Raw genomic sequence first — 56,788 nt, forward strand, 5'->3', positions numbered from 1 at the left:
AGGCGGCCCAGATCAACAAAATCTCTGGAACGCAATGAGAAGGTCTGGGCACGGATGGCTCGAGCTGCCCAGGGCCACGAGAAGAGTGCAATGTAGACACTCTCGAACACCAGTCCTCGCACCTCAAGATAGGCCGCTACGATCAGAAGAACAACCAACGATGGAACGACCAGAACAATGTTGGTCAGCATGTTGAGTACTTCATCCGCAATACCGCCGCGATACCCGGCCGTGAAACCGATGAGGATGCCAATCAGGGTCCCCAGCCCGCCGCCTACCATGCCTACGAGGAACGTTGACCTGAGGCCATATACGAACTGGGTAAAGACATCCTCTCCAAAGCTCGTCGTCCCAAACCAGAACTCAGACGATGGCGGCTGAGCACCCGGAGCCACATAATCTCGTGGCTGGTATTTCGTGAGGAGCGGGCCCACCAGTGCGAGGATGATGAAGAGAAACACGATCGCCACGCCGATCTGGAGCTTGGCGTTCCGACGCATGAAGTAAAGCGCTTCGTTCTGCTTCCTGGGTTGTGCCATAGCGCCCTACTCCTCCCCTTGCATCCCAACGCGCGTTCGAGGATCCACAAGGACATACGCGAGGTCGATAAGGAAGTTGGCAAGCAACACGCCGATGATAATAAAGAGACAAGACCCTTGGAGCAGGAAGTAGTCATGGTTCTGAATCGCCTGCAGAATCAGAAAGCCAATTCCAGGGTATGAAAACACTATTTCTGTGGCGAGGGCCCCCCCGACAATGGCGCCCAGTTGCAGTGCCAGCCCGGTGATCTGGGGAAGGAGTGCGTTGTGAAACGCGTAACTCCTGACCAGCTTCCTTGGCGCGCCCAGCGCTTCGAGATAGTGTGAGTAGTCCGCTTCAAGTTCGTAAATGATCATGTTCCGCATCCCGATCGCCCAGCCGCCAAACTGTACAATGAACAGAGAGGCGAAGGGGAGAATCCAATGCTGCAGGAGACTCCAGACGAACGACCAGGAGAAACTGGGCATCATGGCATTGCTGTACGCCCCCGAAAAGGGAAGAAGGTGCAGTCTGACTCCACAAAGCCAAGCCAGTAACATCCCGAGCCACATATAGGGGGTCGCTTGAAGGATATACGCCAGCGGCGATATGGTGTTGTCAAGCCACTTTGATCGCGCCGCATACGCACCGAATTTGTTGCCGGCCAGCCAGCTCAGCAGGATTGCCGGCAGCAGGAGAAGAATGTCATATGGTACAGCCTGCTTGATAATTTTCATCACGGGCTGTGGAAACAGCCACAGGCTGACCCCAAGGTCTCCATGGAACAGTGCGATCCAGAAATTGAGGTACTGCCGCCAGATAGGCACATTGAGCCCAAATGCTTTCATGTAATAGGAGTAGATGAGCTTGGCGGATTCGGCCTTCAGGCCGGCCCTCGCAATCAGGATCTCAACGGGGTTGCCTGGCATGAAACGTGGAATGGCCCAATCGACGGTCACCGCCAGGATAAAGGTAATGACATAAATGAGCAGTTTTCTTCCGAAATAACGTCGCATTGCCGCTCCTTCGCTTGAAAGAAGGTCTGAGAATGTTTCACGCCCCCTCCTCCCACATGAGGAGGAGGGGGCGTTGAATACATTGGCTGTTACGGTTGTTTTACGGCCTTCAATTGAGTAAGCATGAGGATAGCGGTCATGTTCCAGTAGCCATTCCAGGTAACGGGCAGATCATGATTCTTTCCAGCGACCGAAGATGGCCAGTTCGTCCAGTACGTAGTGCTCATCTGGGCCCACATACCGTTATACCAAAGCGGGATCATGGGCAGATCCGTGAGCTGAATCGTCTGAAGCTTCGAGATGACAGCCTTCATAGCTGCCAGATCGGTGGTCTTCGTCTTATCCAGCTGCGTCACCAGAGCAAAGGCAGTCTTGTTGTTGTACCTGCCATAGTTGCCACCCTGCGTGGTCGGGATGTCTTTGAGCTGGTCATAGAAGATGAAGTGATAGTACGTCCACGGTGAGTTGCTTACATTAGCCTGGTTGTCAATGGCCAGGTCAAACGTACCCTTCAAGCGGGCATCCAGGTAACCGTTGAAGTCCGGGTAACTGGCCACGATATTGATCCCCACGGCTTTGGCACTCTTGGAGATCATCTGGGCAGCGGCCATCCAGTCAGACCATCCATTGGGCACGATAAGCTTCAGCGCAATCTTGGTGCCATCCTTGTTCTCGACAAATCCATCATGGTTGACATCTTTGTAGCCGGCAGCCGCAAGGACTTGTTTGGCTTTGGCAGGATTGTACGTGATGCCCAGTTTCTTGACAACAGCCTGGTCAACGTACTTGTTCCACATGGGGAGAAGGCCTGTCGGGTCGGCGGCGCTGACCATGTTGTTGTAATCCCTTGAAACAATGTCGGCTACGTTGATCCCGTAGGCAAGTGCCTTCCGGAATGCGAGGTCGCTCATGGGCTTCTTCTGGAGATTGATATCCAGCCATGCAGTGTTGGCAGCAATATCGTACGGGGCACTCGGATAGTACGTGTGGAGTGCGTAACCGCCTGTCAGCAATGTGGAGATGCCCGGCAAATAGTTGTTGTTCAGATCTTCTTGCCCCTGGAGCACCAAACCCAGCGAGTTCTCGTTGCTGGTGTTGACAAGGTCAATGACGTACTTGGGAGCAACCGACAACTTGAGTGCCTTGGTCGCCCACCAGTTGACGTTCTTCTCCCAGACCATCTTGGTCTGATCGTATGTATTGTATAGATAGGCGCCTGATCCGACAGGTTTGTCATTGGCTCCCGTCGCGACATCGGTCAGACTCTTGGTTGACCAGATATGCTGAGGAACGATTGGAAGGTTGTACAGATAGTTGTCCCATTCCTGATAGAGCGGGGTCTTGAACTTGAAGTCCAAGGTGGTGCTGTTGACCTTGGTGATCGACGTAAGCCAGCTCCACAAACTGCTGAAGTTGAGTGTCGTCTTCTTGCCAAGCTCGATGGTGAACTTGACGTCGTCAACGGTCAAGGCCTTACCGTCAGACCACGCCAAACCTGAGCGGAGGACCAGCCTGTACGTAGTGCTGTTGGTCCACTTTCCACTGCTGGCGAGCCAGGGTGTGAACTTCGCTGTCAGGGGATCATACAGGAATAGCGTTTCGTAGCATAGACCAATTGTTCCCGTCGCATAGTTCCCCGTCATGAAGGGGTTCCAGTTCGACGGAGGACCCCACTGCTTTCCACCAGTGTAAAGGGTCTGTGACCGGGGGAATTCAGTAGTTGCTGCAGCTGCAACAGAGGTAACTCCTAGAACTCCAGTCAGTAATGCTAAGACCAGCAGAATAGACACTACCCTTCTCATTCTTCTTGCCTCCTGTATATCGTGCCTCAACCTCCACGTCTACCGCGACAAAACCATGGACAACATTCAGATACTAAGATGTTTCCCCCACCTCCTTTTGCCTCTGATCGACTCTGACTATTTCTAATAGCACATTCAAAATTAATGTCAAGTTCCCAGAACTTCGCTGAAAACGCCCTCGTCGCGACAGCACACATGCGGACGGACACGAACCCGGGCAGCAGCAATCTGGTGAAGTTCAGGAGAGGTCAAGGCCCAAGTATCAAGGCCTCGACCAACAAGCCGTCTGGGACCCCATCATGGAGTTCTACGCGACGACCTTCGACAATGTCCACGACGTTATGAGGTGCAGCGATTGTACTGAAGACATGTCAACACGTCTGGTCGATATCGAGACCTACCTCGTGACAGACTACGTGATCGGCGATGCGGCGTCATCGGGGGCCGACCACGTCTCCGACAGCCTCGGTTTCGAGAGCTGGATTCTGGCAAATTACTGAGTCTGGAGGCGAAGGACGCAGTGCTCCGTCATGGCGAACACACCATCCCCTGCCACAATAATACATCGTACATCCAGGTCGGGAAGACCGCTGTTCAGACGCTGCCACGTGGCTCCCTCGTCCCGTGACGTCGCCGCTCCGCGTGCCTGCATTCCTGCGTATACCACGCCGTCCCGAGCGACCGCGATCGTGTTGACCGCTCCCGATACGGAGAGGATGGTCGACAGCCCTCTAGTGGACCGGGACCACGTCGTCCCGCCGTCCTGCGAGACATACACACCCATGGTGTCCGTGCCAGCGTAGAACCGGCCTGTTTGTCCGTCGACAGCAAGGCTGTCGACCCAGGGTGTATCCATTGACGATTGCAGACGTTTCCAGCGGATGCCATCGTCCCTGGTTATGTACAACCCCTGACCCAGTAGCGAGAGAATCACCGTGCCCGGCGTTGCTGTATCCGGAAGGAGCGCGGCAATCTCGGTCCGCGGTGTCGACGATTCTACCGGCGCCGTGGCGACGAGGTCGATGTTCCTCGACTCCCAGGTCAGACCTGCATCGTTCGAAACCGCGAATCCCCCGTCCGTACCAGCGTAGACCGTCGTCGGCCCTGTAGAACAGGACGCCAGGATACTCACCCTGACGCCGGGGATGCCACGGGTGACAGCAACCCAGTGATCCCCGCCGTCGACACTGCGAAGCACCGACCCGACGGACGTGCCGGCAAGAACAGTCCGTCCATCTTGCAGCACAAGAACGCTGATTACCCCGTTCGACTCGGAGCAGCGCGACCACGAGATGCCGGCGTCCGGACTGCGGAAAACGCCCTGGTCCGTCGCCGCGTAGAGGACGTCCGCATCGACCGGCGACGCGGCCAATCCTGCCAGGGTCAGGTTCGTGATCCCGGTGCTGGATTCGCTCCATGCCATGCCGTCACCAGACGAGAAGACCCCATGGGACGTCGCAGCCAGCATGCCCGTGCCAGAGCGCACCAATCCGAAGACATGCCCGCCGTCGGGTAACTGAAAGGCCAGCTGCCAGTCGAGGCCGTCTGCCGAGAAGTACAGTGCTCCGGATTGTGTACCGAGAACAAGTCCAGGCGCCCCGCCCGGAAGGAACTCGACCGCCACACAGTCTGAGGGGAGCGACCCCCTGCGGGAAGTGACCCACGTCCGGCCTCCATCCTTCGACAATCCTATGCCGCCACCGGTCACAGTGACAGTCAGACGGAGCTCGTCCGCGGGATCGATATCGATGCCCGTCACCATGGGCTGTGATCCGAATGGCAGGACAATGGCATTCCACATGCCCCCTCCGTCCCTCGAGACGAAGAGACCGGTCTCCTGAGTTCCTGCATAGACCGTCCTGCCGTCCCTGCTGGCATCAACGGCTGCGATGCGGTCGCCCAAGTCCTTGCGACCGGTTCGGCTCCACGAACGCCCTCCGTCCCTCGAGATGAAAAGACCGGCATCGCCCGTCCCTGCAAACAAGGTGTCCGGAGAGCCGGCAGGGGAAGCGAGACACGACAGCGACCGGCTGCCCAAGCCTCGACTTGCGTTCTTCCACGTCTGGCCACCGTCCTCGGAAAGGAAGAAGCCGGCACCATACACGGCCTTGCCGACGATCCTTCCGTTCGCCCTCGGGTCAACCTCGATGCCCGCAACATAGTGGCCGGACGAAGCGCCGCCGAGTGGCGTCCAATCGCTTCCCCCATCAGAGGAGACATAGATTTCATCTTCACGCGTGCCGGCGTAGACGACCGCCCCGTTAGAAGAGAAGCTGGCAATAGCTGTGACGGGTCCCCCAAAAAGTCCCTTGTCCGATCGCACCCAGATCGTTCCCTCGGCGATGCTTGCAGCATTGGTGAAAACATGCCGCATGACGACGGCCTCACCTGAGTGGGCATACCAGACAACCGCCACGACAAACACAAGCAAGACTGCTGCCACAACGCGACCAACGTGTTTCATCACTTTTCCCCTTCTATCAGAGCTCCGTCTCTCCATAGAAGAAACGGTTGCGGTCAACATGTGCAGCGCTAGACCTGACCAACCTGCACCACGAGATCCTCCTCTGCCAGGAACAAGTGGATGCAATCACCAAGAGAGGACAACCTCTGGTGATCAAAAAATGTGGTAGCCATGCGTACATTTCCACTGGGTTGATGACCTGTTGCTTCAGGTACATTTCGTACGATGGAGGAGGTATTATTTAGGGTAGTGGGTGAGAGGAATGGGTAGACGTTTGTGGTGGAACAGAGGCGGAAGAAGGTTCTTCCAGCTTGGGTTGTGGACGAAATGAAACGCTGATGGAAGGACAACCCATTGCAAACTCTCCTCATATAGGAGAGGTTTCGTATGACACATTGTGCAGGAATTGATGGTTCGAAGCAATCGTTGGAGGTATGGGATGGAACACACGAGGATGAAGTTCCGAACGAGAGGGGGGTTGACAACCCTGAAGAAGCTCCTCAAGAAGAGGTATGGTACCGACTGGAACAAGGGAAGGATCATCCATGAATCCACAGGCCCCTATTCCAACTATCTGCGTGAATTTGCTGCTTGAGAGACCAAACCTCACTTGATTAGCCTTTGAGCGAACCTGCCAGTAATCCACGCAAGAAGTACCTGCAAATAAGAACTGGCCTATTCTCTTGCTCTATTACGGGCTGCAATATCAAATATAACAGCACCCGCAAGCACAAGAGCTTTAACGATGTATTGGTAAGATATATCGATGCCCATAAGGTTCATGCCGCTCGTCAGTGACATCATAACAAACGCACCGACGATCGACCCCGTAACCTTGCCGACGCCACCGGACGGTGATGCACCACCGACAAAAGCCGCCGCGATTGCATCCAATTCAAAGAGAGTTCCCGCCGTCGTTGTGGCGGACTTGAAACGGGACGCGAACAATATGCCCGACAGAGCTGCAAGGAGACCCATCGAAGCAAAAACGACATAGGTTACTTTCTTTACACTGATGCCGCTCAACTCAGCCGCTTCTGGATTTCCACCGACGGCGTAAATATGTCTGCCAAGCACCGTGCGTGACATAACAAAATTGTAGAATATGACCACGATCAATACGACCACCCCAGTCCATGAGAGGCCTCTGTACCCCGCGAGCACCCAGGTGATAGCTCCCACTAGAGCCGATACGAATACTAGTTCAATAATGAACAAATGCATCGCCAATACTTTAGAGTCGTAAGCCCGCATCTTTCTGCGGTTGTTGATCGCGCTAATGATGAAGAGTGCAATGGCCACAACTCCGAGGATAAGAGTCAATTTATGTACTCCAGGCAAGATCCCAATGCCGGGAATGTCGGGAATGTAGCCGTTGCCTATGGCGTTAAAAGCGTCACTCGGAATGATTATCGTGCCCCTGCTCATAGTTGCGAGTTGCAATGCTCCTCTGTAGCCTAACCATCCAGCAAGCGTTGCTACAAAGGCTGGGATTTTCATCTGCGCCACGAGGAAACCGGTGAGAAGCCCCGCCAGGACTCCTAGCCCCAGGACAACCGGTATGCTCGCATATACAGGCAGGTGCCAGGATACCATAGAGATTGCCGCTACCGCGCCCAGGAAGCCGGCGAGAAAACCAACCGACAGATCTATATCCCGAATGACAATGACCAGTGTCATACCGACCGCCAATACTGCTATGTAGCCTGTCTGATCTATCAAGTTGCCTATGTTTCTCGACGAAATGAAGACACCTTTCGTCGTGATTGTAAAGATCGCCATGATAGTTAACAAGGCGATATACATGCCCCAATCACGGATATTCTGTCGCAGTGTTTTACTTACATCCTTCATGAACGACGTCTTGAACCTCTTCGTGCTCATTGTTGCTTGCCCACTCCCTCGGCAAAATCATCGCGTGCGCCAACTATATAGGCCACCACCCGCTCGCGGAAATCGTCAATGTTACCAGCGACGGGAGTGTCGCAGACCTTGCGTCCATGTCGCAACACCATCATTCGGTCGCTGACCTTATAGATATCTTCCAAGCGGTGGCTGATGATGATGATTGAAGAGCCCTGTGCCTTGAGTTCCCGCACTAAATCGAGTACCTTGTCAATGGCTGCCACACTCAGGGCCGCCGTGGGCTCGTCCATGATGGTGACCTTGTTGTTGAAAGCTGTCGCGCGAGCAATGGCCACGGCCTGGCGCTGGCCACCGGACAGACTCTCCACTTTCAAGCGCACGGAGGAGATGTCAATCTTCAAACGATTTAGCAGACGTTGCGTTTCTTGCCCCATGTAATGCTCATCCATAATACTGATTGGGCCAAGTTTTACGCTCGCCGCTTCGCGTCCCATGAAAACGTTGGCGGCCACGTCGAGGTTATCCGCAAGTGCCAAGTCCTGATACACCATCTCAATGCCCTGCTGGCGTGCATTCCAGGGATTGGCAATATGTGCCTTCTTACCCTCGATGAAGATCTCTCCTTCATCCGGGATGTATGCCCCACTGAGAATCTTCATCAGGGTAGATTTGCCGGCAGCGTTGTCGCCCACCAGGCCCAGTACTTCGTTGTGGTGTAGTACCAAATCCACCCCTTGCAACGCCTGGACACCACCGAAGTTCTTCTTGATGTTCTGCATTTCTATTATGGGTGTGGTTTCTGACATTGGTTTCCTCTCTTTCCCTGGAAAGATGTGCAAGAGTGTGACTGCACTGAAGAAGCTAGAATCTCTCATGGGGGAGCAAAGCAAGACATCTCCACGATAATTAAGAGACCATTTGCTTTGCTCCCGGTACTCCTTTCCCCTTATTGCAGTAGATTCCTGTATTAATCAACTAACTGTTGTGCTGTTTCTTATGGCAATCCGGTGAAATCGCTGGCTGGATAGTAACCAGAAGTAATCAAAGCAGCCACGACATTGCTCTTGTCCACACTAATAACAGCAGACGGCTTGGCAGGGACGTCAATCTTGCCGTTGTTGTAGGTGGTGGTTTTTTCAGGAGTTTTGCCAGTGAGATAATCGACAGCCGCGGCGCTTGCATCTTTGACGAGTGTCCTGACATCCTTGAAGACGGTCATCGACTGCTTGCCATCAATAATGTACTGCACGGAGGGTATCTCAGCGTCCTGGCCGGTAATCACGTAGCTCTTGACGTCCTTGTCAGCAGCAAATGCATCTGCAATCGAACGGGCGGTGCCGTCATTTGGCGCGAGAATGAATACATTACCCTTTTTGCCAGCGGTAGCCATTGTCAGGTTGGCTTCAGCCAGATTCTTAGCGACGGTGAAATCCCAGTTGGTGGTGATTTGACCAATGATCTTAGCCATCTCGGCACGGGTCAGCGTGGCCTTGCCCTGGAGAGCGACAGCTTCGCTTGAGTTCTCAATCACGAATGTGCCATCGGCAATCTTGGGCTGCAGTACGTCCCAGGCTCCCTCGAAGAAGAGGAAAGCGTTGTTGTCAGAGGCAGCGCCAGCATACAGATAAAGCGGATTTTTGGTGCCAGTTGTCTTGCCAACCAGGTACTGTGCCTGAGCCTTGCCAACGGAAATGCTGTCAAAGGTCACATAATAATCAACAGCACTCGTGTTGAGGATCAGGCGGTCATAGGAAATGACCTTTATGCCTGCAGCTCTGGCCTCGTCTGCAGCGGCAGCGGCAGCGGTGGCGTCCTGTGGGCAGAGGATAAGAACCTTGATGCCCTTGGTAATCAGAGCTTCAACATTCTGTTTTTCTATGGCGGAAGAGCCCTGGCTGAAGAGAATCTCAGCGTCGTAGCCAGCAGTCTTGAGGGCAGTATTGAAGCGAGTCTGGTCCTGTAGCCATCTCGGCTCGTCTTTGGTTGGAAGAACGATACCAACATCCAGTGTTGCAGCCATAGTGACTGTAACCATCCTTGTAGTAGCGTTCCAGGCGACCTTTGCTCCAATTGACTCACTGATGAATCTTATAGGAACCACTGTTCTGCCAGTAGGAAGAATCTTGGCCGCAACATCAAGAGTAGTCTTTACGCCATTGACCATAGCAGTTGCTGAACCAATGGTGAGAACAATACTCTTATCCCCGAGAATGTAGCTCACCGTTCTGTTAGCGGGATCCCAGCCTATCTGAGCTCCAAGTGCCTCCCCGATAAATCTGAACGGCACAAGTGTTCTGCCATTTTCTATAAGAGGTGGCTGATCAAGAACAACCTGTTTGAGGTCTATGGTCGCTTTTGTAGATCCAATCGTCATCTGAACGACAACAGCCTGGCTTGCTCTTACAGCAGGAGCAAATCCAAGAACTCCGGCAAGCAATGCCATAACGAGTAGTATACTCAGTGCCTTTCTCATCCTGTTACCTCCCGTAGATCGTGCCTTAACCTCCTCTTGTCTGTATCAACAAAACCATAGGCAATATTCAGACCTTCTCCCACCCCCTTTTTGCCTCTGATCGACTCTGACTATTTCTAATAGCACGTTGCGAATTAATGTCAAGTTGCTTGGGGCCTTCCCGGAAACATCCTCACAGAGATAAAGACTACAGAGGGAAACGAGCCCGGCAAGCAGCAACTTGGATTTCAAGAGAGACGTCGAACCCTTGCACCAAGGCGTCGAACAGAAGGCCGTTTGAGACCCCACCATTGAATTCTACGCGACGACGTTCGATAAGATAAGCCCACGACGCCATGGGACGCAACAATCGTATTGAAGACGTGTCAGCACACCTGTCCTATGTCGGGATCCACCTCATTACCGACGTCATCTGGAGCAGACCACATCTCCGACATCCTCGGTTTCGAGCGCTGGATCTTGGCGAACTACTGAATCTGGAGGCGAACAACGCGGTGCGCCGTCATTGCGAACGAGAACAAATGGCTACGCCACCCAAGACATCATATCCGTTCGGATTGCAAACAATTCGGGCGGGATTACACTGAAAGCATACCACAATGCTGAGGTGAACGATGGATTCTGGACAGCAGTTTCTGCACGACACGCGTTACGTAAGCGACGGCCTGTCTCAGCCGTCTGATCAGGAAAAGGGTCTGCCACAACCGCCCCTGGAGTTGCCATTCGACGACAGCATGCCCATCATCGACCTCCCGGACCCGAAGACGCTTGATATCGCAAGCATTGACCTTCGGACCGCAATCGACCGGCGTCACAGCATCCGCCTGTACCGCGACGAAGCATTGACGCTGGAGGAGCTCTCGTTCCTCCTCTGGTGCACGCAGGGGGTCAAGGCTGTTACAAAGCGTCCGTGTACTCTGCGCACTGTACCATCGGGGGGCGCCCGCCATGCCTTTGAGACCTATCTCATGGTCCGGGCGGTCACTGGCCTGGAGCCCGGCATCTACCGGTTCCTTGCAATCGAGCACAAGCTGCAGCTCGTCAAGCCCGGGACGCAAACCCTGCAGGACGTCACGGATCTGTGCGGCGACCAGAAAATGGTCGAGTTGAGCGCAGTCACATTTATCTGGGCAGCCGTACCCTACCGCATGGTCTGGCGCTATAACCAGCGCGCATACCGCGGCCTGTTCCTCGACGCAGGCCATGTTTGCCAGAACCTGTACCTGGCCGCGGAGGCCATTGATTGCGGCGTCTGCGCCATCAACGCGTTCTTCGACGACGAGTTCAACGCCTATCTTGGCTTTGACCCCGAGCAGCAGTTTGTCATCTACTGCGCTTCGCTGGGAAAGAAGCCGACCGGCATCCACAAGTAGTTCCAGCAGCGGAGGACAGACCGGAGCACCTTCCGCGCCGACCTCGCGATCGTTCCTGACCCAGCCATTATATCGTTAACAGGGTTTCACTTGACACATGGATACGCAGAACTAGTCTGGCATTAAAGAGGTGGACAATGCCCAATGCACTGGTAGTGTTCTATTCACTGGACGGTGATGTCCGGTTTTTGGCCCAGACGCTTGCCAAGGAGCTCGTGATGGACTCCATGGAGCTGGAGCTGGTCAAACCACACCCGACACACGGGTTCATGAAGTACGTCAAGGGCGGCTTTCTGGCTGCCACCGGCGCAACACCCCCACTCCGTCCGCTGGCACACAACGCCGCGGACTACGACATTGTGTTTATAGGGACACCTGTATGGAACAGTCGCCCGACCCCGGCCGTGCGTACGTTCCTAAAGGGTGTCGACCTCAAGGGAAAGAGAGTGGCTTTCTTCACCAGCTACGGAGATAATGACGTGAAGACGTACCGGGTCCTTACTTCGCTGGTGCCAGGAGCCACAGTTGTCGGCCACATCGGCTTCAAGATGCCGCTCAAGATGGACAAGGAACAGTGTGCCACCGACCTGCTCCGCTGGGCCAAGGACCTGCTGAATAGTTGACATCGCGTTCCGACGGTTGACGTGAACCGCAGTGGCGCTATCCTGCCCCTATGCCCCGACGAAAAGCAATAGTCATAGCCCCTCCCAGAGACACGTCATCCGACGAGGCGGCACTTCGCGCCTTGTACCGCAAGGATCCGTCGCGTATTCTGCCAAATGCACTGTGGAAGACCGTCGCGCGCCTGCAGTCTCTGGAGTGTCGGTTCATTGATGACGCCGGCTCAGTGACAGGCGTCGAACTGCGAGAACCCGGGAAGATGCTCATCTATGGCACACGGACGCAGGACCCCCTGAAAGCTGCGTCGGTCAAACTCGACGGCGTCCCCACGGTGTACATCCACAACGACTTCGTGGCTCCACTTGCCCCATGGTTCGACCGCAAGGAAGCCTTTTTTCGTCTGGTCCACACCGGCAGCGAACTGCCACTGCGCGCCACGGTCCCGGGCTACACTATCCATGAGGTCAACACGACAACTGAACTCCCACTCGTGGCGACCATCCTGCACGCCTGCTATGACACCCCTACGCCGGGCACTGATGAGATCGCGACATGGACGAAGCGTCCGGTCTTCGCCTCGCACGCCTGGCTGTGGATCGTGGACCGCAAGGAGAAACGCCCTGTCGCTCTGGGCATCGCTGAGACTGACAAGGACACTGGAGAAGGGTCCCTCGAATGGATTCAGGTCCTGCCTGCGTTCCGCAGTCTCGGACTGGGCACCATGCTCGTCCAGGAACTTGTCTATCGCCTGGAACAGAAAGTGGCGTTCACTACCGTTGTCGGCCAGGTGAAGAACCCCTGCGAACCGGAGCATCTGTTCCGTCGTTGCGGCTTCGCCGGCCGCGACGTCTGGTGGGTCCTGCACCGCTAGCCCCACTTCTCCGTCCTAGATCGTCAGCATCACCCCATGGTCCTTCAGCCAGCGTCTGCGCACGTCATAGTCCGGCAGGACAGAGGCGACGACCGCCCAGAACCGCGCAGAATGGTTCATCTCTCGCCGGTGTGCCAGCTCATGTACGACGACATAGTCGACCACATCCATGGGAGCCATGATGAGGCGCCAAGCAAAGCTGACGGTGCCAGTTGTGCTGCACGAACCCCAGCGCCGCTCGGCGCCCGTGATACGCAGTCGGGGGAGGCTCACGCCGACCAGGGGCGCATAGTGCTGGACGCGTTCCGCTAGAAGTTCGCGCGCCCGGGCCCGGTACCACTCCTCGAAGACCACTTCTCCACGGTCGAACGCCGCCATATCCAAGCTGAACCCGGTCTTCTCGTCGAAGGTCAGCGGTGTTTTCTGAAAAGCGACAACCATGAATGGCCAATCTCGCCCCAGGTACGGGAAACGTTCTCCCGTCAGGAAGTCATGTCGTGGCAGCAGGGACACATGGCTGCGCGCCTTTGCAAGCTTGTCCTCGATCCACCCTGCCTTCTCCCGCAGCAGAGATTCCACGTACCACACCGGCGTCCGTGTGGGCGCTCGCACCACCAGCGTCGCGTCCAGCCGCACCTCCAGCCCCACAGTCCGACGGCGCGACCGCACCAGCACATATGCGCCCGCCACGGGACTTGTTCGCTGCTCCCCTTCCGGCTTCTTCACGTTCATGACAAATTGTGAACACCCATAGTACCAGGTACAATGGTCTTCACATTCCAGCTGTCACTGCCGAGTATTCCCCAGTTCCGAGTTCCCACTTTTTCCATGCGAGTATTGTGCCCCCATGTCGCAGAAGCGCAACCGGCATGTCTCCACTTAACGATGGGTTAACGCTATGCTTGTATCATCGAGGTGCGCAGGGGGACCTGTGACATTAGAAGAAAGGAGGAGAGCGACGATGAGAGTACTGGTGGTAGAGGATGAGCCAACAATGCTGTCCGCGCTTTCCGACGCGCTGACCCACGAGCGACTGGCAGTCGACACCGCACTGGACGGCCGCGATGCGCTCGGCAGAGTCCACATCGAGCAGGCATACGACCTGGTCCTGCTGGACCTGATGATGCCACATATGGACGGACTCACGTTCCTCAGGACGATCCGGTCCGAAGGATACACCATCCCCGTGCTGGTTCTGACTGCCCGGGACCTGACGAACGATAAGGTCACCGGCCTGGACGCGGGCGCCGACGACTACCTGACCAAACCTTTCGACCTCAACGAATTGCTGGCGCGCGTGCGCGCGCTTCTGCGCAGGGATGAAAACCACAAGACATCCGTCCTGCGGGCGGGTGATGTCGAACTGGATATCGTGACACATATCTGCAAGCTGCACGACGTTGTGGTGCAACTGGCCACCAAGGAAGAGCAGCTGCTCGAGTATCTGTTGCGCAACCAGGGACGCATCGTGCCGCGCGAAGAACTGGAAGACCACCTGTGGGATGCCAAAGCATCACTGTGGTCCGACACCTTGCGCACGCATGTTCGATATTTGCGCGCCAAGCTGGATACCGACCCGACGCATCCACTCATCACGACCGTACGTGGACTGGGCTACGGCATCGTTGCCCCCTCCGACAAGGAGGACGGACATGACTCATAAGCATGCAGGAACGCACTCTCGTCTGATTGTGGCTGCAGTTCTGCTGTTCATTGCCGCGATCGTCTGTGGCAGTCTCATGCGCAGCGCCACACACGGTGCAGCCGACCCGGATACCCAGGAGATCACGGTGGCAGAGGTCACTGCGACGATTACCGAACGTATCACAAAGTTGAGAAGCAACGTGACTGAAACATCCGTCCGGAATGCCATCACAGACCAACTGTCTGTACTGGGAAAACGAGGCTTCATCCGCGTCCATGTCATCGGAGGAAGTGTCGACATCCTGGCAGGGACCGACTATGGTCTCGAGAATCTGGACGGATGGTCGACAGACATCTTCCGGTCATATCGCCTGTCATTGTCGCCGGTGGGAATGCCGGACCTGATCCAACCCCTTTACGTCACGTCCACGGCTACGGGTGCAGGAGGTGTGGGGACCATGCTCACCATCGGGAGCGCCGGGCCGACGACTGCACAATCCAGAGCCTCAGTATCGTTCATGGTCGCCATGTGGGTGGGTGTCTGTCTGGCAGTCGTGTGCCTCATCGTAGCACTCCTCCCGCCCGGCAGCCGCGTCCGACGCATTGGCCCGTTCTGGACGCCCGTACGGCGTGGCATAACCTTTGCACTCATTGGCCTCCTGGTTGCTGTACCAGTCGCATGGCTCTTGATGCGTCAGACTCGTTCCACTGCTCGAGCAGAGTTCGCGAGAGGGGCTGATCTGGTTGCGACGACCTCAGCTTCCACAGTTTCCAGTGCAGGGACAGGCGTTCACATATCCGCAGCCTGGCTGCATGCTGTTCACTCCATGGAGTACCCGGCATCTTCCTTCCGCGTGCTCGTGAACGGAAAGCTGCTTAGCAGTGTAGGCACAGGCTATGGCCCTGGCTCGTATGTCAAACCGGGCGACGCGGGGGAGTGGCGGACTCTGTCTCCTGTCACGGGTGGCGCAGCACGGTCCGTCTATGTCACCGCCGCGACAAGCGGGAAGGTACGCGTCGAGATGGCCATCCCTGAACCAGACTATTGGCAGGTCATCCGCCTGCGCCGCATCATCCTGTGGGTGATTCCTTCAGTGCTGGCAGTCCTGTTCGCCTTGGGGTACCTGCTGGGACATCGCACAGAACACGCTGTCCTCTCATCGGAGGAGACGCTCCAGCATGCCATCGTTCGCCAGACCGTGTTCACGATCCTCATCGTCTGTCTAGCGCTGCTCCCTGCTGTCAGCTGGTTTGTGCAGACATATGAGGCTGCCTCCCTGGGGCGCTTGGATCAGATGCTCCAGCGCGACGCCGCACAGTTTCAGGGGACCCTTGGCAGCCTGGAACCTACAACCGTGGCGACCAAGGCGGTTGACTTTGCCGACCAGCTGGACATCACCCAGACAGGGCTGGTATTCTCGTTAAAGGCTTCGGGGACAGCCACCGGAGGCACCCGGATTGGTATCAACATCAACCCACAGTACCCGCTGCTCCAGCCGATGACAGGTGCCTCCGTTCCTCAGTACTGCATCGTGCCCAACCGGACCGACTACGCCGTGCCACAGGGCGAGAACATACGTGTCCGGGTCATAACGATCAGCAATCGGCTCAAGGACGGAACTGTGTATACAGTACTCCTGGGAACAACAATACGACCTGTCGAGCAGGACATGCAGGAGCTGTGGAAGGCTGCCACATTGGCTGGCCCCGTCGCCTTCCTGTTCATTGTCCTGGCAGGTCTCATCGCGGCCAGCCTCGCCCTGCACCCGGTCGCCGAGTCCATGCGCCGGCTGGAGGAATTCACGGGGGACGCCGGGCACGAACTCCGCACACCACTCAGCTCCATCCGCCTCAACGCGCAGGTCGCCCTCAACCAGGACCAGGAGCCTGAGGAATTCCGCAGGCATCTTGCGGCCATCGCGTCACAGGCCGAGCGCTCCACGCACCTCTCCGAGTCGCTGCTCCTGCTGGCACGTCTCGACCGCGAGCAGTCTGCTCCACTTAGGTCTGTCCAACTGCAGGAGATCTGGACAGACCTGCACAACGCCCATGCCGAGACCCTAAGTACGAAGGCAGTGACACTGCAGACGCCTGAAGCAGACATGGTCCTGGAGACTAATCGCGAGTTGCTGACCGTCGCCTTGGACAACTTGGTGGAGAACGCTATCCGCTATGCGTCCGCAGGGACAACCGTCGCCATCACTGCTCAGCAAACCGAAGACAGGGTGACCATCGCCGTCACCGACCAGGGATCCGGCATGCCGCCCGAGGCGCTGCCCCACATCTGGGACCGTTTCACCCGCATCGACCCCAGCCGCAGCCGCGAGTCCGGGGGCAACGGCCTGGGCCTAGCAATCGTCCACAAGGCAGTGGAGGCAATGCATGGCCACGTCGCCGTTACCAGTGAGGTCGGCAAAGGCAGCACGTTCTCCATCATCCTGCCGGTTTCCTAGCGCTCATTAATCGTGAAGACCATTGTGCCAGGCACAATGGTCTTCACATTCCAATCTAATCGTATGCCAGGCGGATTTCCTCGGTAGCAAGTGTAGGCTGGATGAGCTCCTGCCATATGGGCGACTTCCACGAACCCAAAGCGTCATGGATCTTGAAGTACTTCTGAGGGATGGGGTGGGTTCCGACGACCACAAGGATGCCATATTGCTCCTCGATGAACCGTCGGAAATAGTCGATCCGCGTGCAGGGCGGGTAACCGACAAGCATCCCCGTGGCCAGATGGATGACCGTCACCCCGTTCTTCTTCATCTCGGCGGGAGCGTATTCGATATTGCCCCCAGGACATCCACCGCATGTGGTACAGCCGACGAGCTCTACTTCCTTTCCCGCGTAGATGCTGAAAGCCCCCTCGCGGTTCTTCATGGCCCTGAAGCACTTCCCTCCTGCACATGTATGGTATCTGTTGCACATGATCATCCCAACACGCACGATTTCGCCGCTCATCGAACCTCCTCATCACAGAACAGATTCACACCAATCAGTCTAGCCGCATTCGGCCTGCCAAGCCAGAGCAAGACGCCGACCGACGATGCAATGGCGTGCCTGCAAACACAAGAAAACCCCCAGGCGATAAACCTGGGGATCTGACGCATATGCTGCGAAAGGACTTGTGCTGTTTCTCTATCAGCTGACGTCAGCCCTTGCCGTCGCCGGAACACCGCGTTTATGACGTCTTGGGAGCAGGTGCAGGATTCGGAGCGGCAAAGACCGTGGATGGGGTGGTAATATACTCCGCCAGAGCCTCAGTGACCGGGGTGAAGGCTTCCATCTTCACGTCCTCCACATGCCCCGTGTCGGCAAGAGTGGTCACCGTAGGATCGATGGGCAGTCGTGCAAGGACGGGAGCTCCGATATGGTCTGCCAGTTCCTCGGCATGACTAGGCCCAAACAGTTCAAATGTCTCACCACAGTGAGGGCACGTGACCATCGCCATGTTCTCGACGATGCCCAGAATCGGCTTGCTCATCTGCTTCGCCAAGCCTGCAGCCTTCTCGACGATCATGCTCGCCAGTTCCTGCGGCGTCGTGACCATGAGGATGCCGTCGACAGGCAGGGACTGGAACGCAGTCAAGGGGACGTCGGCTGTTCCAGGTGGCAGGTCCACAATGAGAACGTCCAGATCTCCCCACGCCACATCACTCCAGAACTGCTTGATGGCGGATGTGAGCAACGGGCCGCGCCAGATGACCGGCTGGCCGGCATCGTCCAGGAACAGGTTCATGGAGATGATTTTGATACCAGTTGCCGTCTCGGGCGGGATGATCCCGACCATCGAAGACTCGGGTCGCGCGGTCATGCCGAACAGACGCGGGATCGATGGGCCCGTGATGTCCGCATCCATGATACCTACTTTCAGTTCGCGGCGTGCCAGTTCGACTGCCGCCATGGCAGACACGAGGGACTTGCCTACGCCGCCCTTGCCGCTGGCGACCGCGAGCACGTGCCGCACGTGGTTGACCTGTGAGGTCATGTTCTGTTCATTTTCAGCAGTTGTCATGTTTTTCTCCTTCGTGATGGCAGGATACCTTTCCAGCCAGGTTGACAAATACGCCTGCGCGGTAGGACTCAACAATCTCGTCCAGATTGTTCATGTCCGTCTGCATAACGGAGTAGCCTGCAGCAGTGAGTGCGTTCATGGCACCCATCCCCATTCCGCCAGCAATGATGGTGTCGCAGCCGTGAGCTGCGTCGGCCATGCGACCGTGCACCTCTTCGTGGCTCACATCGGATTCTCCATGGTTTTCCTCACCATGAACATGCGCGAACTTGTCACGCAATTCTGATGAAGTCACCTTGCCGTCCGTGATCTCGACGACCTTGTAGTAGTGAGCGCGGCCGAAGTGCTGACACAGTGCCGTGCCATCGTCGGTCGGTAGTGCAATACGAGTTGTCATGCTGATACCTCCTGTGCGATTCTCCTGGTGTCTCTTGACTCGTACGCCGTTCATATCCGCGTCCCACGCCCTTGCGACCGTCAACGGATAACCGCCGACGAGCGATGCAGTGACCTTGTGGCGGGCGCCCGCAAGGATACGATGGAACGTACTCTGGGAGATGTCCATGCGGTGTGCCGCTTCCGTCTGGTCCAAGTCCAGCAGATCGCTGAGACACAACACCTCCATTTCGTCGGCTCCAAGGACGTGCAACGTCCCTGCAGCCTCCGGACAGAAGGGCTGAGCTCGGTCATATGTACCGCACCTGCGAGCAACCTGTCGTCCTGGCATGTCGTCTCCTTGTACGATATGAATATATATTCATTTCGTTTGAATGTCAACCTCCGTGAGCAGACTGAAGCCCTTGCATCTCATAGCCAGGAATGGCTGTCACATTCCGTGCCGACCAATGCTTTTCCATGAAGCACCACATCCAGACGGTCCGAGCTGAGAAAGCTCTATGGAGCAAAACTGTTACGTCCAGCTCAGTAGTCGTGGTACCGAAGGCACCGATTCACGCACATGCTGAACAAAATGGTATACCATGTTGGCATACCTGCAGGAGACCGCCGACAAAATGAACAGTCCACAGGTACGGGAGAAACCCATGGAACCAGGGTTGTCAAGCACAGAAGCACAGAAAAGACTTGAACAGATCGGGCCTAACGAGATTCCTGAGTACCATGACCCATCGTGGCTGGTCCTGTTCCGTAAGGTATGGGGTCCTGTTCCCTGGATGCTCGAAGTCAGTCTGATCCTTGAGCTGGTTACGCATCACTACACTCAGGCGACCATCATCGGCACGCTCATCGTTTTCAACGCCGTCATCAGCTTTGTCCAGGAGCACCGGGCACAGGACGCGCTGAGACTTCTGCAGCAGCGCCTGGTGGTTCACGTCAGGATCCTGCGCGATGGCACGTGGCAGACTATGGATTCACGGCTGGTGGTGCCCGACGATATCGTCCACCTCCGTATGGGAGATCTGGTCCCTGCAGATATTACGCTGTTAGACGGCAATCTGTCTATCGACCAGTCTGCACTGACCGGTGAATCGCTGCCGGTAGATGCGGCCGTCAGCAGTAGCATCTATGCCGGCAGCGTGGTGAAGCGCGGCGAGGCAAGCGGCAAAGTCACGGGCACCGGCACCCATACCTATTTCGGGCGGACTGCCCAACTAGTCGGTTCGGCAAAAACCGCCAGCCATCTGCAGGAAACCATCCTTGGTATTGTGAAGTACCTGCTTGCCCTGGATGTGCTGCTGGTCGTCGGCGTTCTGGTCTACTCGTGGGGGCACGCCATCCCGTTGCTGGACACAGTCTCCTTTTCGCTAATGTTATTGGTCTCCTCTGTGCCCGTCGCGCTGCCCGCCGTCTTCACCCTTGCCTCCGCGGTCGGCGCTCAGGAGTTAGCCAGCCGTGGGGTCCTGGTAACTCGCCTTTCAGCCATCGAAGAAGCGGCCGCCATGACTGTCCTGTTCAGTGACAAGACAGGAACGATCACCGAAAACCGACTGAGGCTGATCGATATGGTTCCAGTGTCAGGCATGACGCAAGATGATGTTCTGCGTCTTGCGCTGCTGTGTTCGGACGAGCGTTCGCAGGACCCTATCGACCTTGCCATCATCACACGCGCACGCGAGTCAGGCATCTCACCCGGTACGGCCACCATTTCCAGCTTCATCCCGTTTGATTCGGCGACCAAGCGCACAGAAGCGATTGTCGCTCAGGACGGTGTCAGCACTCGAATTGTCAAAGGCTCTCCTCAGATCGTTGAAGCTCTCGTCGCAGACGGTCAACCCTTCGCACAGGACGTCGAGCGCCTTGCTGCGGGGGGAAACCGTGTGCTCGCTGTGGCGGCAGGGCCCGAGGGTCATCTGGCTATGGCTGGATTGTTGGCACTGGAGGACCCGCCACGCAGTGACTCGGCAGGGCTGATCCATAATCTGAAGGACCTCGGCATCAGAGTTGTGATGGTCACTGGCGACACGCCCGAGACTGCTCGCACCATCGCCGCGCAGATCGGGCTGGGCACGCGCGCATGTGATGCGGGCACACTGCGGGACAACATGCCTGGCACAGATGCTCTGGACTGCGACGTTGTGGCTGGAGTCCTTCCGGAAGACAAGTATGCGCTGGTTCAGCGCTCTCAGCATGCTGGTAGCATCGTCGGCATGACCGGCGACGGTATCAACGACGCGCCCGCTCTCAAGCAGGCGGAGGTAGGCATCGCCGTCTCCAACGCGACGGATGTCGCAAGGGCAGCTGCAAGCGCTATTCTGACCAGCCCCGGTCTCAGCGGAATCGTTACGGCTGTGACGACGGGACGCCAGATCTATCAGCGCATGCTGAGCTATACTCTCAACAAGATCATCAAGACCCTGCAGATAGCCCTGTTTCTCGCCGTAGCATTCTTCCTGACCGGCCACTTTGTAACGTCGCCGCGCCTCATCCTCCTGCTCCTGTTCGCCAATGACTTTGTGACCATGTCCCTTGCCTCTGACACGGCAACAGCGTCGCAACTGCCGGACCGATGGCGTGTGTCGCAGCTGACCGGTAGTGCTCTCCTGCTGGCAGTCGCCTGGCTAGCAGTCGCATTTGGCACGCTGTACGTCGGAACCAGCATCCTCCACTATGACCTGCCGCACCTGCAGACTCTAGTCTTTGTCATGCTGGTCCTGACTGGACAGGCCAACGTGTATCTAGTCCGCGAGCGTCGCCACTTCTGGCAATCGCGGCCGGGACGGGCGCTTATCCTGAGCACGCTGGGGGACCTGCTGGTGATTGGGTTCATGGCTTCACGTGGAATTCTCATGGTGCCACTGCCACTGAACGTTCTAGCAGTCATGCTCCTGGGCATCGTGTTGTACAGTGTCGCGCTCGACTTTTACAAGCTAGTCGTCTTCCACTGGTTTCGCATCGCCGGTTGAAGCAGGTACGGACCTAAAGATTGTGACGGTGAGTCTTTCGCTCCGGCTATGACCAAAGCATCGTGCCCCGGACAAACGCTCATACATGTCATAGAATCGATTTTCCTCACCTGATGGTCACAACGAAAACCCTCGGGGACAAGACCCGGAGGTAAAAACACCCAAGACGGCAGGAACCAGACCGGCCCCAGTTACCTGAGGAGGAGCGCGACGACGAACAGGACAACCATCAGGACGGAGGTGATGAACAGGACCTGACGCTCATGCTCCGTGGGCTTGGGAATGGAACCCAGCCACCATGAGCGCGCAGGGAACCGGGCGGGCTGGAACGCAGACCATGAGGTGCCCCGGCTCGTCGTCGACCACGAATCCTGTGGAGTCAAGCGCATTCCCGTCCAGAGATGGTGTCCGGTACGCACTACGGCGTTTCGGATGCGTACCAGCACCTGACGTACGTCTATTGACCACCACGAAATCCGCCTCACCGAGCGGGACACAGACGGAGGCTTCTGCGAGGGGCCAGGGCCCACGCGTTCTATCAGGACGCGTCCGCACGACGGGCATCGTTCAGACTCCCATGGGATGACGGAATGGCAGAAGGGACAGGGACGGTATCCGGTCGGCATATCTCCGCCGGTGCCGTTCGTCCGCTGCTGATAATCCTGTCCCTGCGCATGCGATAGACCGTAATCCATGACGACCCCCTGTCGTGGCAGACAGTATACAGCAGTCGCGCTGGACATGAAGGGGGCCCCGCGTCCTTGCCGGCGCGGGGCCTTGGAGCTATGTGATATCTTTTCTCGTGGTGCTGTGTGTCAGGTGTTGCCTATTTGAACCAATACCAGTACTGGACGTTCCAGACGTTGTAGACGGTAGCAGAGAAGAAGTGGTCGTAGCCCTTAATGCCCTTGCGGACTTCATCGGGATAGACACGCTGCTCAAGATAGAAGCATGGAAGGTCTGTGGCAAAGATATCCTGGATGTGAGAGTAGGCTTCCGTGAGAGCAGCTACCGTGGTGGCGTTCTGTGCGGCGTTGAGCCACTTGTCCATTTCGGGGCTGCTGTAGCGGTAGTTGTTCTGGCCGTTCATGCCGTTGGCTGCAGTCGGGATCTGATCGCTCCGGAAGGCGAGCACTGATCCAAACGCGTCATAATTGTCGAAACTGATACCGTGCAGGTTGATGATGAACGTGCCGGCAGTGGCTGCATCCAGGATGCCATTGAAGTCCGCCGGACCCTGTTCGATCGTGATACCGAGCTTGGCGAGCATGGGCTGCATGAGGGTGACTTCACGTTCACGGAAGGTGGCGCCCTCCGAATACGGGATCTTCAGGTCAGCTGCGGTGCCATCGGGAAGGGTGCGCTCCGTCTTGGCAGCGTTCCACTTCCAGCCGGCCGCGTCCAAGAGCGCGTTTGCCTTGTCCGGGTCGTACGCATACACAGAGAGAACAGGCTTGAAGTAGATGGAGCCAGAGGACAGAGGGGAAAGGACGGCGTCAGTGCCGACCATGGCCTTCTGGGTGATGAGTTTGCGGTCGATACCGTAGTAGAAGGCCTGGCGGACGCGTACGTCCTTGAACCAGTTGGAGGTCAGGTTCCACTCCATGATACCAGAGGTCGTTCCCTTGTTATAGTAGACGTCAAATTTGTTGCCCATCTTGGCTTCGAACTGTTGAGCAAGGTCAAGGGGCAGTGACTCGGAGGAGACGTCGATCGTGCCGGTCAGCATGTTGATCAGCAGGGTGTTGGTGTTGCTGATGAACCGCTCGGTGATAGTATCCAGGGCAGGCTGACCGCCGAACCAGTTCTTGTTGGCGACAAGGGTCATATACTGGCCTTGGACGTTGGTCTTGACGGTGTATGGGCCACAGTAGACGGGGTTGTTGTTGAAGTCAGAGGTGTTGATGCTCTTGGGATCCTTGGTGAACAGAGGTCCCAGGATATGCTGCGGATAGATGGTCCAGCCCACGGGGATATAGGGATCCCATGACTTCCAGGTGATGCGGCACGTGTAGGTGTCGATCTTCTGGATATTGGTGACGAGGTCCATAGGTGAGCGGGACACGACCTGGATAGCGTCGCTCATGTACAACTTGTGTGAGAAGATATAGTCGTCGATCGTCACGGGCTGGCCGTCGGACCACGTCATGCCCTTGCGGATCTCCACGTCGGAGATGACAGTACCGTCAGCATTGCGGATGAGGTGCTTGTTCGCAAGCGTCGGAACGTACTTGGCCATCTCGGGATAGAGGACGCCGTAGGGGGTCACCGAGACGAGACCACTCGCCAGGAAAGTCACGGCCTTCAGCGTGTAGGCGGAGTCGGAAATAAGCGGGAACAGGTTCTCGGGAGCATTCTCCTCAGCCAGCGTAATGGTTTTCTTGCCGCTGCCAGGAGGCGTTATAGTGTTGTAGATAGCGAACGCACAGTCGCCACGGGTGGCAGACAAGGTGGGGTTCAGGTTGCGGGACTTGTCCCATGTCAAAACTTGGACACGCGGACGGACGGCGATGGTGACGGCGCCAATCGCGTAGGTGCCGATCGAAGGTTCGTCGTTGGCGAAAGCGACAGGCTCCTTGATGGTATTGGCCTCAGCTGCCATGCCGAGGACACGGACCAGCAGGACAGCCATGTCCTGACGCTTGATCTGAGCGGCGGGTGCAAACTTGCCACCGCCGATTCCCTGGATGTAGCCAGCCTTGGCGGCGGCTTCAACGTAACCATATGACCACCGGGATGCTGCAACATCGGTGAATGTGGGGCTGGCGGGTTTCACCAAGGCGAGACCCTTGGCGACAACGATCATCTTGGCGAATTCTTCGCGGGTGACCTTGCCCTCGGGCTTGAAGGTACCATCGGCGTAACCAGCGAGCACTTTCTTCGAGGCCAGGGCGGTGATCTCATCAAATGCCCAGTACGAGGCTGCGACGTCTTTGAAGCCAGCAGCGTTTGCGGTCAGCACTGGAGAGCAGACGGCAATCAGCATAACAACTGCAACAACGATAGATAAGAATCTCCTCATGTAAGTCTCCTTCCTTAGTAGAGTAGTTGCTGAAGACGATTTCAGGTGGAGCAGTGGTTGGCAAGCACCTCCTTCTTCGCGGGTAGTCATAGCATTACTCAATCACGGTTACCAATTGGCAAAGATACGCCAACAGACTCTACACATCATGCACGTTCTGTTGCACCACGACGCACGGCAAGGCACGTCAACGTCTACCTGAACATTACACGAACGGCTTTTTTTGTCAAGCAACAGGTGATGGCTCTGAGCACTGAATCCGACAACTGGTTTCACAGAAAATAGTCAATTAGACCTTGCTTTCCTGCTGTTCCTTGCGCCACTTGAAGAAGTCGAGTGCCACCTGAGGAAAAATAGCATAGGACAGGACGTCTTCCTCCTGCTGGGTATACTCCTTGATCTCGTCGCGGAACTTGGCCATCTGAGGCTCGATCAGGTCCGCTGGACGGCAATCGATGGTCGGTTCGTCGCCGATGATCAATTGCTTGATCTCGTTGGAGATCGGCACCGACGCGCGGCCATACTCGCCCTTGACGAGTGCCTTGGTCTCCTTGGTACACTGCACGTATCGGCCCATCATCACGTTGAACACGGCCTGCGTTCCGACGATCTGTGACGTAGGAGTGACGAGGGGCGGGTAGCCCAGGTCCGCGCGCACCCGTGGAACCTCCTTGAGAACCTCCTCGTACCGGTCGAGCATGTTGGCTTGCTTGAGCTGGCTGACCATATTGGAGATCATGCCTCCGGGCAGCTGGTAGATGAGCGCGTTCACGTCGACCCCCATCACTTTGGCGTCCAGCAGACCCGACTCCAGCGCCTTCTCGCGAACCGGGATGAAGAACTGTGCCACAACGTTCAGGGCTTCGAGGTCGATACCGGTGTCATATGGCGTGCCTTTGAGCGCTGCCACCATCGTCTCTGTACAAGGCTGGGAAGTCGCCATCGCGAAGGGCGAGATGGCGCAGTCGACCACGTCGGCCCCCGCCTCGATCCCCTTGAGGTATGACTGTCCAGCCAGACCCGTCGTATAGTGGCTGTGGATCTGGATGGGCAGGCTGGTCATCTTCTTGAGCGCTGCCACCAGGTCATACGTCGCATACGGGGTCAGCAGGCCGGCCATATCCTTGATGGCGAGGCTGTCCACACCCATCTGTTCGAGCTCGCGGGCGATACCCACGTACTTGTCGACCGTATACGTCGGGGCAATGGTGTAGACAATACACCCCTGTGCGTTCCCGCCCAGCTTCTTGGTCGTCCGGATGGCGCGTTCCACGTTGCGCATGTCATTCAGGGCGTCAAACACGCGAATGATGTCGATGCCGTTTTTGAGAGACTTTTCGACAAAGGCGTCCACGACATCGTCGGCGTAGTTCTTGTAGCCGAGGACATTCTGGCCGCGCAGCAGCATCTGCAGCTTGGTATGCTTCATGGCATGGCGCACCGTGCGCAGACGTTCCCATGGGTCTTCGTGGAGGAAGCGCAGGCAGGAATCGAAGGTCGCCCCGCCCCACATCTCTATGGAGTGATACCCGACCGCGTCGATCGCCTCGAACGCAGGCTCCATCTCCTTCGTGGTCATGCGGGTGGCAATGAGTGACTGCTGCGCATCCCGGAGGACCGTCTCCATGATGCCGACCTTGTGAGCCGGAGCCATACTGGAGGATGGAGATGTTAAGTCTGGTCTGCTTTCTGCACTGAGTTCCTCAATCTCGACGTCGAACGACTTACTACCGACGTTCATGCTGAACTTGTTTGACACGTGAACCCCCTCTGCAGCGATTTCTCCACCTCAAACCCGGCAGGACAACGTAGCCTCCACCTCCTGCTTTCTGTTATTATACCCTATTGTGTCCCGATATGGCACAATACTCCAGTCCACACGCACCAGGATGAAAACTCTCTGCCATCAAGGATCTACGAGAGCCCCAAATGCTCGACCCCCGCCGAAGCGGGGGTCGACTTACGTCCTGCGAGGAAACGTGTACTATGTATTGGACGGTGTAGGGAAGTCTGAGCTAGATCCTGGGCCCTTCATGCCGCCACCGAACCCACGACCATCACCCCGGTCGCCACCCATGCCGCAACCTCCAAATCCTTTGCCACCAAGAGTTATGGTCTTGCCGTCTGCGCCGATAAACGAGGTAGCCATGATGGTGTTCGCGTCCGTCGGGGTCTTGAAGCCTTCGATCTTGACCGCATCGCCAACCTTCACGGTGATGTTGCTCGCGTCACGTCCGAGAACCACGGTCATGATGGTGCCGTCGGCCTGGTTGACCTTGATCGTCGCCATTGCCTTTGGAGTTTGCTTCGTTGTGTTACCAGTCAAGGGAGCCGTCGGGGTCGGCACGTTGACTTCAGTCACCGTTCCTGCGACGCTCACCGTCTCGATGTTGGGCGTTCCGTCGGCCTTGCGCAACGTGACGGTCTTGCCATCGGCGCCCGTGAACGTCCAGACTTGCAGATTCTTGACGCTGTTCCGCGTTGCCGACGTCCCTTCGACGGTGACGATGTCACCGACCTTCATCGTGAGGCCTGAGGTCTCCTCGCGGCCAAGCCCAAGTGTGTAGACTGTCCCATCCGCGTTGTCCTTGATTTTCGCATAGCCCTCAGGCCCACGGCGGAACATGCCCATAATGCCGTGACTGGTCCCGGTCGTGCTTGCGGTCGAAACCTCCGTCACCGTGCCCGTCACCGATATAACATCGACACTGGTTCCTTGTGGCGTCGTCACGGTCCGTACCTTGGTCGCTGCTGAAGCTATGGCGATACCGCCTGTAAGGAGTCCGGCGATGACAACTGCCAGGACGACCCTGCCTATCGTTTTCCTCATAGTGTTCTCCCTTCTTACGGGGTCACCCCCAGAGTGCGGCACCCACGGATGCTGCCACCTCTACTACAGTACAGGGAGGGGTTTCGTACGCGCTGTCCTGTGAAGAGCGCGGGCATCTGCCCTGATATGGGTTTCCCCGCGCGGACTACCCCACCCGGATGCACCGCATGGACAAGGAGGCATTCTGAAAACCCTCAAACACTGTGGTAAGCATGTCGTCGGACCTGCGCAATCCGGCGACGTACAGGAGGGGGATGTAGTGCTCGTCGGTCGGGACCGCCAACTCGGAGAACGGTGCCAACCGGTACCGGGTCAATTCCTCGAGGTGGTTAGATTCGACACACCCCGCAACCCAGCTATCAAACGACTGCGCCCACGTATACGCGGGAGCCTGCTCGTTGTCCAAGTCCACCAGCCCCAGGTTGTGGACCACATTCCCACTGCCGAGGATGAGGACTCCCTCGTCGCGCAGTGGAGACAGGCGTTTGCCCAACTCCATACGCTCTTCAGATGTAAGAGACACGTCGAGACTGATCTGGATCACGGGGATGAACGCCAAGGGATACATGTGGTGCTGGACAGACCATGCGCCATGATCCAGGCCGCGTTCCATGTCGCACGAGACGACGCCCGGACCCAAGGCAGCACGGACTCTCTCCGCCATCTCGGGAGAGCCTGGACACGGATATCCGATATGATACAGCTCATCGGGAAAGCCACTAAAGTCGTGCATGGTCCGTGGCTGCCGTGTGCACGTCACCTGGGTTCCCCGTGTCTGCCAGTGAGCCGAGATCACGATGATGCCTGTGGGGTGCGGCAAGCTTCCGGACAAAGCCAACAAAGCCTCTGTGAACGTATTCCACTCGATAATATTCATGGGGGAGCCATGCGCCAGAAACAGCGCCGGCATCCGTTTTTTGTTCATCATGCCAGTCCCTCCATTCATCTGTCTCCAGGAACCTCCCGTTCCGTCCACGCACGCCAGTCCGCCGACGCGAACAGTGTCCCCTTGTTGTCGACAGCAACTTTCCCCACAGATGCGATACAGGTCCTTCTGTCAGTATATGTAAGAGCGGGATGAGCTCCAGAAAACGAGCCGCACGTCCGGGGTTCTATGGAGTGGCAAACTCCGCGGTGAACGTGATCGTCTCTGCGGCCTGACCCAACTGCGAACCCAACGGTGCAACGCTGAGCAGCCTGGCATCAGGAGGTCCGCCACCGGTCACAGTCAGGGTATAAACACCTGGGCGCACAAAGACTTCGTAGGGGACCATTGAGCCGGTCCACTGCTGCGCTCCATTCAACCGGAACGCGAGGCGTCCCGACCATGCCGTCCCCTTCTGGGTCGCCTGGATGTGGACAACGGTTTCACCGTCCGGCGCCATGACGCGCCTGACCTGTCCGAAGAAAATGGGCAGTACCAACCCCACGACAACGCAGAACGCCAGGAAGACCGGCAAGCCGCGCTTCGCCTTTGACAGTTCCCCTGAATCGCGCCAGCCGGAGCGTGCCTGTCCCGACCTGGCCGAAGGCGCCACCTTGTAGTGGGATCGACCACGATAACGGGCACCGTCTGCACTCCTGGATGGGCGAGGAGCTGTCGTGTATGAACTGCGTGACTTGTAGAATCTCATCTATTCACCATTTTCAGTGTAGCAGGCTTCCAGGCGCTGCCAATCCTGGAGTAACGACAGACAGGGCCAGGCAGTGCGCCTGGCCCTGTCGAGGCAGTCCCTGAGTGTGAGACACTGCGGCTCTTCGGACGTGCCTCCCACTCACAGCGGCCGACCGCACGAAGCACAGAACTTGGCTCCGGGTTTCAGCGGGGCGCCACAGCTGGGGCAGAATTTCGGCGTCTTCGCGGGCGCAGCATCCGCAGAGATCGTTTTCTCCCGCGATACGGCGGGTGAAAGAATAGTCTGTTTTGGCTTCACAAACGCCACCGCGGCACCAGCTTGCCGTTCGACGACTGTCCCGGACAGCAGCAGGTCCCCCATCTTCTGGGCATACTGTTCCAGTGACAGAGGCTGGTGATTGACCTGAAGAGTACCATCTTTCGTGTCGAAACGGAACCAGTGATTTGCCAGGCCGGTGGAAGCGATGTACCCCCGCTGGAGTGTCCGTGGACCGTCGGGACCAACTACATCCAGGCTGTAGCCACAACTGCTTACCCAGCTGCGCAGGAATTCCGACCCCATGTGTGTGCCTGCCTCGCCAAACAGGAGCACGGTATCAGTGCCACCGGCACGCTTGGCGCCGATCAGGAACCCTCGTTTCACTGCCTGCTCCAGACCATCGCTCCCCATTGTCCCAATGCTCTCGGCAAGGGTGGGACTCAGCACGAGCAACGACGGCAGAAGCCAGCGGATGTCCTGGCTGTGGATGGCAGCCTCCGCGCTGGATCTGAACTCCTCAGGGGTGATCATCGGGTCGACTGTGCGCTTGTATGCCAGCATATCCTGGTACGCCGTTCGGCGGAACACGTCGACTGTGTGAAAAGCGGCCACAAGAGTTGACAGCGTGCAGGGTGGCGCCAGGTGGTTGGGCTCGCCTGCCTCGGTGTTCGTGCCTGTCTGGCGCGCCAACCATTCGGCATACGAACGCGGCGTATCGAAGAGACGAATGTCCCACTCGCCGTCACCGGGCGCTATTGCAACCATCATGTTTCCTGCGGCTCTGGATGCATAGACGCGGATACTTCCCAAAGGCGCCATGCCGCCACCCACCAGCAGTTCCAGGCGCAGATCGGGCCGTGCCAGTACTCCGGCAGCCGTCACAAATGCCGCATCGGTCGCGAGCTGCTGCGCACCGTCACTCACGGTGCCCGAACCTGCGGTGTAGTCCGCCAATACCTCAGCAAACGGGGAGAACGAGGTCGTCTGCAAATGCAACTGATCGACAAGAATTGCCCCGAGGTCCGACGGACGGACGGTGATGGTGGTCGTGCTATTGTCATGCTGAGTGTTCATCGTTGTCGCCTCCTGCATTGTCATTGGTGGGCATCACAAGGTTCCAAAGTTCATCAGGGACTGGATCGGTGGGCACGGGTTGGCCCAGAGCGGCTTCTATTGCCTCCTGCGCGAACACGTCCGGCTCGTCCTCAGTGCGTATTCCATCAAAGAGCGTGCAGTCCAGACGACTGCCCTTCAAGACAAGGAACGGACACGGCCGCACATCGGAACGCAATGTCATTGACGTGTCGCCGGGTTGTATCCATAGAAGCTTCCCGGCCTCCATCCACGACTTCAGGTCAGCATCGCGATTGAGTGCGGCAGTGTCTCCATCACGGGACCATATCAGTACGCCCTGAGCATCGACGACTTCGTAGAAGTCGGTGCCCCACGTGTTGACACGGTGTGTTACCTGCTCAGGATGTTCAGCGAAGTAGGCGATCGTGTATCCCGTGTGCGGGCCGATTTGAACCTGGCTGACTACTGCACGAACCCCCGGCAGTGCCAGCAGGCGCGGCACCACATACGGGACCTCGGGGCCGGGTCGGACTTCGAACGGCGTCTTCTCAACAGAGTCTCCCACCTGAAGCGCTCCTGCAAGGCCGACGAAATCCGCTGGCAACTGCTGCAGCGGTCGCAATGGCTGGTTGTAGTTCCACCACAGCCCGTCCACCCCGACAATATCGATGGCATACTCCAGGAGGTCACCGCTCAGGGGACTCCTCGACAGTGTGACGATAGGCAGGGCAGCCAGATACTGTTCCCGCAGGCCGCCGATCTCTTCTCCGAGGGCGTTCAGTTCCTGCAGGACATCTGGTGACAGCTGATCCGGGTCCCTGTTCACCACCGCCAGCAGATCGCTCTGGCGGGCGTGTGCCACTGTGTGGCGTGCGAGCAGTTCAGCCCGCTCTGACACCGTCATTGTTGATTGTCGCATGACACCTCCTATCGAACCGGCGGAACGTAGTAGGCCGAACCGACTCCCTTGCCTGCACCGACCGTTATGATGGGTTTCCCTCCGACTCCATGGCCTTGAACGATCTTCTCGAAGATCTTGTATTCGTCCGGCGTTTGTGGGACCCAGTTCATGTGCGCTCCGTGGGTAACTGGCACTCCATTATCCTGGCACCATTGAACGAACGCCTTTTCTTCAGTAGCCGTCACTGGCGCCCCTCCTGTTTTGGTCAGACTCCACAGGTCAAGGTCTGTGACGACCGGCTTGCCCGACGCGGTGTCGACAAGGGCACCCCCCTTCGTCACGGTGAGTTTCCCTTTGTTGATGAGATCGTTCACTTTCTCCCCGGTGAATTCCGCCTTCCTGAGAGCGACGCGGTCCTCGATCTCCTTGATCATCTGTGCCTGCCGATCACCCGGGATCCCAGGGTTGCCCTTGATGCCTTCAATAAGGTTCTTGGCTGCTGCCTCGTCAGGTTCGAAGTGGCCGATCGTTCCTTGCGGCCCTTTGCCGCCAATCAACTCATCGATGAGACCATCCATGCTCTTGTTCTTAATATCGGGCATCTTGGGTACTCCATCCTTCACAAAGCCCGAGATGGTCCCCTGCGGGCGTACCCCAACGTCAAGACCGAATTTCTCCGCTCCGTTCTGGATCGTCGCCAGCTGCTTGGGGTTGATCCCTGTCGAAGGAATCGCGCTCGTCACCGGTGTCAGCGTTCCACCTTTCAGTTTAGCGGCGTCGTCCGCAATCGCTTGTGCGGCCTTGCTTTCTTCCGACGCGAATGCCTTGATGATGCCGTTGATAAGGGATTCGGCTGCTGCTTTCACTTCCCCCTTCCCCAGTTGCTCAGCGGTGACCGCCAGGATCTCCTTTCCTGCCACGGCTGCTGCCCCCGCCTGACCGACGGTAGCAATAGTCACACCGATCTTCGCGGTCCCGATGAGAACGTTGCCGAACCGCTCGAGTACGGGTACATTGGGGTCCCAGGATTTCACCCAGTTGTCCCAACCACCCGAGTCCTTGACGGCTTCCCACATCTTCTTGGGATCCGTCAGGGTCGTATAGATGCCATTGGCGACACCCGAGATGATCTTGCCCCCAACATCTACGGCAACGGAAGCACCAGTCTTCACTTCCTTCCATGTTCCGCTGGCTGTATCCCAGATAAGTTGAGGATTGTTCCATGCATCTTCAGCCGCAGTCGCAACATCCTTCGCGAAGTTCTTGAGTGGTGTCGTGACGATGCTGGGGTCGTTGTAGACCGACTTCGCGCCTTCGTAGATGGAGGTGGCTCCCTTTACCACCACATCTTTGGCTCCTGTGGCAACGTTTGAAACGGCGTCCCCGATTTGAACCGCCTCCTTTTCCCAGTTCTTCCACGCACCGGCCAGCAGTCCTCCCCAGGTATTGGCCTCGGCTGCCTCGGCCTGTGCCTTGGCTATGTCCTCGGCAGTCTTCTGCGCCCGTGCGGCCCGTTGTTCAGGCGTCGAGGGAACACTATCTGGTGCAACGTTCATGCCCGGAGGAGGGGGTATGTCCGGCAATCCGAGCTTCGTTGGATCAATGCCGTGTTTCTTCATGTATCCATAGGCCGCTCCAAGGTTCGTCGCCAGAAGGCCTGCCAGGAGCGCCGCCTCAGCGGGCGGGATCCCCAGTTTTTTGGTCATCGGCCAGCCCGCGTTCCTGGTAAGACCCTGGATGGTGCGACCGCTCTCTGCCCATCCGCCATCATCAGCAAGGACCGGTGTCAGGGCGATGAGGACAGTGCATGCGAGAGCAAGCAACAGTAGAAACGCCCCGGTAGTCCTCGTCGCCTTGCGCCGCCGCAGCATCGTCCCCCCTATGGCAAGCAGCACGACGACAAGAGTTCCCCAGAAGGTAAATTGCGCCCAGCGCGCCGGCGTCCGCCGCAGGGCGGAGGCCGCAAACCCAAGTGCCAAGCCCGGGAACAACAAAAACGCATAGTCTGACTCGGCGCCGTAGGGAGCCAGCCGCACCTTGAGAAAGCGCCGCAGGTCCGACAGCAGCAGCCGCAGCACCATGTGCTCGAAGCTCATGTCGAGTGCCATCGTTACCAGGAAGAATCCGGCTGCGTATGCCCAGGCCGACATGTAGTTGCGCATGCTCGAACCAATGATGACTGCGACGATCCCGCCCAGCAGGAATGGGATGAGCGCCTTTGCTCTCAGGTGGCGGAATGCCCGGACCAGCCACGACGGCGATAGTACGACACCTTTCGCCGACGCAACGGGCGACGAGAACAGCCTGCCAAAGAAGGAAGCGACAAAATAGGAGGCAACCGCCCAGAACGCCACACCTCCACGGGGATACTCCAACGTATCGAGCATCCAGTAAAAGATCGGTTTTGTTGGGTACAACATGGTATTGTTGGGTCCGACCAGCAACCATGTATGAAGGAACCACGTTGCAGCCGCTGTCACTATGCTCGAGACGATCGTGCTGGGGAGGTTTTCCAGCCAGCTCTTCACCATCAGGATCGCCAATTGCCACAGGGTCTGTGGCGCGGGTTTCTGTTTTGGCGGCGGCCGACGACTGCTCCGTCCACCCTCGGCGGATGTCGTCTGACTGGTCTCCATTTCTGTGTGTTCTTGCACAGATTGGCCGGCTGCGGTGGCTGGAATCCATGTCTGTCCATTCCATGTCAACCACCCCCCGGTTGCGGGATCGATCTGCCACCAAACGCCGTCAGGCGTCATGAACCGCAACTTCGCCAGTTCCTGTTGATAGCGCTCCGGCGTGACGGCACCACTCGCGAGCTGTTGCTGCAGCGCTATGTACGATTGACTCACTTCATTGAAGTCCACGGCAGCCTCCCATTGTCCTCGACCCTGCGTCTGTCAACGGATGCACGGTTGGGCACGGTCGTCCTCTCCAGTATGCAAAATCGGATTGAACCATGCAAGACCTTACGGCATGACCGAACGCACGACACCGTTCGCCCTGGTAACCTCATACCAGCCGAACGTCGCCGTGTGTCCACCCAGTTCGTCCTGAACGAGCTCATAGGCATGCACTGTATATATGGTCGCGTCTTCCGAATCAACGTCGATGACAATCCGGTTGGCCGGGCTCCTGGTTTGCACCAGTTTGATCCAGGCCATCACATCGGGAAGAGCTGTCACACGCGCGATCGCATCGTCCTTTGATGTGACAGGGCCGGAAAGCAACGATGGGGGGCGGCACCCCCCGATGCCAAGAAGCAACATGAGAACAACGACTATCCCGGCAATCTTTCGTGCGTGTATCATGATGTTCCTTCTTCGATGTTCAGCAGCGTCTGCCTGTTGATGATGGTGAGCCCGTCCCGAGTTGCACACCAAAGATTGCCATTGCTGTCTTCCACCATCGACTTCACTTCGTCATTGGACAGTCCGTCCATTGTCGTCAGTACCCTGAATCCTTGACGCGTCTGAATGGCCATGCCCTGGTATTCCGATCCGACGATCAGGATACCATCCCCGGTTACATAGATCGAACGAGCCTTGCCACCTGCCAGTCCTCCGGCTTTGCCCAGCGTCCGCCGCGGTTGCCAGGTATCACCCTTGCGTTCAAACTGAACTGCGCCTCCATCGTCCAGGAAGCCTGTTCCGACCCAGACGGTGCCGTCAGGTGCCTCCAGCAGCGAGACGACATCGTTGTGCGGCAGGCCGCCAGCCGTGGAGAATGTTTGCCACCCGGATGCATTGCGTATTGCCAACCCACCGGCAGGCGCAATGTATGAACCAAACCACAGACTGCCGCTCTTGTCCTCCAGCATGACACGCACCATGTCATCTGCGAGACCATCCCGTTTGCCCAGCACTGTCCACCCACCCGCGGTACGCATCGCCGCGCCGCTCCATGTCCCTGCCCACAGGTCTCCAGCCCGCGTGACGAGAACACAGTTGACACGATTGTCGGGCAAGCCTTCCTTTGTCGTGAACCAGGTCGCCTGTCCATCTTTCCAGCGCACCAGCCCACGTTCGCAAGCAAACCACAAGGCTCCCTCGTGATCAACCGCAATGCCCCTCACATAGGTCATCGGACGCCCGGCATCGACGATTGCGGTCACCGTACGGGTCTGCGTGTCGACGGCACACACGCCGTCTACTCCGCCACACCAGAGCGTATTGCCGTCCAGAAGCAGCGCAAATACGTCTCCCGGCGGACGAAGGATGTCGATGCCCTGCACAGGGAGTGACGGTGCCGGCAGGGCGGCATCCTGTGGAAGCGAACACCCTGTCATCAGACAGCCCAGTATCACAAGGGCGACGATGACGATCCTTTTCATGCCGATCCCTGAGCCGTGAGGCGACCATTCTCGAGATGCATCTGCCGTCCCCCCACCGTACGTGCCTCGCTCTCGTCGTGCGTCACGTAGACAAGAGCCGTATCGTGAGAAAGGACTATCTCGCACACGAGCTGCAGTAGCTCGGATCTGAGATCGGTGTCCAGGCTTGTGAGCGGTTCGTCCATGAGAAGGTGCCGTGGGTGTGGGGCGATCGCCCTTGCCAGCGCAACGCGGCGCTGTTCGCCTCCCGAAAGCTGTTGAGGCAAGCGCTGGGAAAGTTCCGCCACCTTGCAGGCATCGAGAGCTTCGGTCATGCGCCGCCGGGCTTCGGGGCGCGGAAGGTCAGCCAGGCCATACAGGAGGTTTTGCGCCACTGTCATGTGGGGCCACAACGCCCCAGCCTGGAAGACAAACCCGATATCACGGTGTGACGGCACCATGCGAATGCTCCTGGCGGCGCTGGCTAATTCGCCGTTGACTCGTATGCTCCCTTCCGATGGCGCGACCAGTCCTGCCAGCAATCGCAGCAGGGTCGTCTTCCCTGCCCCGGACCGGCCCATCACGACGATGCGTTCGCCGTCAGACACCTTCAGTTCCAGGTCTGACAGGATCGTCCTGCCTCCGAGAGAGAAAGCCACTCCGGTGCATTCGATCATGCCGACCTCCACGCGCTGCGCCAGGACAGGAAGCCTGGTATGGTCAGCAACAGGACAACTGCGAAGAGCGCCAAGCACAGCGCTGATACCGTTCCGGAAGCACCATAGTGCAGGTAGTTGTAGATTGTGATCGCCAGAGGTTGCTGCCCAGGGGGCATCACCATCAGCGTCCCTCCCACCTCGCCGACCACAAGCAGGGCGACAAGCAGGAGGGCGGCGGTGAGCACAGGCAGGAGCATCGGCAGCCACACTCGAAGCGCCCAGTCCCCGCGCCTTCGCTCAAACACGCGTCCAGCTTCCATCACATCCACATCGGCCCGTGCCAACCGTGCTCCGATCATCAGACAGGCGAACGGCGCGAACCTGAACGCCATGAGAAGTGCAGGCGCCACTTGAGCCGTCCATGCGCTGTGCACGATGCCATTGGCAAGCAGGGCCCCGGTGCCTGCAACGGGACCGGGCAGTGCCAGCGGTATGAGGATGAGGGCACACAATGACTGCCCCAGCCGGCTACGGTTGCTAACGAGAGGACCTACAAGAATCGCCAAAATCATGCTGAGAGTACACGCGAAAAAGACCAGCCGTACGCTGACCCAGGCGGACGGCGCGGCATCGACCACTGCAATCCACGTTGCACCGTGCAGTCCGCTCATCAGGGAAACGCAGAGACCTGCAACATCCAGCGAAAGCAGGCACACTGCACACACACACAAACCCCGCGTCCAGCGCGACGGACGCCACACGGAATGCGTCACTCCTTCCATGGTTGCAGGCGCGGAGACGGCAGCGGAAATGCTTCGAATGGCAGGTATGAGCGCCGCCAGACACACCAGAACTTGTGGAACGGCCAACAACGTAACGTCCGAGATCCGACCCGTAGCGCTGAAGCGTGCGTACAGCTCCAGAGCATAGGTATTGACAGAGAACAGGGAGGGAATGGAGAGGTCACCCATGCACAGCACAAACACGAGCAGGGTTCCTGACAGCAGCACCGGACCTCCAAGTGGCAGGACAACCCGCCACAGGGCACGGTCCTGGGATCCCCTCATGAGCGCCGCATCCACGAGCTGTGGGTCGATCATCGACCAGGCGGCCAGGGCTACCCCGGTCGCCAATGGCAGGTATACCATTGCCTGCACCCACAGCGCTGCTCCGAACCCCTGAAACGCCGGCAGTCTGATGCCCGTCACGGCGACCACCCGGCGAAGCCACTCGGCCGCGCGCATCCAGGCCAGCGCGTGGACATAGGGCGGGATGACCATGGGAACGAACAGCGCTGTTCTCAGCCAACCCATCCTGCCCGAGGCCGGCGGCAAAGCGAGCGACGCTGCAGTCCCTGCGACCAGACACAGGACGGCTGTTGCCCCTGCAAGGGCACAACTGCGTGCCAGCAACACCAGTGCCCGTTCCGAGGGGATGGCCAGGCGCGCCAGCGAAGGGTTGACCAGGAGAGATCGTATAGCATCCATGCCAAGTGCCACCAGAGGCAGACCGAACACGGCGAGGGCGGCCACGGTCCCTGAGAGGCGCCACCACCGGTTGCTCGTCGCCATCGCTACTGTCCGAAGATTGACGTAAGGTCGGCTTTTGCAGTCGCCATCGATACCTGGATAGAACCCGGGTCCACGTCCATCCCCTTAATGGACGTTCCCGTCAGGGGGGCGATCCCTCCTTCCTGGCGTGTCGACAACTGGCAATATCCCTCCTGCATGAGCGTGGTTTCGACCCCTTCGCTCAGAAGATACTGAGCCAGACTGTCGGCCTCCTGTAGGTGAGGACCTCCGCGAATCACCGCGACGCTCGAAGGAATGACCAGGGTCCCCATCCCTTCCTGGTCCGGAACGACTACGGAGACGGGGTCTCCCCTTTTGACCGCCACAAGAGCATCGTCCGAGTCCGTGATCCCCCACGTCAACACTCCCTGCGCAACAAGGTCCCTGACCGTTGCATTGCCGTCGACAATTCGCACGCCGGAGGCACTCACCTGCTGGAAAAAGGAACGCGCCCGAGCTGCCCCAAGTACCGCGTACAGTGCTGCCACATGCGCTGCTGTCGTGCCGAACAGAGGCATGGCCATGCCGACACTGCCACGGGGATATGCGGAGGAGGCCAAGTCCATGACCGACGACGGGGTCGGCCCCTTGAGGACGTTCGTATTAACAAGCAGGACGCGAAAGCGAGCAGCGTGACCGGCCCACAACCCATCCGGGTCACGGTACCTGGCAAGGATTCCCTGACCGGCGTCGCCGGGAAGCCGCCGCAGGATGTTGTTCTGCTCCAGCATCGACATCTGTGTCGTTTCGTTGTTCCAGAACACGTCACATACCGGGTGTGCCTGCTCGGCGATAAGACGGTTGACGAGCCCAGTGGTCTTGGCAGCCTCGGTATCATAGACTGTAAGAACGTGAATGCCAGTCCGGCCCTCGAAGGCTTTGAACACGGGGTCCGCATACTCCTGATCGACGGACGTGTAGCACACAATCACTCTCGTCGTCGCGCCACACCCAGCGAAGAGAACCACTACCAAAACAATTATGACCCCAACGACCAGTGCACGGGTTCGCATATGGATCATTGGATACTTTCTCCTGTCAGGAGTGGCGGAACAGACTGACCAACGCAACCAAGAACCCAACCAGAACCACCACCATCGCTACCACCGACACCCACGCTCCTGACGATAGAAACGCAGCGATTCCGCTGGACCCACCGGCGGATATCGCCACGAAAACTGCCCACAGAAGCATCGCGTCGACGGCCGATACGGCCAGACTCGCCACGAAGGCAAGTGCGACGCTGAGCCCCCCGCGGGCGAACAACATGAGAAAGCCGCATACAATGATGGACAGGTCAACACCAATGTTCGACGCGGTCAGCCCCCCTTCCAGCACCAGGGCATGCATTGCCAGCATGATGATTCCAGCGATCAGAGTCAGTGCTCCACCACCAAGGCGTTTCCGGGACGGCGCTCGCTGTGCTGTCATCGCCTTCTGCTGTGATCCAGCACGATAGACGCCGGCAGCGGGAGGAGGAACACTGTATGTCCCTTGTGGAACTGTACCAGATCCACCGTATGGGGAAGTCTGTGGGGAGGAAGGTGTACCATACGGTCCTGCTGACGGCGTCTGCTGAGGAACAGGCGGCGAGGGAGGAACGGGTCGCTCGACTTCGCCAGGCACTGGCGTCTGCACGACCGTGACTTCCGCCCCACAATGTGGACAGTGTTTCGCCCCTGATGGCAACGTCTCACCGCACTGAGTACAGAACTTCGCAGTTTCCATGCTTACACCCCCATAGAATAAAGTGTAGCAGCTCTAACAGCCGCCTGGACCTGCCTGAAATAACCCTTACTGGCGCCAGTATACGGAACACCTCTCTTGCTGCAAGAGCGCCACATCGACTCATCCAAAATATAGGTGAACTGGCTTCTTCCTGACCAGATCTTCCTCCCCCGAGGATGTTGTCTCAATGCAAGGGATGCTGTCGTATCCGAGGGGTGGGCAACGGGTTTCAAGGACGACTGCGACGTCTGCTGGAACGCTTACTTGACACGGCGGGGCACAAGGTCATGATGAAACGATCGGCCCGGGTGCAACCCGGACGCATGGACCATCGTCTCGTCCAATGAAAGATATGTTGTGTTGTGCCAGAAAGGACCAGGATGAACAGCGACCTCTTATATCAGGGCTCGGATCTCATGCTTGACCGTTTGCCTCTCGCCACGATCGCGAGAGAATATGGCACACCCGTCTACGTCTACTCGGCCTCCTCAATCCGCGGACAGGTCACACGTCTGATGCAGAGTCTGGGCACGATTGGATCACTCCGCTACGCGGTCAAGGCCAATGCAAACCCTGCTCTCCTTGCACTCATTTTCAACATGGGCCTTGGGGCCGACACGGTAAGCCGCGGAGAAATCCAGGAGGCTCTGGATGCCGGCTGTCCTGCAGACCGCATCGTGTTCTCCGGTGTCGGAAAGACACAGGAAGAACTGACATTTGCGCTGGACCACGGCATCTTCATCAACACCGAAAGCGAGGAGGAGTTGACTGCAATTGCGCGCCTGCGAACGGGCGTCCATGTCGGCATCCGTATTAATCCCGGCGTCGATGCACACACCCATCGGTACGTCACCACTGGAACGGAGGAGAGCAAGTTCGGCATCCCGATCGATGCCGCCCCTGACGCGTTCCGGCTGGCCATGGACGCAGGGCTCGTTCCTGACACCATTTCCTGCCATATCGGCAGTCAGATCACGAGCCTCGAGCCCTATCGCAAGTCTCTGGCACGCCTCCTGGAACTGCATGACTCCCTGATGGGCGACGGCATTTCTGTGAGCACTCTGGATATGGGAGGAGGATTCGGCATCAACTATGCGGAAGGCGCCGACTTCGCCGTGGAGGACCTGCAGGCCCTGCTGCGCCGAGATGTTCCCCAAGGCATGAAGCTATGGTTCGAACCAGGCAGGTACATTGTGGGGCACGCAGGCACGTTGGTGACACGTGTCCTATATCGTAAACGCTATGCCAGGACTTTTGTGGTCGTGGACGCCGGCATGAATGACCTCATTCGTCCCGCGCTGTACCAGTCACATCATGCGATCCTCCCGGTAACCCAGAGGGATTCAGGGCCAACCCCGTGTGACATCGTAGGCCCCGTCTGCGAGTCTGCAGACTGCTTCGACCGGGACATTTCCATACCACTGCCTGAGCAGGGAGACCTTCTTGCCATCTGCGACACGGGCGCGTATGGATGGTCCATGAGTTCAACCTACAACGGTCGCCCGCTGCTGCCAGAAGTCCTCATCGACGATGGAGAGCCAGTTCTCATCCGCGAACGTGGGCGCTGAGCATGCCCTGAAGGGGACACCAAGCGACAGAACACGCGAACCCCCGGCAGCGCTGCCGGGGGTTCGCGTTATTCGGTATCTATTCTACGTTATGCCAAGTTTCTTATACAGTTGACTCCGTGTGATGGGAAGGACGTAGACTTTGACCGATTGTCGACCCCAGCGACATGCGTCGCCGTAGGAATTGAAGAACAGGTCGATGCGGTTTCCGCTGATAGCGGAACCCGTATCCGCTGCGACCGCGTAGCCGTACCCCTGGACATACAGCACTGTCCCCATGGGGATAAGGCGCCGGTCAACTGCACAAGTGCCGTAGTGAAGCCATAAGCCCGAGTAACCATACAGGTGGTCCTTGCCGTTGAGGATCGTGGAGGCTCTGTTCGAATACGCCGTAGCAGACATGGTATAGGTGCGCGTGGGTTTCAGATCCAGGCGAGCCGTACCGACGTCATAGACCTCATGGACAACAGGCTTGATGGTCTGCGTCTTGACAACGGCCGAGCTCACTGCCTTCTGGGCGACCTTAGTCACCTTGATGGTCTTCTTGAGGAGGCCGTTCTGACCCATGATGCTGATGTAACTGCGTCCGACTTCCATGTACGGGTTTTTCTTGTAGACACGCTGATATGCGATGGCCTCTGTCTTGCTGGTGTATGCGTAGGTCGTACGCTTGACGACTATGTCCTTGTTGTACGGCACCGGATTCGTTGGAGCCGGGCTGACCTTGTCTGCCGTGTTCAGTTTGACGCCGTTCTCCGCAAGAAGTTGACCGACTGTTTTCACGGTCGAGTAGATAGTCTCACTGGTATGATCAATAGTAAGTGTGACCGGTTTGGCGCGCACGATGGCGATTTCCCCCTGGGGGATGACCACGGCGACATCTGGTGTTATCACATCTTCCGGGCGAAGTGAACGCGTGTTTGCCTTGGCCAGGACACTACTCACTGACATGCTGTGGAACGCGACGATCCGCGTCGTATTGCCTGCATCGTCAACAGCATACACGTGAACGCCTGCAGTCCAGAAGAACAAGCCACCGAGAAGGACGCCCACGACAGCAAAAAGAATAGCCTTCCTTCTGTGGAACACCCTCACGAGTCTCGTTGTATGCATAGTAAACGAATTATATCACTCGCTAAGTCGGCTGTAAAGGTCCCCTTGAACAAGCAATAGCTGGGCTGCTCATCTGGAGGGGTCCAGCCACATTCACAACATGTGGGTGAGTCAGTCGCGCCTTCGTCCACCGAAGAACCTGAGGACGAACAGGAACAGGTTCACCAGATCCAGATATAGACTCAGAGCGCCGATGACTGCCGCCTTCTCGGCCTGCGGGTTGCCTCCGGCCATGGTAATCGGGTTATCGCCCGTGGGGTCCAGACTGAGTGCCATCCTGCGCAGCTTCTGGGTATCCCAGGCGGTCAGCCCCAAGAAGACAACGATGCCGATGATGCTGATCAGGAAGTCCAGGCCAGTGCTCTTCGTGAAGATGTTGATGATGGACATGCCGATGATGCCAAACAGCCCGAACAGGGCAATGTTGCCGACCCTCGACAGGTCCATATGCGTGGCCGACCCAATCAGCGACATGGCCAGAAACATGCCTGCCGAAGCGACAAACGCCATGGTGATATCTCCCTTTGCATACACCATAAAAATGGAAGACAGTGTGAGCCCGTTCACTGCGGCATACGTGAGGAACAGGAGTCCCGCCATCTGCGGAGACATCCTGGCGATAGCGCGAGAGAGCCCGATGACTAGGCCGAACTCGGCAACAATGAGGAGTATGAACACGAGCGAGTTGCCAAAGATAACTTGCTGGATTGCCTGGTTGTTTCCGACGAACCAGGCAATAGCTGCAGTCAGAGCGAGTCCTCCGGCCATCCAGCCATAGACCCGGTTGAAGAATGCCCGGACACTGTCCTCCGGACGTATGACGGTTCCCTGATACTCCATGGAATCATCTCCTTTCTGATGCACCAGATGCCACTGTGCGGCTTCCAGATGCGCAGCAATCATAGCCGGCCACTCTTCCTTGTCAAGCACAAGTCGGCACGATGAGCATCCGCGGCTCTCTACTTATAAATACAGCAGTTGTTGGCTTTCCATGCAGGTGGATTGTGAAGCCGCCGGCCTGTCGTTGCAAATCCTCTGCCACTCAATAACATAGAACAAATGATGCGTTGCAACGGAAATGGGCGCTGTCTCCAACGTTACAGGGAGGTCTCACGATGTTCGCCGACTATGCACGAGTCTGGCCTGTTCATGCAATCCTTATGGGCAGTGCTGTCCTGTCGCTTCTTACAGCCGCCTGGGCCGTCACGCTTGGACGCCGCCGCAAGGGCTCCTTCCATCTTCACAAGACTGCCGCCGTGACAGCGTTTGTGCTGCTGGCAGCGGGACTCGTCGTAGCAATCGGCATGGTCCAGGCCAGTGGCGGACCGCACCTCCGCGTCCTCCACGGCGTCTTCGGTGCCATAACCATCGTAGTCGGATTCTTGACGGGCGCGGGAGGACTCATAACGACCAAGGTGCGCTCCCATAGGAAGCAGCTACGGACCATCCACCTGTGGGTGGGCCGCGTTGCTGTCGTACTCTTCCTGCTCACCGTCCTCGCCGGACTGCGCCAGGTGGGCATCCTCTAGAATGTGTCTGTCAATCGTTCCCCTGGGTGCGGTTACCGTGCCCACACAACGACGAGTACGCCTGGAACCTAGCTGGGCATTTCCCCGCTTGAGAAGTACTTGGGAAAGTTCTCAACGAGTCGCTTCAGCTCATCAGGAGTCTTGAAGGGATCTGGCTTGATGAGACAAAATAGGACATTGGTTTCCTTGACGACCGCTATGTGCCGCAACCTCTTTGGGTCCATCGACGCCTCGACGAGTTTCCTCAGCTTTGCAACATCGCTTTCTTCTGCGTAGAGGGTATAGAAGCCCTTTGCGTCTGGAAACTCGGCCTTTCCCTTCGTGAGATCTTTGGCCTCCCTGATGGCAGGCCCAAAAAGGTAGTAGAAGTTCCTGATAATGTGTGCATCGGCATGCACCTTGAAGCTCGGCCTGAGCACGATGTACAGCCGGTCTCCCCTCTTCACGGGATACGAGAACGGTAGCCAGAAGAGGCTCTGCCGCGCCAGAAGTGTCAGGGTCATCTCGACTTTCTTGATGGACTTCTCGTTCACCTCATAGTCCGCCTTGAAACCGGAATATCCGCCAATCCAGGTATAGAGCTGATCACGGATAGTGAGGTTGCTCTCGAAACCATGAACATAGTGCTTGATCAGGGCAATATTCAATCGCCGCCCCTGGTAGAACTGCAATACCGCAACTCCCCCAAGAACAACGAGTACCAATACCCAATCGCCGCTTATCCCCTGCATTGTTTCTCCTCGTCAGACGAGATATTTCGAATACACATCAAGAAGCTCATTGATGCCCCTCGGAGACTTTCTCAACAACGGAATGTTCTTGACCTCGATTCCCCTGATCTCGGCCTTCATCCGTCCGACAACCCGCTCCTGCTCCTCCATTTTCCCCTGGATCTCTTCGGGTGGGTTGGCCATTGCAAAAAACTTGTTCAGATAGATGGCCCTCACCCGTATCTTGAATTTGCCAAGTGATTCGATGATTCTCTTCGTTTCAGACAGGGCGAGATCCTCCGCCATGGTCACAATCTCGACGTAAGACTGGTCAGATGAAAACATGTCCTTCAAGGCCAGCAGTTCCTCCCGGTAACTGACCAGCTCTTGCATGATGGGGTCTTCCTTCTCCCTTGAGGAGAGCACGACCTTCTCTCCGTCGACTTCGGCCTCGAATTTCCCCTGGACATTCTCCACCATTCCCCGCGTCGCAAGGATCCTCTTCCGCATCTTGATCAGCTGTTCGGTCCACAGCAGCGACACGCGAGGCATCGCAAGCACGCGGATCGTCATGCCGGTCGGGGGCGTGTCGAACACGACCACGCCGTACTCCGTGAGGGCCACGAATTTCTTGATAGCCTCCATCGTCGCGTATTCCTCAATACCAGGCGAGTTCTTGAGGATGTCGAAATACCCGTCGATGTTCATCGCCGACATGTAGCTGTAGGTATGTTTCATCTTGACTGAGAGCTCGTCGAGATAGGCCCGGATCATGTCTTCGATATTTACCTCGACTGCGTCGAGGTTGTCCCCGACATGCGTAATCCTGTCACCCAGGCGGATGGCGAATGCATCGCCAAGGTTGTGCGCTGGGTCGATGGATGCAACCAGCGTTTTCATGCCACTGTGTGCCAGGCCCACGCTCCACGCCGCAGAAGCAGTCGTCTTGCCGACGCCGCCCTTGCCAAGAAAAAAGTAGGTTTTCAACCGATGCTCCTAGTCGATGTCGAATGTCCCCAGCGTCTGGGAAAACACATCATCGAGACCAGCACTTCTCTTGTTCATGACAGCAATCTCGCGGGACATGTGCGGGAGGATTCTCAGGACAACGCCTGTCGGTGGCGACGGGATGCCTGAGAAAACGCCCATTGTGAGCAGAGCAAAGACGTTCTCTTCTTCATCAAGCTGCTTGCGGATGAGGGAGGTAGCATCCTCCCTCATCCCCTTGTCAAACGTCCTGAAACTCTGTTTCAATGAATCGAGGAGTCGCCTCATTCTTCAGTCGGTACCTATGCCTTATTCTGCTTTCCCTCGTTCCAGCTCTTGAAGAAATTGAACATCAGCCAGATATCGAGAACAAGCATCAGGATAATGAATCCACCCAATACGACCTGCAGTGCTGCTGCAGTGACCGGGACAATCACGAACAGGAACCAGANNAAGCATCCCCTTGCCCACTTTCTGTACCTTCTTGACCCAGGTTGCGGCAGTGAGCATTGCGATGGACGCAAGCAACTGGTTTGCACCTGCAAACCCTGCCCACAGTGCAGTGTACGCGTTGCCGCCCTTGGCGATAAGGAACCAGCCGAAGCATGCCGCGAAGATCGAAGCGACCCACCTGTCAGCAAGGACTCCATGGATCCCTTTGGAAACCTTCTTGATGGGCTCGACCAGCTCCTGGAAAGAATACCGTGCAAGACGGTTGGTCGTATCGAGCGTCGTGAGAACAAACGCGGAAGCCCAGAGGCCACCGAGCGTCTCCCCAAGCTTCACGGGGATCTTGATGACATTGAGCATCTGTCCAAATGACTTGGTGAAGATGCCCAGTGCCCCACCAATGCCGATGTCTGGCGAGTTGATAACGGCGGCACCCACCTGACCGAAATACCCTGCGTTAGACTGCATTTTGGCCAGATCAAAGCCGGCTGCCGCGATCTTGTCCGCGACCCCCTGGAACACCGTGAATCCGAATGCTCCAATGGAGGTGATGACGATGGTGGAAAGCATGCCCTCCATGAACATCGCGCCGTACCCTACGAACAGTCCGCTGAGTTCGTTGTCAAGCTGCTTGGAGGTCGTGCCGGAACCAACGATGGAGTGGAATCCCGACAGGGCGCCACACGCAATGACCAGCGGAACAGTGGGCCAGAACGGCGAAGGCTGTCCCGAAATGACTCTGGCGGCGAAACTCGTGTACGCCGGCCAGCTGAATCCGCGGAACGCAAACACCGCTGCGATTGAAGCAATGATGATGCCGCCCCAGAGGATGTATGAGTTGAGGTAGTCCCTTGGCTGCAGCAGAAACCACACAGGAAGTGCCGCAGCAAGGATGATGTAGATAACCTGGAACATGTAGAGAAGCTGGATGTTGGGGCACTTGATGAACGGCCATATAAACCCAACGACGATCGCACCGATCGTGAGGGCGACGCCGATCGCCGACGAGAGCCAGAATGGCAGCTTCGTCTTGTAGAGCAGCTGCCCTTCAACAAGTGCTGCGACCATAAACAAGACAGAGGCAGTAAGGATCTCGGGGCTCTTCGAGGCAAGAGCTCCGTACGTGCCCATGAATGCGGCGACGATCAGGATCATCGTGAAGTAGATGTATACCTCGAAGATGTACTTCGACGACTTCCCCATGAGCTCGCCCGAGACCCACTGGATGGACTTTCCGTCATAGCGGACGGACGCCATCAAGGACAGGTAGTCGTGGATACTGCCAATGAAGAGGTTGCCAAACCATACCCAGAGCAGTCCGGGGAACCATCCCCATACGACCGCGATGGCAGGGCCGACGATCGGGCCTGCACCTGCAATCGATGCGAAGTGGTGGCCAAACAGGACAAACTTGTTTGCAGGTATGTAGTCAATATTGTCACGCAATCTTACTGCAGGTGTCGGTACTGTGCCATCTGCCCTGACGACATTTCTTTCTAATGCTTTGCCGTACGTGAAGTAGAAAAAGATGTAGAACGCTGCGGCAAACAGGACAATCAATGCGGTCATCTTCTGATACCTCCTTCTAAACTCTTGCTACCTGCGACTCCTCTGCTTCGCAAACTGCGTTTCCTTCTTGTTGCACCCTTTTCAATGCCACCCGTGGCGACTCGCTTCCCTATCTAGAGTACGCCCTCTCATTTTTTTCACAATACCTCCATTGACATACCCGCAACATACCTACATTGAGTGCCACATTTTCCCTATTTGTACACAAGGTCTCCCGGGACAGGGGCACTTGCGAATCTACGACAGCAGATGGAATAGCGTCAGATACCGTGAGCGTCATAACAACAGGACACGTCGGTTGATTTTTCAGGTCCACCACCGTATACTTAGTTAGTAAGTACGACACCATATGACATGACTCTACAACAGGAGGTCTTCGTGGAGGAGCGGTCAGACAAATACTTGGAAGGAAAGCACGACGATTTCTCTGCGTGTGCCGGGCCAGTCGATGCCGTAAAACTCGCTGCGCACCAGTGGCAGGAATTTCTGGAGTCCTCCCCCGACCCGATGTGGATCAAGGATACTCAGGGCCGCTATGCTGCAGTCAACAAAGCCTACCTGCGAGCTGACCCGGGACAGACACATGACGTTATCGGCAAGACTGATTTCGAGGTTCAATCCCGCGATAGAGCCGAGATGTACATCGCCGACGACCAGATCGCCATCCATGACGGCGTCTGTGAGCACGAGTTCAGCGCAGTGGATCAGGAAGGCAACCTGAAGTACTACAATACCAAAAAGACCGCGTTGCATGATGTCGACGGCCTGTTGACGGGCGTCCTCGGTCAGGCCCGTGATATCACCACTCAGCGGCACCTCGAACTTGCGCTCGCTTTGGAGAATCGCCGGTCCCGTCTGTTTCAGCGCATGCTCGAGGCAGCGGCCACAGCCACTTCTGTCGGTTCGTTCCTCGCGGACGTCCTCACCATGGCGCATGAACTGTTCGGCTACGACCGCGGCGGTGTCTATATGCTGACCCCCGACGGGAAAACGGCGCACCTGGCGTCCGCACAGGGAGACTCGCAAGCAGTGCAGGAGCAAGCCACATCCGTCCCCTTGGACGAAGAACCATTCTCCCGGGTGTACCGGACTGCCGAGCCCTTCTTCAGCAACACTTGGCACAACCCAGGGTCTTCGGACCGGCCTGATGACCCGCCGCTGACACTTGCCGTCGTACCCCTGGTCAGCCTGGGACGCATCATCGGTTCGCTCAACATGGCATGGCGTGTGCCACCGAAATCTGAGGAGAACTGGCAGGAGGCGCTGGCAGCCATCGCCCGCGAAATCGCCATCGGCATGGACCGCATCGAGACGATGGCAGCGCTGCAGGAGAACACGGCGAACCTGCAAGCGTTTTTCAACTCTGTGCAGGGGTTCTTCTTTGTCGTCGGCCGGGATAGCAAGATCCTGGCTGTCGGGGAGCAGGGGGCCCGCCGGCTGGGACGGACACCCACAGAACTGGTCGGAACGGATATCAACGACCTGCACCCTCAGGAAGAGCGCGAGCTGTCACGTATCATCCTGGGCGACATGGTCAACGGCACAAGAACGAGCAGTACACAGACGCTTGTGGCCGCAGACGGTATGCAGATCCCCGTCAACACCTTTGTGACGCGTGGCTCCTGGAATGGCGGCCTCGCGCTGTTCACCACCAGTCAGGACATCACCGGCTCGCGGAGGGCGACTGAGGCGCTGGCAACCGACCGGAGGCGAGCGGGCGCCCTCTACGACATCATCGAGGCGGCAGGCAAGGCGCGGTCGATGGAGGAGTTCCTGCCGGCAGCGTTGATCATAGCTCTCGAGGCCACACCTTTCGAGGGCGGCGGCATCTACATCGTCGACGGAAACCACGCCGTGCTCGCCTGCACGACGGGCCTTGGCAGCGAACTCATCGAACGGGTCCGCTCCCTTTCCGTGGATGAACAGCCCTATCGCACCGTTCTCCGCGAAGGAAAACCCACAGCGTTCACTGAACTCGACCAGCTACCACCCGACATTACCCAGCAGTACGGCGTTGTTTCCTTGATCTCCATCCCCATCGCGGCAGGCGACACCGTCGTTGGCTCCCTGAACCTCGCCAGCGCTCACGGCCACAACGCAGAACTGCAAACGGAACTGCTGATGTCGATCGGCCGCACCATTGGCGAAGCCGTCGTCCGCCTCCGTGCCGATGAATCTGTGCGAGCCAGCCGACAGGACTTCGAGACGCTGTTCGAGGCCATGCCACACCTTGTGTTCATACTGCAAGAGGACGGAACGATCGCCAGGATCAACACCGCAGCAGCAGAAAGGTTGGGACGGAAAGCAGACAAATTGTGCGGGACATCGGTGCTGGACCTCTGCCCGCCGGACCGACGTGCAGAGACTGCTTGCATTCTGGCCGATATGATCGCGGGCAAGGCCAGTATCTATGCCCTCTCCCTCGTGAGCTACGAAGACGAGCTCATCCAGGTTGAGACGCGGGTCGTTCGCACTACGTGGGGCGGCAAGCCTGCCATCTTCGGGGTAAGTCGTGAGTTGACATCACATGGGCTGGACGAGGAATACGCCGAGCAAACCGTGCTCTACGACGAGCTGACCGGCCTGTACAGTGCTTCTGGTTTCTCCGCCATCGCCAGCCAGCAGCTCAAGATGGCACATCGGGGACACATCAACGCGGCGCTGGTCGTCACAGAAATCGTCAGCGGGGCCAATGCGGGACCCTCGGAACCTCACATGCTCGCCGACTTCGCGGGCGTCCTTCATCAGACATTCCGGGGCTCTGACACCATCGGGCGTATTGGCGCGGCTCGATTCGGCGTCCTAGCTATCCAGACAGACAATACCTGCCTTGATCTCCTTGCACAACGCCTGCAGGAATCTGTCGCAACTCTCAATACCCAGCGATCGACCGGCAAACCCGAGCTGGTGGCACACGTCGTGGTCATGCCGATAGATGCCATGAGGCCCGTACTTCTGGACGACCTCCTGTCTCAGGCCAGCGCGCAGCTGAACAGCCCTGGCTAGTCTCGGCCGTTTACGATGAGCCCTGCCCCCTTGCAGGACTCGTACTCGAACTGCAGAGTAGCGTGCGTGATGCCATATTTATCACGCAGCAGTTCCTGGATCTGTGCCAGGATGGGCCCGGTGTCGCAGACCGAGATGTCGTCCACGTTGACGTGACCCTCGAACATCGTCTCAGCATCGCTAAGCTGCCAGACATGGACGTGGTGCAGGTCCCGTACGTGTGCCAGAGCGCGGATGTCGGCGTCCAGCTTCGCAAGGTTCAACCCCTCTGGAGCCTGTTCCATGAGAATGCCGCCAGCCTCACGGACCACCTCGAACACCTCCTTCAGCACCCACCCCGCCACGAACACCGTGACCAGAGGGTCCACCCACGTGATGTGCCAAATGGTGACGATGACACCCCCGATAACGACGCCCACCGACGAGAACGTGTCCGACAGCAAGTGCAGATATTCGCTCCGGATGTTCAGACTCTCGCCGGCTCCACGGTGGAGCAGGAGGACCGACGTGAAGTTGGCTGCCAGCCCGATCAGGGCCACCGACAACATGATGCCACCATTGATGGGAGCCGGATGCAGGAACCTTTGGTATGCCTCGTACAACAGGCCAGCCACAATGACAAACATGATCCCGGCATTGATGCCCGCGGACAGGATCTCGGCGCGACGATAGCCAAAGGTGTACTTCTCATCGTGGGCCCGGCGCCCCAGACGCAGCGTCCACAGCGTCAGGATGCCGGATAACATGTCTGTCAGGTTGTGAAACGCGTCACCAAGCAATGCCAGCGACCCCGAGACAAGGCCACCGACAGTTTCGGCAACAGTAATGGAAAGGTTCATCAAGATAGAAATGAACAGGCTGCGTCCATTGGACAGTTCGTGTTCGTTGTGATCACTCATGGTGCACTTCCTTTTCTGCAAGGTGGTCCAGGGCGAACCCGACGATGATGTCGATGTGCTTGTCCGCAAGGGCGTAGAACGTGCGCCGTCCGTCCTTGCGGGACCGGACGACATTGCTGCGGTGCAAGGCGGCCAACTGGTGCGAGACGAGCGTCTGGCTCAAGCCCGTGCGGCCACAAATGCCGGCGACGTTGTCCTCACCGTCGCGAAGGACAAGCAGGATGGACAGCCGCGACTCATTTGCCAGCAGCTTGTAGAACGATGTCAGCGCGTCAAGTGTCGTGTTGGTTTTCATGATGATTGTATCATATGACAATATCATCATGTGTCAACAGTCCCACGAGAATCGTGTCGTCATTCCCCCCGAGCATTTCTTTCCAATGCAAGGGGTGTTCTCGGCGAATGCGGGAATCCATTCCTTGATCTTGCCTACGGGACATGGACGGAGGTTCTCACTCCACCCAGCAGATGTACCACTACTGGGTAAGTCGTTACCAGCTGACCCCGATCGCTCTTCTATTATTGATCGTTTAGAACTGTCTTGGTAGTAGTGATGACTTTGGGAATATTCCCGGAGAAATTCATTTTCCCGTTGGAAAAACTCAAAGACTTTATATATAGACTCCCGTAGCCACCGCTCGTCAATCGCTCATAAACAAAACCTTCAAAGGCACTCTTGGCTTGGCCATAAAGTGCTTTCGCCACAGGGATCTTCCCAATATATAACTCTGACAGATCAATGTTGAGTTTGTTATTCTCAATAGACAGGCTGCCCTTGACGTAAGCAGGAAAGGATATTCTCGGCACTTTGTATTTGTCCATCCCCTTGGAAATGGCTTCGATCTCTTGTGAAGACACCCCGGTCGCCTCGGCGTAGCCCCTGAGTCTATCAACTCTGACTACCCCTGAAGCCTCGACCGTGCCATCCTTCCCGATCTTTACCTGAACATTAGTAAAGGGGTTGAACAGCCAATCAGATTCCTGACCAAGACGGGCAGTTATTTCTTTGTCAGTAAAGACATTGTTAATGGCTTGGGTACCTTTTAGGACAAAGCTGCTCTTAATGTCGGGCGCTGATTCCAGAACTATTCTTTGCACATGATTCTTAGAGGTTATGGACTTGAGATCTGCGGCCGTGTATGTTATTCCCAAATTCCTTGGCTTATCAGAACCAAGTATTTTGGAAACCCCCGGAACAAAACCCAAATATCCCAGACCCAGAATGACAAGGATGACGATGACTATGAGCCCTACGACAAATCTCTTAATGAAGCCCATGCAGCACCTTCCCATTTTCATCTCGTGCGAGATGGAGCGTAAACGGGTTGTCTGTCATCTCAATGCCTCCATGGAACGACCGTCGCTCATGTCCGACGTTGTTGCGCGCAGTATAGCCGCTTTCTTCCACCAGCATAATTTCTAGCCGGAGCAACATGGGAGTGTCTTCCAATCTGTCATTGCGTGGCACCAACTACCGTTCGTATCCTGTCAGTTCCACGTAGGCGAAGCCGTCCAGCACCTTTTTGTCGAGGAAGCGGGTGCCGCCCAGGTCGACTGGGCATAGAATTTCACCGTGGACAGTGCACAGGCCCTCCCAATAGTCCGGCGTGATCAGCGATGGCACGTGCTGCTCCTTGAGTGTCGGCCTCACGTATACAGTCATAAAGGGGGTGGATGCTTCGGGGCTGCTGAAGATCTGTAGTTCCCAGTCGATGGGGTACGTAACACCGTTTCGAGCCACACAGACATCCGACGCCCGCACTTCGAACCGTTCGACACGCATCGTTTGCCCGTGCCGGTATATGTTCCCAGCTCCATACGTCGCGCCCCACCGGTCAAAGTTGAACAACATGACGTAGAGGTCGTCGGCATCGAATCGAAGCGAGAACCAGTCCCACTTCATCTTGACCGCGTTGAAGTTGCCCCACTGGTGGTCATGCCACGTCAAGCCGGTGACAGGCAGGCTCTCGCCGTTCAGGACGATCGTACCCTCGGTCTTCATGTTGGGCAGCGTGAAATAGTAAGAAGCATCGCCCGGACTGTTCTGCATCTCCTGGATGCCGCCCGCTCCCTGTGCCATGATGTCCCGGATGACACAAGAGCAGTGCACCCGCAAACCCCTCAGGCGTGCATCGATGACAAAACTACTGTTACTCTCGCTGAACCCCACCCGGTTGCCGACGAGGGCAATCACCGTGTGGGCATCGGAGGTGAACGGGATGTGCACGGGCAAAACCATGCCGGTGCACGTAAACTTCTGTCCATCGACATCGGTGACGGCCACGTGGACGATCACACTGTCAACCAGCGTCTTCACTCTGAAAAAGGTTACTTCGAGTCCAACAGGGCCTTTCCTCTTCGGTGTCACCAGAACGCTGGTGAAGTACCACCACTCGAGGCGCGCACCCCGATGAGGAAAGTGGTCTCTGCTGGTAAAGTCGACGGGCGGCAGAGGACGGCGTGACGGACCCCGGACCATCAGCTCATACAGCTCGATGGGCAATTGGGTCAGCGCGCCTTTGAGGATTCTCCTGAAGGTCATCTCTAGCCACCTCTCATGGCAACAGTATCGCTGAAACAAGCGGTTTGCCCAACTGCAACAAGACATGGATTCCCGCCGTGCTGGGCTCGTGGCTCCGAGGATGGCTCAAACCATGGCATAGGGTGCGACGCTCACTCAGCGCAAGGCCGCCCTCGCCCGTTGTCTCGGTTACCGAATCTTGCTACAGTATGCAGTAGGTTCCGAAAGGAGCCGTCGAGACGGACTCCGAGTCCAGCGCTGAGGAGAATGCATGATCACGTATTCGCATGAACGTTCACTGGAACTGCTGAGAACCGGGACCGGTATTCCGGACGCTCAGTTCCGCGAGGGACAGGAAGAGGCCATTCGCTCCATTGTCGAACAACCTGGCCGATATCTCGTCGTGCAGAAGACCGGATGGGGCAAGAGTTTTGTCTACTTCATCGCCACGAGACTGCTGCGCGAGGCGGATCAAGGACCCGTCTTGCTCGTTTCGCCGTTGCTGGCATTGATGCGCAACCAGATAGCTGCTGCTGAACGCATGGGCGTTCGGGCTAAGACGATCAACTCCGACAACCCGGATTCCTGGAGCGGTATCGAAGTTGCTGTACAGCACGACGAGGTCGATATTCTGCTCGTCTCGCCAGAGCGGCTGGCCAACGAGCGCTTTCGATCTGAGATTCTTGCCCACATCGCTGCGAAAATATCGCTGCTGGTGGTTGACGAGGCCCACTGCATCTCGGACTGGGGTCATGACTTCAGGCCACACTACCGTCTGCTGCAGCACACCATCGAGGCTCTGCCCTCCAACATGCGCCTGCTTGCGACGACGGCAACCGCCAACAACCGCGTGATCCAGGACCTGCAGACTGTACTGGGCCCCAATCTCAATGTGTCTCGGGGGGAACTGAACAGGCCATCGCTCAAGCTTCAGGCTATCCGTCTTACCAGCCAAGCTGAACGCCTGGCATGGTTGGCCAAACAGATACCGGCCATGCCCGGCAGCGGCATCGTCTACACGCTGACGGTACGGGACGCCGTCCAGGTAGCCGAATGGCTCGCACTGCACGGAGTGCATGCTGTGGCGTATACTGGCGACAGTGGCAGTGACCGGCCTGAACTCGAGCAGGCATTGCTGGACAACCGGGTGAAAGCGCTGGTGGCAACCACGGCATTGGGCATGGGCTTTGACAAGCCAGACTTGGGCTTTGTCATTCACTACCAGACCCCAGGGTCGGTCGTGGCCTACTACCAGCAGGTTGGCCGCGCCGGGCGCGCGCTGGATGCTGCCTATGGTATTCTGCTGAGCGGCACCGAGGAGAACGATATCAACGAGTACTTTATCAAGACCGCGTTTCCGACACGCGACGAGGTACAACAGATCCTGAGGGTTCTGGAACGCAGTCCTCAGGGGCTCTCGCTGCCCGGCCTCATGGCCAGTGTCAACGTGGCCAAAGGTCGCATCGAGAAAACCATCGACCTGTTGTCACTGGAATCACCCGCACCCATCGTGAAGCAGGGGACCAGGTGGCAGTTGACTGCGACCAACCTCAGCGAGGAGTTCTGGCAGCGGGCGCAGCGTCTGACTGACTTACGGCACGTTGAGCAGGACCAGATGCAGGAATACGTGAACCTGCCCGCCGGACATATGGCTTTCCTTATCCGCGCCCTCGACGGGGAGCCCGGCGATTGTCCTTCTCCTGACCTGGCAGACCTGCCTGCAACTGTCGACCAGCTGCTGGTACGGGAAGCCGTTGCGTTTCTTCGCCGGACCAGTCTCCCCATCGACCCCCGCAGACAATGGCCACTGGACACCATGCCTCAGTATGGCCTCAAGGGCAACATTCCCCGCGAGCTCCAGGCAGAACCGGGGAAAACACTCTGCACATGGGGTGATGCCGGCTGGGGCGATCTGGTGCGCCAAGGCAAATGCCAGGACCACCACGTTGCAGAGGATCTGGTCGTGGCGTGCACATCGATGGTTCAGGAATGGAATCCACAACCTGCGCCCACCTGGGTCACCTGCATACCGTCCCTGCGCGACCCGGTATTCGTGCAGGATGTTGCCGAACGCTTGGCACAGCAGCTGGGACTGCCGTTTCGAGCGGTGATACGCAGAACCATCGACCGACCTCCACAGCAAACAATGCAGAACAGCATGCAGCAAGCCCACAACCTCGATGGCTCGTTCGAACTCACGGGGGCGTTGCCGGTGGAACCCGTACTGCTGGTGGATGACACGGTCGATTCGCGCTGGACCATGACCGTCGCAGCGTGGCTGCTGCGTTCCCATGGCAGTGGCGAGGTCTATCCGATGGCGCTCGCGTCCATAGGACCCGGCGGATGAGTACAGCACTGTCGCAAGACAGCCAGGTGATCCTGCTGCTCACCGCACCCTTGATGACTGGGCGCATGGAGCCATCG

50 protein-coding genes and 1 pseudogene are annotated in these 56,788 nt (G+C 57.5%); 13 read left to right on the plus strand and 38 right to left on the minus strand.

Annotation, left to right across the window (positions count from 1 at the left end; genetic code table 11):
• The 3 genes from SMC3_RS05140 to SMC3_RS05150 form a co-directional block, all read right to left on the minus strand.
• Window positions 1–539, minus strand: a 539-nt coding sequence (locus SMC3_RS05140) for an ABC transporter permease subunit (protein WP_119089923.1), incomplete at its 3' end; no start/stop codon positions are given.
• A 6-nt stretch (window positions 540–545) separates the two neighbouring features.
• Window positions 546–1,535, minus strand: coding sequence for an ABC transporter permease (locus tag SMC3_RS05145; RefSeq protein ID WP_119087704.1), 990 nt, complete (start codon window positions 1,533–1,535; stop codon window positions 546–548).
• Between the two features lie 89 nt (window positions 1,536–1,624).
• Entirely contained in the window at window positions 1,625–3,337 is a 1,713-nt protein-coding gene (locus SMC3_RS05150; protein WP_119089911.1) for an ABC transporter substrate-binding protein, read from the minus strand.
• A 299-nt stretch (window positions 3,338–3,636) separates the two neighbouring features.
• Between SMC3_RS05150 and SMC3_RS09605 the strand changes: the two genes are divergently transcribed.
• A complete protein-coding gene (locus SMC3_RS09605) occupies window positions 3,637–3,837 on the plus strand; it encodes a hypothetical protein (protein WP_119087707.1) in 201 nt (66 codons plus the stop codon).
• Here SMC3_RS09605 and SMC3_RS05160 read toward each other — a convergent pair.
• A complete protein-coding gene (locus SMC3_RS05160; protein ID WP_165848233.1) occupies window positions 3,831–5,801 on the minus strand; it encodes a WD40/YVTN/BNR-like repeat-containing protein in 1,971 nt (656 codons plus the stop codon). The two genes, SMC3_RS09605 and SMC3_RS05160, sit on opposite strands and share 7 nt — an antisense overlap.
• 439 nt (window positions 5,802–6,240) lie before the next feature.
• On the opposite strand from SMC3_RS05160, the gene SMC3_RS09375 reads away from it, so the two are divergent.
• Window positions 6,241–6,396, plus strand: a complete 156-nt coding sequence (locus SMC3_RS09375; protein WP_165846591.1) for a hypothetical protein — start codon at window positions 6,241–6,243, stop codon at window positions 6,394–6,396.
• 80 nt (window positions 6,397–6,476) lie between these two features.
• Here the strand turns inward: SMC3_RS09375 and SMC3_RS05165 are convergent, their stop codons facing one another.
• The 3 genes from SMC3_RS05165 to SMC3_RS05175 all read right to left on the minus strand — a co-directional run bounded on the left by SMC3_RS05165 (window position 6,477) and on the right by SMC3_RS05175 (window position 10,140).
• Window positions 6,477–7,685 (minus strand): sugar ABC transporter permease, encoded by a 1,209-nt coding sequence (locus SMC3_RS05165; RefSeq protein WP_119087709.1) that lies wholly within the window; start codon window positions 7,683–7,685, stop codon window positions 6,477–6,479.
• Window positions 7,682–8,473 (minus strand): ATP-binding cassette domain-containing protein, encoded by a 792-nt coding sequence (locus tag SMC3_RS05170; protein WP_165846592.1) that lies wholly within the window; start codon window positions 8,471–8,473, stop codon window positions 7,682–7,684. The genes SMC3_RS05165 and SMC3_RS05170 overlap by 4 nt, the downstream gene beginning before the upstream one ends.
• Before the next feature lie 188 nt (window positions 8,474–8,661).
• On the minus strand, window positions 8,662–10,140 hold the full coding sequence (locus tag SMC3_RS05175) for a stalk domain-containing protein (RefSeq protein ID WP_207799677.1): 1,479 nt from the start codon (window positions 10,138–10,140) through the stop codon (window positions 8,662–8,664).
• A 614-nt stretch (window positions 10,141–10,754) separates the two neighbouring features.
• Between SMC3_RS05175 and SMC3_RS05180 the strand changes: the two genes are divergently transcribed.
• The 3 genes from SMC3_RS05180 (at window position 10,755) to SMC3_RS05190 (ending at window position 13,005) form a co-directional block, all read left to right on the plus strand.
• Window positions 10,755–11,513 carry a SagB/ThcOx family dehydrogenase gene (locus SMC3_RS05180; protein ID WP_119087711.1) on the plus strand — a complete coding sequence of 253 codons (759 nt, stop codon included), beginning with the start codon at window positions 10,755–10,757 and terminating at the stop codon, window positions 11,511–11,513.
• A 137-nt stretch (window positions 11,514–11,650) separates the two neighbouring features.
• Window positions 11,651–12,136 (plus strand): flavodoxin family protein, encoded by a 486-nt coding sequence (locus tag SMC3_RS05185; RefSeq protein ID WP_119087712.1) that lies wholly within the window; start codon window positions 11,651–11,653, stop codon window positions 12,134–12,136.
• 122 nt (window positions 12,137–12,258) lie between these two features.
• The gene (locus SMC3_RS05190; RefSeq protein WP_207799678.1) at window positions 12,259–13,005 is read left to right on the plus strand and encodes a GNAT family N-acetyltransferase; all 747 of its coding nucleotides are present in this window, start codon (window positions 12,259–12,261) and stop codon (window positions 13,003–13,005) included.
• A 15-nt stretch (window positions 13,006–13,020) separates the two neighbouring features.
• Here the strand turns inward: SMC3_RS05190 and SMC3_RS05195 are convergent, their stop codons facing one another.
• Window positions 13,021–13,737 carry a M48 family metallopeptidase gene (locus tag SMC3_RS05195; RefSeq protein ID WP_119087714.1) on the minus strand — a complete coding sequence of 239 codons (717 nt, stop codon included), beginning with the start codon at window positions 13,735–13,737 and terminating at the stop codon, window positions 13,021–13,023.
• A 229-nt stretch (window positions 13,738–13,966) separates the two neighbouring features.
• Between SMC3_RS05195 and SMC3_RS05200 the strand changes: the two genes are divergently transcribed.
• On the plus strand, window positions 13,967–14,668 hold the full coding sequence (locus SMC3_RS05200) for a response regulator transcription factor (protein WP_165846593.1): 702 nt from the start codon (window positions 13,967–13,969) through the stop codon (window positions 14,666–14,668).
• Window positions 14,658–17,102 (plus strand): sensor histidine kinase, encoded by a 2,445-nt coding sequence (locus SMC3_RS05205; RefSeq protein WP_165846594.1) that lies wholly within the window; start codon window positions 14,658–14,660, stop codon window positions 17,100–17,102. The genes SMC3_RS05200 and SMC3_RS05205 overlap by 11 nt, the downstream gene beginning before the upstream one ends.
• A 55-nt stretch (window positions 17,103–17,157) precedes the next feature.
• On the opposite strand, the gene SMC3_RS05210 is transcribed toward SMC3_RS05205, so the two are convergent.
• The 3 genes from SMC3_RS05210 to SMC3_RS05220 form a co-directional block, all read right to left on the minus strand.
• Window positions 17,158–17,607 (minus strand): CGGC domain-containing protein, encoded by a 450-nt coding sequence (locus SMC3_RS05210; RefSeq protein WP_119087717.1) that lies wholly within the window; start codon window positions 17,605–17,607, stop codon window positions 17,158–17,160.
• 220 nt (window positions 17,608–17,827) lie between these two features.
• Window positions 17,828–18,661, minus strand: a complete 834-nt coding sequence (locus SMC3_RS05215; protein WP_119087718.1) for an Mrp/NBP35 family ATP-binding protein — start codon at window positions 18,659–18,661, stop codon at window positions 17,828–17,830.
• A complete protein-coding gene (locus SMC3_RS05220) occupies window positions 18,648–19,388 on the minus strand; it encodes a NifB/NifX family molybdenum-iron cluster-binding protein (protein WP_119087719.1) in 741 nt (246 codons plus the stop codon). Before SMC3_RS05220 ends, SMC3_RS05215 begins: the two co-directional genes overlap by 14 nt.
• Before the next feature lie 286 nt (window positions 19,389–19,674).
• Between SMC3_RS05220 and SMC3_RS05225 the strand changes: the two genes are divergently transcribed.
• Complete coding sequence (locus tag SMC3_RS05225) at window positions 19,675–22,023, plus strand: plasma-membrane proton-efflux P-type ATPase (RefSeq protein ID WP_207799679.1); 2,349 nt, start codon at window positions 19,675–19,677, stop codon at window positions 22,021–22,023.
• Window positions 22,024–22,214: 191 nt separating this feature from the next.
• Here SMC3_RS05225 and SMC3_RS09280 read toward each other — a convergent pair whose 3' ends face one another.
• The 15 genes from SMC3_RS09280 to SMC3_RS09720 form a co-directional block, all read right to left on the minus strand.
• Window positions 22,215–22,718, minus strand: coding sequence for a hypothetical protein (locus SMC3_RS09280; RefSeq protein WP_126850794.1), 504 nt, complete (start codon window positions 22,716–22,718; stop codon window positions 22,215–22,217).
• Window positions 22,719–22,849: 131 nt separating this feature from the next.
• Window positions 22,850–25,045, minus strand: coding sequence for an ABC transporter substrate-binding protein (locus SMC3_RS05235; protein WP_165846595.1), 2,196 nt, complete (start codon window positions 25,043–25,045; stop codon window positions 22,850–22,852).
• Between the two features lie 289 nt (window positions 25,046–25,334).
• Complete coding sequence (locus tag SMC3_RS05240; protein ID WP_119087806.1) at window positions 25,335–26,699, minus strand: oxaloacetate decarboxylase subunit alpha; 1,365 nt, start codon at window positions 26,697–26,699, stop codon at window positions 25,335–25,337.
• A 330-nt stretch (window positions 26,700–27,029) separates the two neighbouring features.
• Complete coding sequence (locus tag SMC3_RS05245) at window positions 27,030–27,875, minus strand: hypothetical protein (RefSeq protein WP_119087723.1); 846 nt, start codon at window positions 27,873–27,875, stop codon at window positions 27,030–27,032.
• Between the two features lie 145 nt (window positions 27,876–28,020).
• Window positions 28,021–28,803, minus strand: coding sequence for a 4,5-DOPA dioxygenase extradiol (gene ygiD, locus SMC3_RS05250; RefSeq protein WP_207799680.1), 783 nt, complete (start codon window positions 28,801–28,803; stop codon window positions 28,021–28,023).
• Window positions 28,804–28,987: 184 nt separating this feature from the next.
• A complete protein-coding gene (locus tag SMC3_RS05255) occupies window positions 28,988–29,509 on the minus strand; it encodes a hypothetical protein (RefSeq protein ID WP_119087724.1) in 522 nt (173 codons plus the stop codon).
• Between the two features lie 141 nt (window positions 29,510–29,650).
• On the minus strand, window positions 29,651–30,844 hold the full coding sequence (locus SMC3_RS05260; RefSeq protein WP_165846596.1) for a zinc ribbon domain-containing protein: 1,194 nt from the start codon (window positions 30,842–30,844) through the stop codon (window positions 29,651–29,653).
• Window positions 30,828–31,763 (minus strand): hypothetical protein, encoded by a 936-nt coding sequence (locus SMC3_RS05265; RefSeq protein ID WP_119089912.1) that lies wholly within the window; start codon window positions 31,761–31,763, stop codon window positions 30,828–30,830. The genes SMC3_RS05260 and SMC3_RS05265 overlap by 17 nt, the downstream gene beginning before the upstream one ends.
• An 8-nt stretch (window positions 31,764–31,771) precedes the next feature.
• Complete coding sequence (locus tag SMC3_RS05270) at window positions 31,772–34,609, minus strand: hypothetical protein (protein ID WP_119087727.1); 2,838 nt, start codon at window positions 34,607–34,609, stop codon at window positions 31,772–31,774.
• A 102-nt stretch (window positions 34,610–34,711) separates the two neighbouring features.
• On the minus strand, window positions 34,712–35,053 hold the full coding sequence (locus tag SMC3_RS05275; RefSeq protein ID WP_119087728.1) for a hypothetical protein: 342 nt from the start codon (window positions 35,051–35,053) through the stop codon (window positions 34,712–34,714).
• Window positions 35,050–36,075, minus strand: a complete 1,026-nt coding sequence (locus SMC3_RS05280; protein WP_119087729.1) for a two-component regulator propeller domain-containing protein — start codon at window positions 36,073–36,075, stop codon at window positions 35,050–35,052. The genes SMC3_RS05275 and SMC3_RS05280 overlap by 4 nt, the downstream gene beginning before the upstream one ends.
• Entirely contained in the window at window positions 36,072–36,731 is a 660-nt protein-coding gene (locus SMC3_RS05285) for an ABC transporter ATP-binding protein (protein ID WP_119087730.1), read from the minus strand. The genes SMC3_RS05280 and SMC3_RS05285 overlap by 4 nt, the downstream gene beginning before the upstream one ends.
• The gene (locus tag SMC3_RS05290; RefSeq protein WP_119089913.1) at window positions 36,728–38,284 is read right to left on the minus strand and encodes an ABC transporter permease; all 1,557 of its coding nucleotides are present in this window, start codon (window positions 38,282–38,284) and stop codon (window positions 36,728–36,730) included. The genes SMC3_RS05285 and SMC3_RS05290 overlap by 4 nt, the downstream gene beginning before the upstream one ends.
• Window positions 38,285–38,286: 2 nt before the next feature.
• On the minus strand, window positions 38,287–39,306 hold the full coding sequence (locus SMC3_RS05295) for an extracellular solute-binding protein (RefSeq protein ID WP_119087733.1): 1,020 nt from the start codon (window positions 39,304–39,306) through the stop codon (window positions 38,287–38,289).
• 16 nt (window positions 39,307–39,322) lie between these two features.
• The gene (locus SMC3_RS09720) at window positions 39,323–39,715 is read right to left on the minus strand and encodes a hypothetical protein (protein WP_243621716.1); all 393 of its coding nucleotides are present in this window, start codon (window positions 39,713–39,715) and stop codon (window positions 39,323–39,325) included.
• Between the two features lie 56 nt (window positions 39,716–39,771).
• Between SMC3_RS09720 and SMC3_RS09725 the strand changes: the two genes are divergently transcribed.
• Window positions 39,772–39,930: a hypothetical protein gene (locus SMC3_RS09725; protein WP_243621719.1), complete on the plus strand. Its 159-nt coding sequence runs from the start codon at window positions 39,772–39,774 to the stop codon at window positions 39,928–39,930.
• Between the two features lie 4 nt (window positions 39,931–39,934).
• Here the strand turns inward: SMC3_RS09725 and SMC3_RS09940 are convergent.
• Window positions 39,935–40,012: pseudogene (locus tag SMC3_RS09940) on the minus strand (zinc-ribbon domain-containing protein); the annotation flags it as partial.
• Between the two features lie 416 nt (window positions 40,013–40,428).
• Between SMC3_RS09940 and lysA the strand changes: the two are divergent.
• On the plus strand, window positions 40,429–41,580 hold the full coding sequence (lysA, locus tag SMC3_RS05305; protein WP_165846597.1) for a diaminopimelate decarboxylase: 1,152 nt from the start codon (window positions 40,429–40,431) through the stop codon (window positions 41,578–41,580).
• Window positions 41,581–41,664: 84 nt separating this feature from the next.
• On the opposite strand, the gene SMC3_RS05310 is transcribed toward lysA, so the two are convergent.
• Window positions 41,665–42,669 carry a 3D domain-containing protein gene (locus SMC3_RS05310; protein ID WP_165846598.1) on the minus strand — a complete coding sequence of 335 codons (1,005 nt, stop codon included), beginning with the start codon at window positions 42,667–42,669 and terminating at the stop codon, window positions 41,665–41,667.
• A gap of 135 nt (window positions 42,670–42,804) precedes the next feature.
• Window positions 42,805–43,533, minus strand: a complete 729-nt coding sequence (locus SMC3_RS05315) for a Bax inhibitor-1 family protein (RefSeq protein WP_119087808.1) — start codon at window positions 43,531–43,533, stop codon at window positions 42,805–42,807.
• A gap of 275 nt (window positions 43,534–43,808) precedes the next feature.
• Between SMC3_RS05315 and SMC3_RS05320 the strand changes: the two genes are divergently transcribed.
• Entirely contained in the window at window positions 43,809–44,222 is a 414-nt protein-coding gene (locus SMC3_RS05320) for a hypothetical protein (RefSeq protein WP_119087737.1), read from the plus strand.
• A gap of 68 nt (window positions 44,223–44,290) precedes the next feature.
• On the opposite strand, the gene SMC3_RS05325 is transcribed toward SMC3_RS05320, so the two are convergent.
• From SMC3_RS05325 to SMC3_RS05340, 4 genes are all read right to left on the minus strand, one after another.
• Complete coding sequence (locus SMC3_RS05325; protein WP_119089914.1) at window positions 44,291–44,953, minus strand: hypothetical protein; 663 nt, start codon at window positions 44,951–44,953, stop codon at window positions 44,291–44,293.
• Between the two features lie 12 nt (window positions 44,954–44,965).
• Entirely contained in the window at window positions 44,966–45,919 is a 954-nt protein-coding gene (locus SMC3_RS05330; protein WP_119087739.1) for an ArsA family ATPase, read from the minus strand.
• A 9-nt stretch (window positions 45,920–45,928) separates the two neighbouring features.
• The gene (locus SMC3_RS05335) at window positions 45,929–46,153 is read right to left on the minus strand and encodes a hypothetical protein (protein ID WP_207799110.1); all 225 of its coding nucleotides are present in this window, start codon (window positions 46,151–46,153) and stop codon (window positions 45,929–45,931) included.
• Between the two features lie 75 nt (window positions 46,154–46,228).
• On the minus strand, window positions 46,229–47,938 hold the full coding sequence (locus SMC3_RS05340; RefSeq protein WP_207799681.1) for a carbon starvation protein A: 1,710 nt from the start codon (window positions 47,936–47,938) through the stop codon (window positions 46,229–46,231).
• 378 nt (window positions 47,939–48,316) lie between these two features.
• On the opposite strand from SMC3_RS05340, the gene SMC3_RS05345 reads away from it, so the two are divergent.
• The gene (locus SMC3_RS05345) at window positions 48,317–50,944 is read left to right on the plus strand and encodes a PAS domain S-box protein (protein ID WP_207799682.1); all 2,628 of its coding nucleotides are present in this window, start codon (window positions 48,317–48,319) and stop codon (window positions 50,942–50,944) included.
• On the opposite strand, the gene SMC3_RS05350 is transcribed toward SMC3_RS05345, so the two are convergent.
• From SMC3_RS05350 to SMC3_RS05365, 5 genes are all read right to left on the minus strand, one after another.
• A complete protein-coding gene (locus SMC3_RS05350) occupies window positions 50,941–51,843 on the minus strand; it encodes a cation diffusion facilitator family transporter (RefSeq protein WP_119089915.1) in 903 nt (300 codons plus the stop codon). The genes SMC3_RS05345 and SMC3_RS05350 overlap by 4 nt on opposite strands.
• The gene (locus SMC3_RS05355) at window positions 51,836–52,168 is read right to left on the minus strand and encodes an ArsR/SmtB family transcription factor (RefSeq protein WP_119087744.1); all 333 of its coding nucleotides are present in this window, start codon (window positions 52,166–52,168) and stop codon (window positions 51,836–51,838) included. Before SMC3_RS05355 ends, SMC3_RS05350 begins: the two co-directional genes overlap by 8 nt.
• Window positions 52,169–52,362: 194 nt before the next feature.
• Window positions 52,363–53,121: a hypothetical protein gene (locus SMC3_RS05360; RefSeq protein WP_119087745.1), complete on the minus strand. Its 759-nt coding sequence runs from the start codon at window positions 53,119–53,121 to the stop codon at window positions 52,363–52,365.
• Window positions 53,108–53,278: a hypothetical protein gene (locus tag SMC3_RS09380; RefSeq protein WP_165846600.1), complete on the minus strand. Its 171-nt coding sequence runs from the start codon at window positions 53,276–53,278 to the stop codon at window positions 53,108–53,110. Before SMC3_RS09380 ends, SMC3_RS05360 begins: the two co-directional genes overlap by 14 nt.
• Window positions 53,279–53,314: 36 nt before the next feature.
• Window positions 53,315–54,385, minus strand: a complete 1,071-nt coding sequence (locus SMC3_RS05365) for a lipocalin-like domain-containing protein (RefSeq protein ID WP_165846601.1) — start codon at window positions 54,383–54,385, stop codon at window positions 53,315–53,317.
• Between the two features lie 250 nt (window positions 54,386–54,635).
• On the opposite strand from SMC3_RS05365, the gene SMC3_RS05370 reads away from it, so the two are divergent.
• Complete coding sequence (locus SMC3_RS05370; protein WP_207799683.1) at window positions 54,636–56,711, plus strand: RecQ family ATP-dependent DNA helicase; 2,076 nt, start codon at window positions 54,636–54,638, stop codon at window positions 56,709–56,711.
• Window positions 56,712–56,788: the final 77 nt, after the last annotated feature.

Origin of the sequence: Candidatus Cryosericum hinesii (assembly GCF_003570985.1) — a bacterium.
In the GTDB taxonomy this organism is placed as follows: Bacteria; Caldisericota; Caldisericia; order Cryosericales; family Cryosericaceae; genus Cryosericum; species Cryosericum hinesii.

Coding starts and splice junctions, on each gene's coding strand:
- SMC3_RS05145 (WP_119087704.1), bottom strand. CDS start 1,535: ATGCGACGTTATTTCGGAAGAAAACTGCTCATTTATGTCATTACCTTT.
- SMC3_RS05150 (WP_119089911.1), bottom strand. CDS start 3,337: ATGAGAAGGGTAGTGTCTATTCTGCTGGTCTTAGCATTACTGACTGGA.
- SMC3_RS09605 (WP_119087707.1), top strand. CDS start 3,637: ATGGAGTTCTACGCGACGACCTTCGACAATGTCCACGACGTTATGAGG.
- SMC3_RS05160 (WP_165848233.1), bottom strand. CDS start 5,801: ATGAAACACGTTGGTCGCGTTGTGGCAGCAGTCTTGCTTGTGTTTGTC.
- SMC3_RS09375 (WP_165846591.1), top strand. CDS start 6,241: ATGGAACACACGAGGATGAAGTTCCGAACGAGAGGGGGGTTGACAACC.
- SMC3_RS05165 (WP_119087709.1), bottom strand. CDS start 7,685: ATGAGCACGAAGAGGTTCAAGACGTCGTTCATGAAGGATGTAAGTAAA.
- SMC3_RS05170 (WP_165846592.1), bottom strand. CDS start 8,473: ATGTCAGAAACCACACCCATAATAGAAATGCAGAACATCAAGAAGAAC.
- SMC3_RS05175 (WP_207799677.1), bottom strand. CDS start 10,140: ATGAGAAAGGCACTGAGTATACTACTCGTTATGGCATTGCTTGCCGGA.
- SMC3_RS05180 (WP_119087711.1), top strand. CDS start 10,755: ATGGATTCTGGACAGCAGTTTCTGCACGACACGCGTTACGTAAGCGAC.
- SMC3_RS05185 (WP_119087712.1), top strand. CDS start 11,651: ATGCCCAATGCACTGGTAGTGTTCTATTCACTGGACGGTGATGTCCGG.
- SMC3_RS05195 (WP_119087714.1), bottom strand. CDS start 13,737: ATGAACGTGAAGAAGCCGGAAGGGGAGCAGCGAACAAGTCCCGTGGCG.
- SMC3_RS05200 (WP_165846593.1), top strand. CDS start 13,967: ATGAGAGTACTGGTGGTAGAGGATGAGCCAACAATGCTGTCCGCGCTT.
- SMC3_RS05205 (WP_165846594.1), top strand. CDS start 14,658: ATGACTCATAAGCATGCAGGAACGCACTCTCGTCTGATTGTGGCTGCA.
- SMC3_RS05210 (WP_119087717.1), bottom strand. CDS start 17,607: ATGAGCGGCGAAATCGTGCGTGTTGGGATGATCATGTGCAACAGATAC.
- SMC3_RS05215 (WP_119087718.1), bottom strand. CDS start 18,661: ATGACAACTGCTGAAAATGAACAGAACATGACCTCACAGGTCAACCAC.
- SMC3_RS05220 (WP_119087719.1), bottom strand. CDS start 19,388: ATGCCAGGACGACAGGTTGCTCGCAGGTGCGGTACATATGACCGAGCT.
- SMC3_RS05225 (WP_207799679.1), top strand. CDS start 19,675: ATGAACAGTCCACAGGTACGGGAGAAACCCATGGAACCAGGGTTGTCA.
- SMC3_RS09280 (WP_126850794.1), bottom strand. CDS start 22,718: ATGGATTACGGTCTATCGCATGCGCAGGGACAGGATTATCAGCAGCGG.
- SMC3_RS05235 (WP_165846595.1), bottom strand. CDS start 25,045: ATGAGGAGATTCTTATCTATCGTTGTTGCAGTTGTTATGCTGATTGCC.
- SMC3_RS05240 (WP_119087806.1), bottom strand. CDS start 26,699: ATGGCTCCGGCTCACAAGGTCGGCATCATGGAGACGGTCCTCCGGGAT.
- SMC3_RS05245 (WP_119087723.1), bottom strand. CDS start 27,875: ATGAGGAAAACGATAGGCAGGGTCGTCCTGGCAGTTGTCATCGCCGGA.
- ygiD (WP_207799680.1), bottom strand. CDS start 28,803: ATGATGAACAAAAAACGGATGCCGGCGCTGTTTCTGGCGCATGGCTCC.
- SMC3_RS05255 (WP_119087724.1), bottom strand. CDS start 29,509: ATGAGATTCTACAAGTCACGCAGTTCATACACGACAGCTCCTCGCCCA.
- SMC3_RS05260 (WP_165846596.1), bottom strand. CDS start 30,844: ATGAACACTCAGCATGACAATAGCACGACCACCATCACCGTCCGTCCG.
- SMC3_RS05265 (WP_119089912.1), bottom strand. CDS start 31,763: ATGCGACAATCAACAATGACGGTGTCAGAGCGGGCTGAACTGCTCGCA.
- SMC3_RS05275 (WP_119087728.1), bottom strand. CDS start 35,053: ATGATACACGCACGAAAGATTGCCGGGATAGTCGTTGTTCTCATGTTG.
- SMC3_RS05280 (WP_119087729.1), bottom strand. CDS start 36,075: ATGAAAAGGATCGTCATCGTCGCCCTTGTGATACTGGGCTGTCTGATG.
- SMC3_RS05285 (WP_119087730.1), bottom strand. CDS start 36,731: ATGATCGAATGCACCGGAGTGGCTTTCTCTCTCGGAGGCAGGACGATC.
- SMC3_RS05290 (WP_119089913.1), bottom strand. CDS start 38,284: ATGGCGACGAGCAACCGGTGGTGGCGCCTCTCAGGGACCGTGGCCGCC.
- SMC3_RS05295 (WP_119087733.1), bottom strand. CDS start 39,306: ATGATCCATATGCGAACCCGTGCACTGGTCGTTGGGGTCATAATTGTT.
- SMC3_RS09720 (WP_243621716.1), bottom strand. CDS start 39,715: ATGACAGCACAGCGAGCGCCGTCCCGGAAACGCCTTGGTGGTGGAGCA.
- SMC3_RS09725 (WP_243621719.1), top strand. CDS start 39,772: ATGTCCCTTGTGGAACTGTACCAGATCCACCGTATGGGGAAGTCTGTG.
- lysA (WP_165846597.1), top strand. CDS start 40,429: ATGCTTGACCGTTTGCCTCTCGCCACGATCGCGAGAGAATATGGCACA.
- SMC3_RS05315 (WP_119087808.1), bottom strand. CDS start 43,533: ATGGAGTATCAGGGAACCGTCATACGTCCGGAGGACAGTGTCCGGGCA.
- SMC3_RS05320 (WP_119087737.1), top strand. CDS start 43,809: ATGTTCGCCGACTATGCACGAGTCTGGCCTGTTCATGCAATCCTTATG.
- SMC3_RS05325 (WP_119089914.1), bottom strand. CDS start 44,953: ATGCAGGGGATAAGCGGCGATTGGGTATTGGTACTCGTTGTTCTTGGG.
- SMC3_RS05335 (WP_207799110.1), bottom strand. CDS start 46,153: ATGAGGGAGGATGCTACCTCCCTCATCCGCAAGCAGCTTGATGAAGAA.
- SMC3_RS05350 (WP_119089915.1), bottom strand. CDS start 51,843: ATGAGTGATCACAACGAACACGAACTGTCCAATGGACGCAGCCTGTTC.
- SMC3_RS05355 (WP_119087744.1), bottom strand. CDS start 52,168: ATGATGATATTGTCATATGATACAATCATCATGAAAACCAACACGACA.
- SMC3_RS05360 (WP_119087745.1), bottom strand. CDS start 53,121: ATGGGCTTCATTAAGAGATTTGTCGTAGGGCTCATAGTCATCGTCATC.
- SMC3_RS09380 (WP_165846600.1), bottom strand. CDS start 53,278: ATGTTGCTCCGGCTAGAAATTATGCTGGTGGAAGAAAGCGGCTATACT.
- SMC3_RS05365 (WP_165846601.1), bottom strand. CDS start 54,385: ATGACCTTCAGGAGAATCCTCAAAGGCGCGCTGACCCAATTGCCCATC.
- SMC3_RS05370 (WP_207799683.1), top strand. CDS start 54,636: ATGATCACGTATTCGCATGAACGTTCACTGGAACTGCTGAGAACCGGG.